This window comes from Phocaeicola coprocola DSM 17136 (assembly GCF_000154845.1).
GTDB lineage: Bacteria > Bacteroidota > Bacteroidia > Bacteroidales > Bacteroidaceae > Phocaeicola > Phocaeicola coprocola.
This window is the reverse complement of sequence record NZ_DS981461.1, coordinates 12402-70072: the sequence shown is the minus strand read 5'-3', so window position 1 is coordinate 70072 and position 57671 is coordinate 12402. Positions and strand designations below refer to the sequence as shown.

The following is a 57671-nucleotide window of genomic DNA, read 5'->3' as shown; positions in this document are numbered from 1 at the left end:
GTACCGCATAAGGAGTCGAAACGGATGTTTTCATTTTGGAAAAGTCTGTCAATGTATCCGCTTTTCTGCATTTCAGACGCGGTCAAGCAACTTAAATTCGGGGTATCTAACAATGCTATCGAATCGCACATGGACAACGCGATGTCAAGTTCATGTGTCGAGAACATGATACATTTTTTCTCGTCGTGGACAAGCCTACGAAGCAACGCCACAAGTTCGTAGCGATTAGGCATGTCAAGAAAGGAAGTCGGTTCATCAAGGAGAATGATAGGAGTATCCTGTGCCAATGCACGAGCAATCATCACACGCTGGCATTCGCCATCCGACATTTTATCCATCGTGCGGTTTGCATAAGCCTCCATTCCCACCGAAATGAGCGATTGCATGACTATCTCCTTATCTGTTTCTTGCATCCTACCTATCCAGTTGGTATAAGGAGCACGGCCTATGGCTACGACATCCTTGCACCGCAGGTTGGCGATGCGCGTGCGCTCGGTCGTGACGACAGCCAGCGTTTTTGCCATATCTTCGGTTTTCATGCAGGCGATGTCGTGCCCGTCGAGAATGATTTTTCCGGAATAACACCGGTTCAGACCGGCTATGGCGCGGAGCAACGTCGATTTTCCTGTCCCGTTTCTTCCGATAAGGGCTGTCAGTTGACCTTTTTTTATCGTGGCATTTACCTCGTGGAGCAACGAGTTTTCTTTGTAACCTATGGAAAAATGCTGTAATTCTATCATGCGGTGATGGATTTGTTGCGTAAAACCACCCATACGACGATTGGGATTCCCAATAGAGCTGTAATGGCGTTGATCGGCAAGGTGAATATTTTAGAAATGATGTCGCAAAGAAGCAATATCGATGCTCCCGAAAGAATTGTTCCGGGCAGAAGGACATGATGATCACTATTTTGGAAAAGCATTCTTGTGACATGAGGCATAGCGAGACCTATGAAACCTATCGGACCGCAAAAAGCGGTTATCGTTCCGGCGAGCAGCGTTGTCGAGAGAAACAACAGGCTGCGTGAACGCCGAATATTCAGTCCCATTGTTACGGCATATTCCTCTCCGAACAGCAGGAGGTTAAGCGGTTTGATGGTCAGTACCGCCAACAGCAGTCCGGCAAACACCGATGGAACAAGAATCAGAAGTTGTCCGGAGGTGACGTCACCCAAAGCCCCCATCGTCCAAATGACAAAGGCTTTCAGCGATTCCTCTTTGCTGAGGTACTGCAATATCTGCACGACAGCACCTACGCCCGATGAGAACATCATGCCCAGAATCAGGATTACCATGATGTTTTTTATTCGCTGTCCGACGGCAGTTATCACGAGCAACACGACAGCCGCACCCACCCACGCTGCTCCGGCAATGCCTATTGATGAACCGATCCCGGCAAGTACCACAAGTGCCACACCGAGACTTGCACCGGAACTGATGCCAAGGACATAGGGACCGGCAAGAGGATTACGGAAGAGGGTCTGCATCTGAAGACCGCTGACCGATAAGGCAGCCCCGGCCAACAGTGCCACTATAGCTTTTATGAGGCGTATGTTGAGTACGATTTTTTCCGTGGCACGGGAACAATTTCCCCCGGTCAGTGCTGCCCATACATCGCGGATCGGAATGTTGACAGCTCCCACGGCCAAGTCCAGTAAAAAAAGACCGACCGTGAGCGTAATCAATATGGAGAATAATATAGTCGAACGGGAACGCATCTATTTCAGTTGCTTGTAATACACACACTCTTCCTGCACCAGTTCAGGATGGAATATCTTCACGAGGTCGCGGAGCACGATGTCAGGATTCACGACGGCAGACTCGTAATAGTCGTTACCCCCGGCTGTGTTGGTACGGGCGTTGTTGTTATACACCTCTCCATTTTTGAAACATCGGGTATCGGTGAATTTCGGACATGATGCCTTCAAGTCGTCAAGGGAGTTCGCCATTCCCACGTTCAGCCACATGTCCGCATCCGACGCGAGCAGATATGCTTCTTCTAAGTCAATGGGGATAGAAGCGTTTCCCGTGTTCTTCTGGTAGATATAGCGGCCTCCCGCATCAGTAATCAAGCGGGCTACATAACTTTGGGTTGAAGGCATGAACCACGAGTCGCCATAGGGAACATTAAGCATAACCGAAGGAGTGCCGAGGGTACTGTCGGCCACTTTCTTTTTCAAGGCGTTGTATCTGACCGGGATTGCGGCAAAGGCTTTTTCACCCTTCTCACGTTTTCCTGTGACTTCTGAAAGCACTACCATCCATTCGGCCTTGCCGAGAGGCGACTCTTCAAGATAATCGCCGACATACATGAACGGTATGTCGAGTTCTTCGAGTTTGCTTTCCATTGCGCTTGCGCCGTTCACCCCATAGAGCAGAACGAGGTCGGGATCGAGCGAGAGCAGCAACTCGTAGTTGATGTTCCCTTCATAGCCGACATCGCCAATACTGTCGCGGCGGGCTTGGATGTCTGGGTTGGAAATGTAGTCGATTCCCGAAACGCCGGTTATACACCGGACTTCACCGATTGCGTCAAGCATGGCGATATGAGTGGAAGACATCGCCACGATGCGTTTGGCGTCTCCTTTGAGTACCTGTCCTGCAAACCCTTCGGGAACCTCTTCACCGTTGCGGACGATAAACAGCCATGTGGTTACACTGTCCGCTCCCTGCCAGGGATTCCTGACGGTTATCAGTACGCTTTCCTTCCCGCCCGCCCCTTTGATGTCGAAGCCGGAGGCATATTCGGGAGCATAAAGCAGCAGGTTGAAATCATTGATTTTTGAGCTTTTGTTGTGGCAGCCTGTAAATGCCAGAGAAAGCAACAAAATCAGGCTTAAATTCTTTAATGCGTTCATATTGATGCAGATTATCGTTTACTATTTTTGTTTTTTCCGAACTTGGGTGTTATGCCGATGAATATCTCGAAATTGATGCCCGGCATGGGACGGGACAATACGGAAAGGTATTCTTCATCGAACAGGTTGTTGATGCTGCCCTTTAGCGACAGATCGGCCCATCGGAAAGAGAGCTGTTTTTCCAGTGTCACGTTATTCATGAAGTAAGGGGGCAGATAGCCCGTCAGGGTATAGTCATTACTCGACATGGTATAACGCTGGCTGTAATAACACCATTTGTAAAGCAGGCTCCATGTCCGCCATGACAGACGTCCGGTCACCGTTGCGGAAAACTCCGGCACGTATGGCAACTGTTTGCCGACGGATTGGTCTGCCGGACTCATCGGTTCGCTCTCGTTGATCGAGGAAGTCCACGAGAAAGTTCCGTTCATATCCAGTTTCCAGTCCTTTCCGAGCATTATATCAAGGTGGGCGTTGGTCTCTGCCCCGTAAGCATGTACCTTTTTGAGGTTTCTGGGGGAGAAGAATCCCTTGGTTGTGGGTAGCCAGATGATCCAGTCGTCGATGTGCGAATCGAACCAGTTGATACCACCGCTCAAAGCATATACATTTTCTTTCCCCACCGAGAACGACAACCCCACGTCGTATGTGAAGCCGTGCTCGCTTTTCAGGTCGGGATTACCGCCCGGCAGAAAATAGAGGTCGTTCAGCGTGGGAAAACGGTAGTTCCGGGAGATGGATGCTTTCGCCACGATATTGCCTTTTTTCGACAGTACCCCGTCGATGAAGAAAGCCGGGATAACCGGGGCCCATTCCGTACCGAACATATCCTCGCGAAGGACAAGCGAGGCGGCAAAACGATCGACAGGCCGCCATTTCGCAGAAACGGAACCGGAAAACTCGACACGTCCCTTGTCATACCCGACAACAGCCTTGTTACCTTCCTGCGAGATGATATTTTTGTCCGCGCTTTCCACCAAATGCTGGTGTACGGAAACACCGGCCGTGAACAGCCATTTCTCTGAAGGAGCATAATCCCCGTCCGCACTTCCGTAGAACGTGTTAATCTTACTGCGTGAGCGGGTCATCGAAGCCATTTCGCCGTTTCCCTTGTCCCGCTTGTAATCATAGGCCATCCATGTGTGTATATAGCCGCCTTTTACACCGACCTTCCATTTCTCCCGCACGCGATCCCACGAGAGGACGCCGCGAAACGTCTGCTCCCTTTGGCGGTTCTCGAAGTCCATGTCGTTCCCGTAATCCGTGCTGAGCATCGCCAGTTCCCGGTTAGAATTGATATACCAGGCGTTTAGCCCGAACTTGTCGCCTTCGCCCGTGTTATAATAAATTTCCTGCAAGACGTGCAGATCCTTATAAGCCCCGCTGCGGTTGCGTTCCGTCGGGTAATAGGAACCGATGATGTTCTTGTCCTCGTCATAGATGTTTTCCTTCTTGTCCCGGTTTCGGTATTTGTAGTCGTTGGGGGAAGAGGAATACACCACACGGGTGGAGGACTGCCAGTGTTTGTCACCGTAGGTCAGGCGGAGAAACTCGTCGAACGTGCTGAACGACCCCACTCCCTGCACGTACTGCAACCCGAACCCTTCATGGTTGGCCGGAGAAGTGGAGAGCCTGACCAGACCACCCAAGCCGCCGCCCGTTTCGTTTACCGATGACGTTCCGTGCAGCAGCGAGGCATCATCGATAAAGTAAGAAGGGATGGTGGAAAAATCCGTCATGCCCAGCATCGGGTTGTTAATGCGCATACCATTCCACGTCACTTGGGTATGCGAGGGAGAGGTACCCCGGAAAGCCACGGTGGATAACGTGGCGCGTCCGTAGTTCTTGACAAAAACGGATGAGTTGAATGTCAGCACATCGGCCATAGACAAGGCGATGTTCTCTTTCATGGCGATGGAATCGAAACGGGTTCGTTGCACGCCTATATCCTTCATAGGTCGTTTGCCCACCACCGTAACCTCCGGAATACGTAGTACCCTTTTGGTAATGCTGACGGAATTTTTCTGCTGGGCGGCAAGCAGAAAGGGCAGGCTTACCCCCACGAACAATAGAATAAGATGTCTTTTCATTTTTGTCCTCCTTCCTCGTTATTTCCAGCAGAAAGCTCCCGGAATGATTCCCACGTAAAATTCATCGATCAGCTTGCCTTGCGGCGAATAGCGATACACGATACCTTGTTGCTGGTAATCAATAGCGTCGGCCACATATACCTCCCCGTTGTTGGGATTGACCGTAAGGCCGTAGTATTTGGTGTCCCGAAACTCCAGAAAAGGCCGGACGGGAACACGGTCGGCTTCCACCGGCATTCGCCAAATATCGTTGTTGATCCAGTAAAGTGTATCCCGTGTACCGTTGAGCTGGACTTCCGAAGGCCAGTCGCCCAGCTTAAACTTGAACTGTTTCTCTACGGTGAAAGTCTCGGCGTCTATACGATAGAGAGACGGTGCCTCGTAACCGTATGGGCTGCCCTCGTAACCGCCATCCGTGATGGTCCACATCTTGTTGTATTTGTCCATGACCAGCGAAGTAGGTTGTATGCCGATGGTCAGTTCGTCCACGACCTTGTCCGTCTCCGTGTCGATTTTCAGGATGCGGTTCTGGTACGACCAGCAGTTCACATAGACGTACTTGCCGTATTGTACCATTTGTTCGGTGGAACCCGATTCCATGTCCATGTCTGGACATTCGATATAGCCGGTAATCTCGTATGTCTTGGGGTTGATGATGAAGATACGGTAGTCCCATATCTGCGTCACATAGGCTTTCTCATCCGACAGAAAATGGATATACCGGGGTGAGGTGAAACCTGTGATACGGCCCACTTCCTTGAAAGTATTGATGTCGATGGCGAAAATCACATGCGAGTTGTTCACCACGATCCAGCCTATACCGTCCCGGATAACCATAGACTGGGCCACATCGCCCAACTTGAACCCGTTGGCACGGTAAAACACTTCATTCTCCACTTCGCACGTGGCGGGATCGTAGTAGGAAAGCGTGGCATTGCTGTACTGGAAATTCCCCTCGTTGGTAATGAAAAGACCAGAGGCCGATACAGAGAAATCTTCCATCTCTCCGTAATCCCATTTCATGCAACTGCCGAAAACTGGCAGGCAGAAAAGAAAAAGGCAAATCCGTTGTATTGTTCTGCTCATTGTCATTCGGATAAAAAAGAGTACCCGAATCATTACGGGTACTCTGGTTAAGGTATAAGGTTTAATCCTGCTGCGTATATTGTTTGTCCTTCATATTTTGGAAGGTTGGGTTATACCCACATTTCGTCACGCTCCAACTTTCCCCCGTAATCATTCCGTTTTCTATAAACTTGCCGAAGAAAGTGTAGTCGGTAAATTTCGTCAAACCGTCAAAAACAACCCCATGCAAGGTCTCCAACTTCTCCATGGAAAGTGTTTCCTGAGAAAGAGAAGTCGCACTTTTTATCTGTAGCGTACCATCTATAGTCTGTAATTTATCACAAGTAATGCCTGTTGCTTTATTAACGAACAACCCTTCACCTCCTACGTGAAGCAATTCCGGAATATCCAGCGATTTACTTTGCAAAGATATTGCTAACGAACCCTCTCCCTCTTTATAATATACAGGAGAAGCTGAACAACAAACTTTGGATAGTAAGGGCAAGTTACAACTGGTAAAATTTCCAGATAAATAGAACTGTCCTCCCACTTCTTTCAAGACTGGCATTGTGATTGAAGCAAACATGGGTATTTGGATATATCCATATCCATCTATGATTTCCAAGTCGGGAAATTTGGCATTGCTTCGCATTTGGCCTGTCACATTTAGATTTCCATATACATGTTGAATTGTCGATATGGTATAATCGATATTGTTGGTGGTTGGCTTACAAGTGAAGTCTTTGATATTCTTGAACGTGATTTCAGGGAACTTATTATTCGTGAGACTGGTGATGACAAAATTTACATTTGACAAATCTTCGGCTGTTTCAATTTTGGAGAGCTGCACCTTGTTTATAATTTCAATCTGGGGCGCTGTTTCTCCGAAGGTTTCAAATCGGGCGTTCGGCAACAGCAGTGTTCCGCTCACATCTTCAAGATAATCCAGCGTGATGCTTCCAAGTGTGGTGATCTTGCTCCAGTCGGGAAGTTGTTTGAGTGCCGTGAAATTCTTTATCTTTATCTGTCCCTTTATCGTTGTCAGTTTGTCCATTCCACCGAAAGCCTGAAGCACGTCATTTCGTTGGGGAACAAAACTACCGGTAGGAGGAGCTTCCATATTGGCTTCCATAATAATACTTCCGTTTACTGTTTCGATTTCCGGAAGGTTGATGGTTTCCAACATCACGGGGACGGTATGGAAATCAAGGCCACCGGTCTCTTTCAGCTTAAGGAAGCTCATGGAAGTCAGCTTGGCAAGATTGTTTACGGACAAGACCCCTCCGACACTTGTCAGTTCCGGTATTTCCAAAGACGCAATCGAACCGGCTGCTGTGTTCTCTTCATTGAGTCCTTGAAGATTCAGATCCTGACCTACAGTAGTCAGAACCGGAAACTCAAAACTCTGTAACGACGACGCATTGAACATCACGCTTCCTTCAATAGTTGCCAGTTTCTCGAATAGGACATACGTCACTTGGTCGTTATATACCGATATGTCTCCGGAGAGCGTTTCCAATGCTTTCATGGAAATCATGTGAAGTTCCGTAGCTTTCGAGGCGACATCGGTCGAACCTACCTGTAAACCTCCGGCAGAAACGATATTATCCAACCCTGTCAAGTCTGCACCGTTGTAACTGTTACGAATGACAATGTTGCCAGTAACCTCTTTCAAAGATGCCAATGCAGATATGTCAGTGATTTTTTCTGCCTCTTCCGCATCAGAGCCGATAATCAGGTTCCCTTTGACAACGGTTGTTTTGGTTGCGGCAAAAGAAGCTACCTCCTCGGTGGTCTTCAACTCCACATCTCCGTCAGATTCTATCTCGCTTTTCACGACCTTATAGGTATATTCGCGGGCATCTCCGTTATAGGATGTCACCCGGAAGGTTCGTTCGTTATCCCAGTCCGTTACCGTTTCAGGATCAGGTATGATTGTTGCAGAAGTTGTGTACTTGAATTCCACTTCGGCGTTGTTCAGCGATACCGTATAGGGAACGGTTATTGTTACTGTATTGTCCGTAATGTCGGCCGTGTACGATTTCCCGTCCACGGTCATCACGACCGATGTGATGAAATTTTCATCTGCATCTTCAGGTATAATTTCATCGTTTTTGTCACACGCTCCCAAAAAGAACAAGGATAGGAGCATGGGAAGAAAATAAATTTTCATACTTGTAATTTTTATTATTTGGTTAGATCCTCAAAAGAAAATACCTCCGTAGAAACTTCGCCCAGCCAGCCGCTTTTGGCCAGAACACCGCATTGTATTTTGATAAAGTCAATATATTGCAGATTGGCTTCCGTTCCATCGGCATGGATGGCATTGGAAATTTTGAAACCGTTCCTTTGTCCGCTTCCATCCACCGTACTGCCGCCTTCTATCTGGTCGTTTCCGAAATTATCCACGTACCCCCAGTCATAACTCTGATTATCCCAATAACCGGTTTGAGAATCTTGGGTGTTGCGGGCGGCCAGACAAGTGCCTGTCAGGGTATAACTGTTTTCCGAAATCCAAGCCGGATAATAATAGTCTTGTGTATGATAAGCGGACAGATAGTCTACCCAGCCGTTTCTACCGTCGGAACTGATCCATTGGACATCCATTTTTTTGCCTTCCGGACGGTAATAGGTCACTTCAAAATTCTGTATTGTTTCTTCCTTGCCTGCTTCAGATCCTTTCAGTTCGTACCACTCGTCATCCGGCAATCCGTTTCCGTTTATATCTTGCATGACCCATACGATACCCGGTTCGGAACTGCCGTCAAAGGCGTTCCCCTGAACACAGAAATCATATTGGTTACCCGAATTGGGAATACTGTGGTCGAAGCCGACGATGATATAACCCCCGAAAGAACCTAAAGAGACGTGCAGTTTGTCTTTCAAACGCTGTGTTGCCCATGCGACAGCCGCTTCAGGGGATGTTTCGTTGCCGGTCATACCGCCTATCGTGCTCGTCTCGTTGATAAATTGGCCGGGAGCTGGGGTATATTCATAGACTTTATTCCAGAGCTTGGAACTTCCCGAAGCCCGGAAGCCGTCTTGTTCCTTTTTGTCCACACAAACGACTTTTACGGTGGCAGTGACAGCCGTTTTCCCTTTGTCGATATTCCTGCTTATTTTTTCCGTCGGTGTGTCTTCCGACACAGTACAGGAGACGGTGTATTCTCCGGGTGCGGACGGCGTGAACTTGAACATGCGTTCCACTTCTCCTTCCATGACCTGACCGTCCACACTCCACTCAAAACGGGGATTGTCGAAATACTCCAACAACGGACGCAGGAAAACAGGACGGTCGGCAAAAGTGTACCTGTCCGTGGATGTTTGCAGGTAAGACGGGGTCGGGAATTTGACAACGTAGGGCATCGTTTCCACGACCTCTACGCTTACGTCTTTCGTTGTTGTCCCATCTATATTGGAAGCGTTGATTGTCACCGTATAAACACCGAGTTCTTTTTCATTGAAAGTATAAGTATTCTCGGTGGAAACGATTTTTCCTTCCCGTACCCATTCGATTTTGAACCCTTCGACATCCGAATGCTGAATATCGGGAGTAAATGTGTAATCGGTATTCCGGACGACTTTTAGCCCCTGCGAAGGTAGTGCCAGTGAGATGACCGGAGGGGTGAGTTCTTTCACTTCTACTTTCAGTTCCTCTTCGGCATAGCCTTCCGCATTGTCTACTCTTAGTTTGACATAAAAATCCCCGCATTCATTCCATGTACGTTGAAGAGACGGACCCGAAGAAACCAGCGTACCGTCTATCGTCCAAGCAAAAAGAGCATCTTCAACATTCTGGTATGTCGGGGCGATAGTCAATTCGTGATCGACCTTGACCGTGTAAATACCGGTCTCGCTGTCAAGTTCTATTATAGGTTGTCCTCCTACTTCTTCGGTAATGACTTCATCCTTGTTGCAGGAGGTGAACAGCATACAGGCAGAAATAATAAAATAGTGAAAACGATGCATGATGTGTGGATTTTAGAAAAATAACAGGGATACCCCCGACAGAAGGGATATCCTTATATTCTTTTTATTGTATGGTGATATCATCAATACAGATATAAGCCGGAGTATTCAAACCGTATGCTCCCGAATCCGAACCCTCGAAGTTGAATTTCACACTTTGCACCCCTTCGGCATTGATTTCCCAATAATCCCATGTCGTGATAGGATCAACCTGTTGTTGGCCGTTACGATAATCGGCTAAAAGACGTTTGTAAGTGCGGATCAGACCGCCATTCGCATCATAACATTCCAGATTCACTTGGAAATACCCTTTCATCTCTTTCAGAGGAGTCGCTACCCCCGTAGAACCGAACTGATTACCATAAGTAATGACACCATAAGTGTATGAGGTGTTGCAGATCCACAGGCCGACCAATTTCCGGGGAACATTGAAATAAAATTCTGGTTTAGCCATCCATGCCTGATTGTAAGCATCCACATATCCGTAAACGACACCGAAATTGGAACCGCTGTGCCCGGCTTCCTTATTCTGTCCTTCCGCTTCCACCGCAGTGTTATAGACAGAACATTGGTTTAGATAAGAATACCACCAGTCTCCGGTATTTCCCGACTGATTGGAGCGGATGTTCCAGTTGGAAAGTGCGATGCCGCCGCTGGAATACTCTGTGCTTCCACCTACAGTATTAAACATTGAAAGGAAGAGATATTCTTCCGGAGTATTGTCGTAAATGGTGGTTACTTGAGGATACCCTTGGTACGAATAAAGATTTTCTCCGGCCGAGGTAGGTCCTGCTAACATGCCGGGATCGAAATCATCGAAAGTGATAGTTAAAGTACCGTCCGGATTTGTCACAGCACGGGTTTGCGAAGTTCCGGAATCAACCGGGTCCATCAAAAAGTCATCGTCCGAACTACAGCCAGAGAACAAGGCGGTTGCGGTAAATAGACAGGCACCTGCCAGAAAGCGTAATTTTCTTTTCATAGGTCACTCATTTTAATGTAAAACATATTATTAACAAACACAAAAAATTCCCGTTCGTGCGGACTTACACGAACGGGAATATGTCTGTCTTCAAATATTGAATGGCCGATGAGCTATTCCTTATTTGATTACGACCCGTATATCCCGCAGGTGTAAATCTCATTCCGGTCATGGCAGGTCTTCTGACTCGTCCCGGTCATCGTGCCTTCCCGGTATTACACCAGTGGCAAAAGTTCGATGTCCGTTTTTGTGGACTCACAGCAGCGGGTACTGTCCCGGATTTTCACCGGGTTCCCTTTTCATTCGGAAGGCGTAAACCTCCCGAAACCATTTCCCGACTGCAAAATTATCTATATTACATATCAATTCCAAATAATTCATAATATTTATAATAAAACACACAAAGCATGACAACCGTACTGTTTTAATTAGAGCATTCAAGTTTACGACAAACGAAGACGGTAATTATCATACACAATATCCATAAACCAACAAAACAGCTTGCCATTTTCCATAACAATGCGTTCTGGAATAGATAACTGTTAACTGCAATTATGCAAGCAAAAAAAGCAGACAGAATAATGACTATTAATATCATGCACCAGAAATTAATCCTATAAATTTATGGAAAACAAGTAAGGGAATGGAAGTTCCGTTGCCGCATGGATGCAGGTGAAGGACCTTCTCTTTTAACGTTGGATACGCCAATGCACGCCAACGGAAGACTCTGATATTATCTGTTTGGAAAGGATATAGGATGTGCGTTACTTTGTCGCATATTCAGAATCTTAAAAAGAATTTTAGTATGGAACTGACAATTATTGAAACAAGCGCGTATTAGGAGTTGAGAAAGCTGGTCAGCACGCTGGTCGTACAGATGGGCGACTTCCAGAAAAAGATTGCCCCGCCTGCGCCGGACAAGTGAATGGATGCGCAGGACGTATGTGATGGACTTATGCCCAAACACTTTCTGAAGAGTTTCCAGCAGCATCCCCTTGAGTATGGCCAGAACGGCAAATGCGTGGCGTCCGATGTGCGGGGTGACCTCGCCCCGGAGTTGCATTTCCTGCCTATGATTCCAAGACTGAGCCGCATGGCATTGTATTCACCTACCGGAAAGACACATTCGGGGAGTCTTTCTTTTCATCCGTACCCCTATATTTTTCAATCAGTTCGATAGCAATGGGCAATAATTTTACGACATACGCCACTCCCGTTTTTATACGGTTGCCCATCAGCCATGTACCGCCGTCGGAGTCGGTATGGATATTATCGTATGTTATGGCTTTCAAGTCCACATAGGAAAGACCGGTGAAGCACATGAACAGGAACATGTCGCGCATGGCACGCTGGCGTTTGTATCTCGGTTCTATATGGATTATCCTTTGCAGTTCCTCTTCGGAAAGGAAAGAACGCCTCTTGTATTCGGGCATACACTCGAATGATGCGAACGGATGAACCCGTATCCAGCCTTTTTCCTGCGCGATATACATCAGCCACTTCAAGGTATTGACACGCCCGAAGACAGTGGAGTTTGCCAAAGCGCATGTACCGAGCATCCAGTTGTAGTAATCCTCGATGAATGATTTCTCAAGTTCTTCGATGACAATATCCTCTGCATTCTTCTTGCTTTTCATGAAAAGCAGGAGACTCTTGTAATCGGCAACCAGACCGCAGTAGGTGCTTTCGGCTTTCTCTATGCCGATTTTCTTTTTATACGGTTCCAGCTGTTCCCTGAAAAGGTTCATAAGGGTGTGGCATTCCTCTGAGAAGCCGACATAGCGGTTATAGACTTTCTTGGCTGTAACAAAACTGTCGTGGTCGCAGATGTACTGGTAGTGCCTGGTGATTTGCGCCTTGATATTGTCAAGCTCCTGATTGAGTGTACGGGCCTCCTCGGACTTGCCTTTGGCCCGGTTGGTTTTGACGTCCCACAAAGCGAGGGACACTTCTTTCTTACAACTGAAACCGGCTTGGGTTCCATTGATGGTGATACGGCCCATAATCGGTGTCTTTCCGTTTTTTACAGACTGTTTATTCTCAAAACACTTAGCTATACATGGTCTGCGATAAGCTAAGAGAGATTCCCCTTACACAAAAGCATGGCATCTCCTTGTCGTATCTCGCCTTTATACTTTTATGTATAGTAGTCTACCGGATCGAATGAACAAGACCTATCCCATACATAAACCAATTTAGACTGCTATGTTATTTTTGAGGAAGAAGATGGAATGAGACCAGATACCCTCTTTAAGGCTGACTGTAAGTCGATTAAATGTAGAAAAAGATTGCTTTTGTCACAAGTAAAGTGTATATTTGCAGGCTGAAGTTACGAAAAGAGTGTAATTTATTGGAAATGAGCGTAGGTTAATTGCTCTTGATAGTAATAGGTTACGATTTAGTTAGTTATCTACTGCATTATCCTTCTGCGCGTTGCGTAACCTTCAAAGAACTCTTCGTATGCAAAAGTAGCTATTTAATTCGAGATTTTGATATAAACTCCCGTTTTTTATCCCCTCATTCATAAGAATTTTCCGTAAAAGCGGTATTGTCCGTCGGCACACCATTGCCCAAAACGAGTTTGGAACAAACGTGTGCCGACTACCGCATAGCTGGAGAAAAGGGCATTGCCTCACGCCTAAACGATGTTTAGACAGATGAAGCAATGCCCCTTTCTTTTGCGCCTATGCCAAGAGGTGCTTTTACGGGTTTTCAAATGATTTTTCTTTTTTCGCTGTCTCTTTTGCCGGAAGCGGAAAGTGAATGCAGAGTGTGTCAGCCTGCCCCATGAATGAAACAGGCGCCCACACACAGCCGGACAAACCGGGAAGAATGATTGTTGCCACCCGGCTGAACAAGTTCCGTCGGATCGGAAACAATCATACTTCCTTTGTTGTGGTTTGCCCTTTTCACGCTTCCGGTGATGTCTTTTTCCTTTTGGTGATTCTTTTTTTTACGGATTTTCCCCTGAAGTTTTTTTCTACACAATCTGCCTCTGTTTTCGTTTACCTCCATTTTGCGCCTTTCAGTAAGCCGCATCAGTCAGTCATTTTCGTTCTGGGCGCAAAGGTAATTCCGGGATTGGACGGGAAAGCAAGGTCAAGCCTCCTGTTTTCGGTAAAAATCTCCAGCCCTGCGGGTAGTATTTTGACCGAAAAACCTTGCATTCCCTAATCCCTACCTTTTCAAGCACCCGAAACGAAAACGACCGATGCGACAGAAAGACGCATAAAAAAAATGTCGGATAAACGAGAGGCAGATAAGATAGTTTGAAACTCAACTCCCTCAGCTCTTGAATCCGCATTAAAAACAAAAAAATCAAAAACAGCGAAGATATGACGGCAACGGCAAATTTCAGACAAATGGCGCAACACATCGGGTTGGCGATATGCGGCTTGATGATGCGCACCGCCTTCGGGGTGTTCGGCATCCTTTGGGGCATCATCAGAGAGATTGTAAACGGAGTGTTCCGAGTGGCGATAGGTGTAATCGTGGCTATCCTTTCCACCATTGCCTTCTTTGGCTTCATCCTTTGGTTATTCACCCTTTAACCCTTACCGACATGGCAAAAAGAAACAGCAAGACGGCAGCGCAGCAGTGCAGATATTACGAGGTGGACAACATCTTCGTGTATATGGTGGAAACGTACATCAACGGCAATTTTGAAACTTTCCGAAGATTGTACCACGAACTGAACAAGGACGCACGGAGGGATTTCATGGACTTCCTTCTCAGCGAGGTAGAGCCGACCTATTGGAGAGAGATACTGAAACAGATAATCTAAAAATGACAGCGATATGAAAGGAACAGACCATTTCAAGAGAACGATATATATGTACTTGGAACAGCGTGCGGAGGAAGATGCGCTATTTGCAAAGAAGTACCGCAACCCTGCCAAGAACATGGACGAGTGCGTGACCCACATTCTGAACTATGTGCAGAAAAGCGGTTGCAACGGTTTCACGGACGGAGAGATATTCGGGCAAGCCATCCACTACTATGAGGAAAACGAGATAGAGGTGGGCAAACCGATGGACTGCCAAGTGGTTGTGAACCACGTTGTGAAACTCACGGCAGAGGAAAAGGCGGAGGCACGTCAGAACGCTGTCCGCAAATACCAAGAGGAGGAACTCCGCAAGTTGCAGAACCGCCACAGACCGTCAGCGAGAAAAGAAAACCAACCCCAACCCTCATTATTTGATTTAGGCTTATGAAACCGAAGACCAAGATACAGAAAGAGGTGGCAAGACTTTCCGCCAACCTTCGCCCCATATCAGCGACACAAATAGATTGGGCATACCGCCACTGCGTTGAGCATATCGGCTACCGCACCAAGAAAGGGAACATCACCTGTTCCGACTGCGGTCACGAGTGGCACAGCGACAGCGGACTATGCGACACCCTTGAAGGCTGCACCTGCCCCAAATGCCATGCCGAACTCAAAGTGCAGGACACACGCAGACGCATCTACAAGGAAACGCAGAATTTCAGCGTGATAACCACCTGCAAAGGGTATCAGGTAATCCGCGTGGCGCAGGTCAGATGCGAGAGCAGGAAAGGCGAACCGATGCGTTTCTACTGCCACGAGGTCGTGCAGCGTTGGATTTCACCCGACGGCAAGGTTACGGACATGGCGTTGCTCCGTGGCTTCCTTTTCTGCTATTGCGATGTGTGGGCATTAGGCAGCGATATGGAGGTAAGACCGCACAACAGCCTATACGATGATGTGGTGGCAAGAAGCTGTGCATATCCAAAGATGAGGATATTGCCCCAACTCAGACGTAACGGCTTCAAGGGCGATTTCCACGGCATCTCCCCCGTGCGTCTTTTCAAAGCCTTGCTTTCAGACCCAAGAATTGAAACCCTTATGAAAGGCGGTGAGATTGAGGTCATGAAACACTTTCTTTTCAATACCCGTACTGCCGATGAATGTTGGGCATCATATCTGATTGCCAAGCGTCACAAGTATCAGATAGACAACCTCTCAATGTGGTGCGACTATCTGCGTATGCTCAAAAAACTCGGTCAAGACCTCCGTAACCCGAAGAACATCTGTCCCGAAGATTTCATGGCGGCACACGACAACGCAACCCGAAAAATTGAAGCCATACACGAGAAGGAAAGAGCCGCAGAGCAACGCCGTTGGGAGATTGAAAGGCGTGAGCGTGAGCAACAGCGACAACTCCAACGAAAGAAAGATGCGGAGGATTTCATCGCCAACAAATCCAAATTCTTCGGCTTGGTAATCACGGACGAGGAAATAATCGTCAAGGTGCTTGAAAGCATAGACGAGTATTACAACGAGGGCAAGACGCAGGGCATCTGCGTGTTTGGCAGTGGATACTACAAGAAAGCCGACACCCTCATACTATCGGCAAGGATTGGCGATGAGATTATTGAAACCGTAGAGGTGGACTTGCGAACCCTCGAAGTGGTGCAGTGCCACGGCAAGCACAACCAGGACACCGAATATCACGAGCGCATCATAGACCTTGTGAACAAGAACGCCAACCTTATCCGTGAGCGGATGAAAGCGGCATAGCATAACCCCTAAAACAACATTGATATGGAAGTAAGAATTGAAAGTATGATTTGTGTGTGGGATGATGCAATCCCCACGATGTTCCTTGAATTTGTGAACCTCCTCACTCTCACAACGAGTGAGGGGGAATTGAGAAAGAGCGTAAAGGAGTTTGCCGAGAAGCACGAACTTGACAAGTTTTTCCTTTACGGCTTCGGCTCACACCATTTCTACCTGCACCAACGCTACACAAGCAACCCCGAAATGGTGATGAAGAACAGAGTTCTGTCAGTACATTTTTAACCATCTAAAAAGCAACATTATGACAACACGAATGACCATCAACGGAGTAAGCACCTGCGCGGAAGCAGGTACGGAGAAATACGAGCGTTTCCAATCGGGTATCGGAAGACGCAGGCGGACACTTGTGCAGTACGACTACCGCCACCCCATAGACAGAGAATTGTTCTCTTGTGTCAAACCCACGTTGGACGAGTGCCGAGCCGCACGGGACAAGTGGCTGAACGCAAAGAAGGGAAAGGAGGACAGACTATGAACACGACCTATCAAACGCTGATAGTCAAGTTCAGCGAACCTATCACGGCATTGGACGGTATCTTTGACGATACCGGAGCGTGGGGAACGGACACCCTCAAGGGGTGGATAGATGATTACGAAAGCACACGTTTCACCGCCACCGACAGCCATACGGCAGTCATCACGAGCGAGTACAATATGGAATGTGTGAAAGAGTGGCTACAACGGCAGACCCCCATTTCCGAAATGCGAGAATTTTGAACGGGATGGCGGTGTCCGCACCGCCAATACTTAAAACCCTAAAAACAAAAGATATGATAGCCAAGACGATATTACAGCAGATAGGCGGAAAACGCTTCACCGCCATGACAGGTAGCCGTGATTTCATAGATATGGGCAACGGCTTACGGATGAGCCTTGCAAGGAACAAAACAAGTGCCAACCGCCTTGACATCATCTATGACGAAGGGGCAGACCTCTACAATATGCGCTTCTACCGCAGGACGTTCAGCAAAAAGACCTTTGAGTGCAAGACAAAGGACATTGCCGTACACGAGGGTATCTATTTTGATATGCTGGAGGAAATGTTCACGATGGTGACGGGACTTTACACACGCTTTTGAGTGGCGGGGCGGCGAGAGCCGCCCTACTTTCTTTCAGTGAGCATGATGGCGGACAAAGAAAGTAGCAAAGAAACCTTTGTCCAATCTGCGATAACTAAAAAATCCGCAAGTAAAACTTGCGGAGGCTATATATTGGGTCGTTATTTTTTGGTGGAGGGGAATGATAATCTCGAACCGTTGAACTACACATTTCTGCTTCGTCTCCATTTCCCCCAACGATTTGATACGTTCAATCATTTTTGTTGTTGAAATCGTGGAGAAGTGAATAGACAGTATTACCCGACAGAGCAACTATGACAACGTAACGCCTTTACAAAAAAGTCGGTACACGAAACCCATAGACTAATTGTCTTGACCTAAAAGAGATTGGAATTTTCAGGACTGCCTATCACTTAGATAGAAGTCCAAGGTCTGCTGAAATACATAATTCAAAAATTGAAATTGCTTGACTGCAAATTTAGTAACTTTGCTTGACAAATTAACGAGAAAGAAGAGAAAATGAAAACCGACCGCATAATCGAGTAGACGGCTCCGCCAGTAACTGACGGAGTGCGCCTCTCACACCACCGAGCGTACGGGTCACGTACTCGGCGGTTCGCAAAGAGATGGGTTAAGTTGTAAATGTAATTCAGTTAAGGAAACATATCCTCTTTTCTTCAAGCGTTGTAAAGTAATGGTAGTGCCTAGAATAGGACTTTGTGCTATTGCCCAACCGCCTTTCCGTGTTCTGCTCCAAGCGTAGGCATGGTCTTGGTCTACACCTAATCGAATCAGGTTTTTCCTTTTCCTTTCGGGTTTTTTCCAATGATGCCAAATGCAATAGCGCAGTCGGTTGCGAAGCCAACCATCTAAATCTCGTAATTTGCCCAAAATACTCGTGCCTTGGAAATAGTTCAACCATCCGCGTTGCACTTCTTTTATCTTGGCAATACGCTCTTCAAATGTGGCTGGTGTGGTTTTTCGGGTGATTGTTTTAAGTCGTTCTTTTAGTTTCTTCCATGCTTTTTCCGATACAATAAGTTGGTATTGATTTTTACTTCCTTTCTCGTACGTAGGTACGAATCCGAAACCCAAAATTGTGAAGTGGATTGGTTTTCTGATACCACTCTTTTCTTCATTTATAGTTAATTTGAGTTTGTTTTTCAAAAACTTTTCAATTACCACTCTTGTTGCCTTGGCTTGATTGTGGCTTTTGCAATAAATACTAAAATCATCCGCATAACGTACAAATTTGTGTCCTCTTCGAGTCATTTCCTTATCCAGTTGATGTAGTAAAATGTTCGACAATAATGGACTTAAAGGGCTTCCTTGCGGAACGCCTTTTCTTCTCTTTCGTAGCTTTCCGTTGATTTTAATAGGTGCTCTGAGCCATTTGCGTATGAGTTGCATGGTAGCTTTGCATTTCACTTTTTGATAGATTAAATTCAGTAATAAACAGTGGTCAACTTCATCAAAGAAGTTTTTCAGGTCAATATCCACAATGTGGTTTAATCCTGAATGGATGTAATCCCGAGATTGTCCAACGGCTTGTCGGGCATTCTTGTGAGGTCTAAATCCATAGCTGTAATTACTAAATTCGGGCTCAAAAAGTGGTGCAATAGTTTGTGCTAAGGCTTGTTGCAACACACGTTCTGTAGTGGTGGGAACACCCAATAATCGAGTTTTCCCATTTCCTTTCGGAATTTCAATACCTAAAATGGGTTGTACTTGATAGTTGCCTTGTTTGATTGCTTCAATCAGTTGTAGTTTCTTTTCAGAAAACACCTTGCGGAGCTCTCTTATAGAAACACCATCAACACCCGCACTACCTTTATTGGCAATCACGTGTTCCAATGCTCTTTGAAGATTAAACGGATGTACTACTCTTGTTATCATTTTAGTTGTTTTTAACCTGTTTTCGTTAAGTAGGGCTACTATGTGTTCCGTTACCTATTGAAAACCTCTTTACGTTCAGTCCTTCCTTGTTTGTGAGACCTATGCGGTATCTATTCGCACCTCGTTTGCCCTCAAGTACTATGACCTCTGCTGACTTCTTGGATTGATTAACTCGTAATCGCCAAGACCTCCCCTGGTAAATGCTTTTTCCTTCCGTCTATCGCCGGTACATCTACATAACAATAATCTGATTTAATAGCATGTTCAGAACACTGTTTTGGACTTCGTATTGCTGTGGATACTCATCCTTATTGTTATGCCTCTTATGTACTTTCTGTTCGTCGGTACAGACTTTTGCAGTTCTGCTTCCTTCAGTGCATACCTCACGATAAACCACCTTGCAGCTTGCTAACGATTCGGGGTTTCAATCCGCTCGTAAGGGACTTGCACCCTCTGGAAAAATAACACCCCGAAAACTTGGTTCGTAAAACTAAATTTGTATTTTTGAACTATTTGAAAAGCTTTCGGGGTGTGTCCTGCATATGCAGGGCACACACATATGGTAGCCGATAATTGCCGGCTTTCGTGCCAACTTGATACTTTGGTGCTTTTAACGAACCGAAGTGCTAAATTGATACGAAAGTGCTGTAAATCCGGCAACTACGGCTACCATTTTTCGTTATGCGGCAGCTTAAAAGACGACACCAAACCAGAAAAATCATCTTGACAACCACCCGACTTTGAACTACGAAGGATGAAATTTTTCAGGGACAACTTCCAGCATTTCCAAAAAACAGTTTACCCATTGACTTGGAGACAAACAAACAATTTGAGCATTAAGGTTTAAACCGAATTTTTCCGAAATTGACCTGACCTGACTTTTCCTGAAAATCGACTTTAAAGCTGTTTTTACAGATAAATCAGGTTTCTCTAACAGACAGGAAATAAATGCTAAGTATTTGGCTTTAAACTTAAAATCAAAAAATAACTGTTTTCTTTTAATGTTTAACAGGGCTGATTTGACAGTTGGCGGTGGAAAGAAACTTTCAGGACCTACCTCATAGACAAGTTTCAAATCAAAAAAAGTATGATAGAAAACGGTATATGGATTGTAAAGCTTCCTCGAAAATAACTTTTGTGTAGGTTCTAACTGAAGGACAATGGAACCTCCCAGAAAATTTCCAAGACTCTCAAACATCAGGATTTTGAAAATATCGGAAGTAATGCCATAAGGAATATTTGACACCACTTTGAAAGGAAATTTCGGAACTGCAAAATTCCTAAAATCACAACCGACAACTTGAACATTTCGGGCATCAGAAAATAATTTTCGTAAATGTTCAACCAAAGCTGTGTCGTTTTCAATAGCAACAACATTGTTGGCGATTTTTAATAAACCTTAATTCCGCAACATAATTGATAATTATTTTTATAAGTTCCTGAGCAACATTTTGTTGCCCAGGTTTTTGCCATGTCAGCGTTTTCACTTACCTTAGTGTTGCGAATCCAAAGACAAAGAAAACCGCAACAGGCATGGCAAAGGTAGCAATAAAATCCGAAAGACTCACTCCTTTTGGAGGCATATTTCCAATCATGGAGCAATTTACCTCCCTTCTCTCCTCTACAATTGACTCAACACTTGGGTTGAGATGCAAACTCTATGGTTATCAATACAGCGAAATCATCCGCTCCCTCCTATGCGTTTACTTCTGCGGCGGTTCTTGCGTTGAGGATGTCACCGCCCACTTAATGAGTCATCTTTCCCTTCACCCCACACTCCGCACCTGTAGCGCCGACACCATCCTTAGGGCAATAAACGAACTGACCCGGGAAAACATCTCATACACGTCTGATGCCGGAAAGTCCTATGATTTCAATACGGCAGACACACTCAACACATTGCTCCTGAATTGCCTGTTGTCCACAGGGCAGTTGAAAGAGGGCGGGGAGTATGACGTTGACTTTGACCACCAGTTCATTGAGGCGGAGAAGTACGATGCAAAGCCCACGTACAAGAAATTTCTTGGTTACAGGTCCGGTGTGGCCGTTATCGGCGACATGATTGTCGGCATAGAGAACAGCGACGGCAACACCAATGTACGCTTTCACCAGAAGGACACGCTAAAGAGGATTTTGGAGAGACTTGAAGAGAAGAAGCTGACAGTCAAACGCTTCAGGGCCGACTGCGGCTCATGCTCTGAAGACATTGTGGATGAGGTCAGGAAGCATTGCAGGACATTCTACATACGCGCCAACCGCTGCTGCTCGCTCTATGATGACATCTTCGCGCTCAGAGGGTGGAAGAAGGAAGAGATAAACGGCATCGTGTTTGAGTTGAACTCCATTCTCGTTGAGAAGTGGAAGGGCAAACCGTATCGCCTGGTAATCCAGAGACAGAGACGCATGGGCAGTGGACCGGACCTGTGGGAGGGGGAATATACATACCGCTGCATCCTGACCAACGATTACGAATCATCCATGAGGGACATCGTGGAGTTCTATAACATGCGCGGTGGCAAGGAACGCGTCTTTGATGACATGAACAATGGGTTTGGATGGGACAGACTGCCTAAATCCTTCATGGCGGAAAATACCGTGTTCCTGCTCCTGACGGCACTGATACGCAATTTCTACAAGGCCATCATGCAAAGGATTGAAGTGAAGAAGTTCGGGCTCAAGGAAACCAGCCGTATCAAGACGTTTGTCTTCAAATTCATTTCAGTACCTGCCAAGTGGATTAAGACCGCAAGGCAATGTGTGCTGAATATCTACACCGACAACCATGCATATGCAGAAGCCTTCAAAACTTCTTCCGGATGATTTACATCACTTGATGGCCACTGATTGCGTATTGCCTCAAGTCGCTTTATGGGGTAAGGGGATGGTATGCGCATTGAAACGGACGCGAGGACTTAATGGTTATCTTACGAATCAAAAGTCCATTTCTCTTTATGTAGGTAGCACTTCGGGAATGGAGTTGCGGATTTAAGGTTATCCTTTTTTCAACGGGCGATGGCTGCCGCCCTGCGCCAGCGGGACATGGCCAGACGGGCCACCTCGCCGTTGCTGCGGTCTATCATACCCGCCGTTATGTTGTTCCACACGTCGTTCAGGGTATAATAGCGCAGGCTCAAATAGAGCAGATGCAGTTTCCGGCTGAATGCCGCGAGCTGGTCGTTCAAAGCCCACAGGGTTTTGCTCCGTTCCGCCCCCGTGAGCATGTTTTCCGTGCCGCCTTTGGCCACGGCGTCGTTCAGCAACGTGAACACGGAAACCAGCTCCGTCGCCGTCTCGATATAGAGGTTGTTCATGTTCATGCTGGCGACGATGCCCTGCGGGTTGTCCCCGATGGCTTTGCCCAGTTTTCCCAGCGTGAGGAAAATCCGCACGCCGTCGTTATAGAGGTGGGTACAGGCTTTCAGCGACGAAGCATAACCGTTCGCCGTCTTGAGGTAACTGTTGTACTGCTTTTCCCACTCATGTATGCGGTTGAACTCCGCTGCGATACTGTTCTGCATCAGGGCGGTCTGTGTCTGCCCTTTGATTTGTTTGTCTATCTGGCCGTTTATCAGTTCGTTTCCCTCGGCCAAGGCTGCCCATTCCAACGGGTTCGAAGCGGCAACCTGCGCCTTGGCCAATTGCGGAAGCAGACCGGCAAGCACAAAGACCACCCATATGCTAATGATTCGTAATCTCATAGATTCCCTTTTTTCGTTTATTGATTTCCACACGTTCACGGATAATCGCCACGATGTCGTTTCCGCGCCGGATACCGATAAGGTCGAGCTTCGGGCTGTTCCGGTCCGTCGAAAGGATAACGACCGTTTTCAGACCGCAAAGCTGTTGCAGGAGGCTCTGGTGTTCCTGAAAGTCCACGATACGGTACAGTTCCATGTAGTCCACCCTGCGGCAGAAAAGTCCCCGCTCGCAGACAAGCTGTTCGTTGCCGACCCGGTAACATATCCGGCGCAGGCAAATGAAACGATACAGCAGCACGAGGAACAGAAACAAGGCAATGACCGTCGCCATACCGCCAAGCGGCATACCTTCCATGCCGCCGTACACCAGTCCCGCCATGCACATGAATATCAATGGCAGTTCGTCGATGACGAATTGCCCGGCGTGCGGGCGCAGGATAATGTTCCGGACATCTTGTATGGTATATGGCATGGTCATCGGCGAAAGTGTATCTGTCGTTCCTGCCCGGCGTTTTCTTCTTTTTCCGACTCCTGCCCGACAGTCTCTTCACGTTTCTGTTCAGCCAAAAGCTGTTCGTTCCAGCTCGTATGGCGATAATCCGGACTTTCCCAGGTAATGGAGACATCATGCTCCCTGTCAATACCAAGGAACTCCCGTAGTTTCTCTCGATATTCCCGGTAGCACTTGTTCGTGGTATCTATCTGGTCCTGCACGTCTTCCGGGGCACACAACCCGCTCGAACGCATCGACTCCGCTTCTTCCGATTCGGCGTCGAACCGTATGCAGATTTCTTGCAAACCACCCTTGGGCAATAGGTAAAATTCTCCGTCTGTCAAATCCCCGCCGTCCGGTATGGAATCGAGATAGGGTTTCCTCTCCGGCGTTTCCTCTATGGCAAAACGTACTGAGCGGCATATCTCCTTTTGCAAATCCCATGTGAGATTCGACCCTTTCCGGGTATTATCGAAACAGATATGTTGCCGGGCAGGGATGGTAAGATCAAGTATCTCTCTCATCTGTTTCCCGATAGGCTTGCCGCCCGTTGAGATAAAGACCGCCTTTCTCAAATCCTTGTTCTTCGCCTGATGGAGTTGGTAATAGGCCATCGCGTCATAGGTACTCCCGAACCAGTAGATATGTTTGGCCTCGGCAAGAGGTGTTCCGGCAGGACTTGCAATCCACAACCCTTCGCTCTCATTGCTTTCCTCGCTCTTGCCTTTATAGCTATCGCATCCGTCCATTCTCATACGTTCCCGTTCCTCGAAACCCACGACCGTACCGCCCTCTTTGGGCAAGGTCAGTGGAAAAGCGAGACAGGTGTATGCCGCACCGTCTGCGCCGTGTTTTGTTGCCAGGCAGAAATGACGGTGGAAAGCATTCTGCGTGCTGAGGTCGATACCCCGGTTCTTGAAATAGGGATAGAATATCTCCTGCATCTCATGGTCTTGAGGGTTGAATCTGTGCAGGTCGTAGTCTGTTATATCGAATGGTCGTAGGTCTTGCTTGACCGGTACGGTTTGCACCTCGTATTCTTCGAAGGGGATGTTCAGCAGGCGGCTGCACACGAGGTTTACCAGCCGGTTCAGGTCTATTCCCTCATAATATTCCGCGAATAACGCCGGGTGCTCCTTGATGAACGAAACGACGTTGTATTCCTTCTGCCGGGGTGGTTGGCAACAGCATTTTCCCTGTTGCGTTATGACGAACTTGTCACCCCGGATACGCTTTTCCTCACTGTCCGTGCGGATAAACGAGGAGAGGCGTAGTCCGAAGCGTCGGTTCTGGCGATACCCGGCATCAAGCAGTACATCCCGGATATCGAGTCTTTGCAAAAAATCATTATGTGTCAATTTCTTGTCATTCATTGTCTTCTCTTTTCTTTTGTTGTTTCATGTAGGGGGTACTGCGTTGTCATCGGTGGAAACGTGCTTGCCGTTCCTGTTCGGGTTCTTCTCTTCTGGCCGGCTCTTCGTGAACTGATTCTTGCAGCCTGATCTTTGCCAAGAGCTGTTCGTTCCAGTCCTTATAGCCTTTTTCAGCGGGCTCGTACACAATAAGGTCGGTGCTGTCCTCGCCGGGAGCGGGAAGATTACGGATCGCATCCTCTATGGCCATGATATTTTGTCTCATGCCCTCCAGTGTTTCCTCACTGGCCGAACCCTCGGCAAGGGCTATCTCGTACTCGTCTTGGCACACCATGCTCATCTCCTGCAAATATCCGTCGCCGATTGTCCGATAGTCGAGCGTACCATCTTCCCGATAGATTTCTTTGGGACGTAAAAGCGTGCCGATTATCCTGTGAAAGTCGAAGGGTTCGAGTTTTATTTCGTAGTTCTGGTTCTCCTCGCCACTGATACGGACCAGCAGTTTGTCGTCTTTCGTCACGTTGCTGGTGAATGTCTTGCCCGCCTGGGTGAGCGCGAAGTTGATGGCGAAGATCTGTCCGGCACGGTCCTGGTCGAAGCAGAGATGGTGGTAAGCGCGTGGAGTGGCCTTTATCATGGCTTTGAACTGCTGTTGGCTCGGTGCCCCGCCGGTAGAAACGAACACTCCCTTTCGCAGTTCCTTGTCCCATTTCTGGTTAAGCTGGTAATAAGCCATCGCGTCGTAGGCACTCTCGAACCAATAGATACGCTTAGCTTCCGCAAGTGGGGTTTGGGCAGGGCTGGCAATCCACAGCCCCTCGCTCGAATTGCTGCCCTCGGCCTTGCCTTTGTAGCTGCCGCTTCCGTCCATTCTTGCACGTCCCCGTTCCTCGAAGCCCACGACCGTGCCGTCGCCTTTGGGCAAGGTCAGCGGAAAAGCGAGATTGGTGTATGCCGCACCGTCCTCACGGTGTTTCGTCGCCAGACAGAAGTGGCGGTGGAAGGCGTACTGGGTGTAGAGGTCGATACCCCGGCTCTTGAAATAAGGATAGAACTTCTTCTGTGTCTCCCGGTCCTGCGGGTTGAACTTGTACAGGTCGTAGTTCGCGATGTCGAACGGGCGGATGTCCCGCTTGGGCTGTATAATCCGCGTTGTCCGGTCCTCGATGGGATGGTTCAGCAGCCGGTTGCACACGAGGTTCACCAGTCGGTCGGGAGACATGCCCGCACGGTATTCAGCGAAAAACTGCGGGTGCGCCTTGATGAACGAGATGATGTTATAGACTTTCTGCTGCTGTGCTTGGAAGCAGCACTTTCCCTGTTGCGTCACGATGAACTTGTCGCCACGGATACGCCGTCCCTCGCTGTCCAGACGGACATACGAGGGATAGCGCAGGCCGTCGCGCCGGTTCAGGTGGTAGCCCGCGTCAATCAGCACGTCCTGAATGTTCAGCCTTTGCAGGAAGTCGTCGTAGGTAAGGTCTCCTTCTCTCATAATTGTCTTTATCTCCCTCTTCTCATATCGTTAATATCCTGATTCATCTGTGCCTCGAAATTGCGTATAGCCACGTCCCTCGGCGTATCGACACCGGGCTTGAAATACGGACGCGGCTCGCCTCCGAAACGCTCACCGTAGAACTCCGGACCGTGATGATGATGCCGCAGGCCGTGGACGACACCCGCCGTGACGACCGTTCCTGCCGCAAGGGCGGCGAAAATCTTCACGCCGAGACCGCGCTGTGCTTCCGGCCGCATCTTCATGTCCACCTCGCTGAATATTTTCGAAAAGATTTTCATGCGGTGGTAGTCATCGACCGCAAGGAATTTGTCGTAATCCTTCTGGCTGATCTCGTGGCTGATGACCTGCCCGTCGATGACGGCCGTCATCTTGTACTTGCCCTCTATGGGGGACGGGTGTACGGCTATCTCGCCGACCTCGACCTCCCTGCCGTGCCGTTCTTCTCGGTACCAGCCCTTGCGCTCGTCAAGGACGGAAATATCCCGTCCATCGACGGAAGCAGCCGCACCATACGGCATCTCCTGCCGGAGCTGGTTTTCCAGTGGGGAGAGGATTTCCTGCTCCTGTTGCTGACGCTGCGTCAGTTCCTCCTGTACTTCGGGGTGCAGACCAAGGGCGATACGTTGTTTGCTGTCGAGGTCCGCCATCGTTACCTTGTCGGCAAAATCCGCCCCGATAACCCCGTTCAGGACTTCCAGCCGCTTCTCGACCGGTTGTTCCTCGATGGAGTTGGAGGTCAGGACGGCCGTTTCTTCTTCCGTCAGGTCATAGACCAGATCGGCGGTCACCTTTTCGGACTGTACGGTCAGTGTCCGTGCCTCCTTATCGACGATAAGGCCGTGGGAGGCAAGACATTCCTGCCATTTCTCGTTGGAAAAATAGACAGGAGAGCTTATCAGTTCCTTGTAGGTACGGGCCGGTTCCGTGCTGCGCGGACGGCTGACCAGCGGCGTGATGACCGTCTGCAGGTTTTGCAGGACGTCGGCCTGTTGTGCCGGTTGCACCGGTTGTCCGGCCTTGTATTTGTAATAGAAGCCGTAGCCGCCCGACTGCAATTCGCCCGGCTTCATGCGTCCGTCCCACCGTTCAGGGACAACGGGCGGTCCCGGATAGAACAGTTGGCCGCCGACCCGCCGCAGATGGAAGCCCCACTGGTGGCGTGGCGTCCAGCCGAGAAACGGGGGCGGCATACCCAACCGTCCCACATGCCCGTATTCGCCGATACCGATACGGTAGCCGTGCAGCCCCATAGCGACACGACCGTTGGCATTGCGGGCATGGACGAAGTTCTTGGGCATATAAAAGTCTTTCCCTACAATGCTCGTGAACACGTTGTAGGCTTTCTTGTTGGCCGAGTTTGTTCCCCAGTCCGTCAGGGCCAACATCTGACGCTCGGTAAGGTCGTAGGTCAGCAGCGGCGAATCGTGGCCCTGCACCACGAGCCGGTAGCCCGTGCCGTCGCTGACCACGTGGGCCTGCATACCGTTACGCCTCAATATGTCCTGCATTTCGGGTTGCAGGTCCATCATTCGGGGGTTGGTATTCTTTCGTATCGCCATAATCCGTTGTTAAAAAGGGTTTCCGTTATGCATCTCCGTTCTCCATCGCCGCCTCCAGTTGCTCGTCCTTGTAGTGGACGAACTCGGCGGCGGATTCGTTGCCCGCCATAAGGCTGTGCTCCTTGCAATAGCGGGCATATTCCTCCTGCCATTCGGGCGAGAAATGATTCACATAGTCGAGCCAGCCGTATTCGCCGCGCTCCATCTTCTCGATAAGTACCTCTTCGGAATAATATTGGTGTTCTGCCATATTCGCTGGATGTTAAGATATTATTTGTGAACTCCCGCCGCACGGTTACGCTCGGCGCTTTTCTTCTGTTCGTTCCACAGTTCTTCGGTATATTCCTCTTCGGGAACATAGTCGAGGTTGCCGTCATCGTCCATCACCCAGCAGCCGTACACGCCGAAAGTGTACTTGTCCCACTCGCGTTTGGGCTGTTCTTTCCATTTCTGGCTGTCGCCCGAACAGAAGCGGATGCCGGTCTTGTCATGCAGGTCGATGCCCACCGTGACGGGTTCATCGTCCACGACCAGTGTCAGCGGTTCGCCGTTCTGCATACTGTTTACCTCCATTGTACCGAGGTGCATTATGTCGGCCAGCACTTGCAGGTTGCGCCCGATAATCGGCGTGGGGATATACATCACCTGCTTCGTTTCCTCGTCTATCTGCACGAATGCCTTGCTGTGCCGTCCGTCTGCCGTCTCCACATCGGCAAGAATCGCCTTGCCTGCGAGCAGTTGTTTCTGTTGCGCCTCGTCGTAGCGTTCCAGTGGCGAGGATTCCAGGACGGGATAAAATACCACGTCCGACAGACCGTCATCTCTACGGACAAGGGCGAAGCGGCTGCGGCTTTCGATTAGTTCTCCCTTCTCGTCACGGACACGGACCGGAAGCACGGGAGAGTGTCTGCCGTCGCAAATCTCATCGAGGACACGCATCGGCAAGTCCTCGATCATCTCCTGTGTAAGCCCGAATCGGGCCAGTGTCGGATAGGGCAATTCAATTAGTTCAAATCGTACTACATTCATATTTAATTTTGTATTTTGAATTACACTTTGCAAAGATAGATTCTTTTCATTCCCTTGTATATAATAGAATAATATTAGTGTATTAAGAGAGTTTATTTTTATGTTCAGAGTATGATTTTGCGCATAAATTCATACTCTGAATGCTTTTTTTGTTGTACTTTGGTCGAAAAAGGCCGTGGAAACGGGACATCTTGGGCAGGGCTGGTTATATTTGCCGCATGAGAAAGAAACTACTGGTTTTGATGGCGGGTGCTGCAAGTATCGCAGGCCCCGTTCAAGCACAATTCAATACGGTCTCGACCGTGCCGTCCCGATACAGGGTTGAAGTCGTTTCTGCCGGTAGGGATAATGTGGCGACCTTGCCCGGAAACATGCTTTCCGTCCAAGACTCCTTACCGTCGGCAGGAGACGCCGCCCCGGCATTGCCCGCCGACACCTGCAAACACGTATGGATAGAGCGTTACCTTAGCGTAAGCTATCCGCTGCACCGGATGAAAATCAACTCGCTTTATGGGTATCGGAAAGATCCTTTTACCGGAAAAAAGAAGTTTCACAACGGAATCGACCTCCACGCACGGGGCGACGAGGTGATGGCCATGATGGCGGGAGTGGTAGTGAAAGTCGGGCAGGACAAATCCTCCGGCAAGTATGTGACCTTACGGCATGGAGACTACACGGTCAGCTATTGCCACCTGTCGCGTATCCTTACCCGGAAAGGGGCTGCTATCGGGCCGAGGGATGTCGTCGGTATTACCGGTTCTACAGGACGCAGCACCAGCGAACACCTGCATATTTCCTGCAAGCTCGATGGAAAAAGTGTCGATCCGTTAATGGTACTGGATTACATCAAGTCCATACGCGAAGAGTGCGTGGCGGCACTGGCCGAATCCAGAGAGGCCCCCGCATTAAGTCCTGCGGGTGGAAAACACAGATGATTCCGTTTATTTTTGTTAATCATTTCACGGGAATGGTAAAAAAATGCCTTTATGCTTACCTTTGCAAGGCAAAATTAAGGTATGAAAGGATTCGTTGCTGTTCTATCGTTGGTGCTGCTGGCCTTGGTATGCAATTCCGGGGCGCTGCATGTTCCGGCGGCCGGTGTGGCGGCTGCGCAGGAATGTTGTGTCCGAAATACGGACAACGCCTCTTTTCAGCAATTCCATGACAGAGACTCTATCCGGCAAAAAAAGGACAGCGACATAACAGGCATAATCGGGGAAATCCCCGATGTGGCTTGCCGTGCCGGCGCATCGGTAAAGGGGATGCATCTTCGGTACATATCTGTGGAAACGGCCCATTTTCTCCGAATTTTACAGCGGTATCTCATTTGCCGCATGAACAACCTGACCTATTGTTGTACCCTCGTGCATGACTCTTCCCGTAGCCCGAACTGGGATAATGCCTGCGAGCATTATATCTTCGGGATGAGACGGATTCTGATTTAGCGGTTTGTTTTTTTATCGTTTATACTGACGGTTACACTTGGCTGAAAAGCGGGGTGTGGCTGTTCGTCGTGAGTATATCTTATTATTGAACAATCAGCAAAAATAAAATTTTCAATCCGTATGAATCAAAACATTTCTGCTGCCGAAACCCTGTTTTCCGCAGCGCATCCCGATATAAAGAAGATTACCAATATTTCGGCTCTTATTCTTTCCCTCCTTTTTTGTGCGGTGGGACTGTGCCTTCTGTTTTTCTCGTCGAAAGTGGAAGATTCCTCTTCCGCGTCAGGTCCTGTCCTGCTGGTCGGCGGAATCGCCTTTCTGGTGGCCGGAGGTATTCGCCTGATGATAAGAAAAAGGAGTCTGATATACGTTCCGACCGGCAGTTTGGTGAAAAAAGGTTCTTGTTTCTTCGATGCGGGCGACCTCTCTGTATTGGGGCGGTTGCTGGAGGAGAAGACTTTTGACGGCAAGGCAGAGGTACTGCCGAAGAAGGACGGCGGTGTGCGGATGGACTACATGGTTTCGCAGGACGGTAACTTCGCTGCCGTCCAGTTGCTGAAGTATGTTCCTTACGCTTACGAACCGGCATCTTCCGTACTCCATTATACGGGAGAAGAGGCCAGCGCTTTCGTGAATGCTTTGCGGGTCGGCCGATTCTGATTCTGGAAGGGAAACGGTAACAGTTTCCGCAATTTGGCTCGTCCGGCAGCCGGTTCTATAAAAGAACGGTTGCCGGATTTGTTTTTATTGTGGACTGGGGTTTGTTTCTTTGGAAGGCTTTCATTTGCACGACAAATGTCCGGTTCATACATGACGCCATGCTCTGGAAAAGACCCGGTTGTACGGCAGGTTTTCTTGTACTCTGTATCGTTCCGACCATTTTTTATATGTTGAAGGTTAAAGTAATGAGTTATTATATATACCGATTGTTTGGTATTGGCACGGCTGGTAAAAGCTTGTAATTTTGTACCCGTTTTTCATTTCTTTTAAAAACTATAAAAAAATAACGGGTAATTGTGCGTATATCTGTTCTCGGACTGATACTTATGTTCCTGTTTCCGATAACTCTATTTGCCCAACAGAGGGTGGATGTGACCGGAAAGACCCTTGTCGTTTCCAACAATGGAGAAGGACAAGAGGTGTTGCCCTATACCAATATCTTGGTACTCGAAGCCGGGGATTCCACCCTTGTAAAAGGGGTGATGAGTGATGCCGGCGGGAATTTCCGTCTTAGCTTCCATGCAAAGAAAGAATCGCCTTACCTGCTGAAAGTTTCTTATATAGGTATGAAGCCGGAGTTTCGTGCATTAAATACAGGCAAGACGAAAATCCATGTCGGAAACATTGTCTTGACAGAAGGTCTTGAACTGTCCGAAGTGGTGGTCACGGCTCCCATAAAGGAGGTGGAACTGGTGGGCGACACTACCGTCATCAATGCCGATGCCTACCGGATTCCCGAAGGCTCGAACTTGGAAGAGCTGGTAAAAAAGATACCGGGCTTGGAATATGACAGGCAAAACAAAACCTTGGTTTATAATGGGCTTCCCATTGCGGAAATCAATGTTAACGGGGAAGCGTTCTTTGCAGGAAACCATGCGCTGGCTTTGGAAAATCTGCCCGCCGATTTGGTAAGCAGGATAAAAGTGTATGACAAGCGTAGCGAAATGGAGAAATTCATGGGGATAAAAACAGGGGAAGAAAACTATGTGCTCGACCTGCAAACCAAGAAGGAGTTCAACGGTACACTGATGACTTCCGTAGCCGCAGGCAAGGGTAACAACAAGAAAAAAGAAGCGGAACTAATCAGCAATTTCTTCAAAACCGGCGGGGAAAACCTGTCGGTAATCGCCAAAAGCGGCAACCGCAACATGACATCCGCAAACAAAGACAACCGCCAAGACAATGTAGCGGTGAACTTCCTGAAAAAGTTCGGAAAGAAGATACACCTTAACGGGAATGTCATGTACAGCAATGCTATCAATGGGAACGAGGGGACATCTTACTACGAGCAATACCTGAAAACGGGGAACCGCTACCGCTATGCGACCAGCGACCGCCACAACACCAACCGCATGGCAAGCACCATGCTAAGCATGAAATGGAATATCGATAAGATGACCTTGCTGAACCTTTCAGGCAGCTTTAGTGCGATGAAAGGGACAAACGGGAGTGACAGCCGGCAGGCGACCTACAATGAAAATCCAGAATTGGATATCACAGCACCGTTCAATGGGGAAGAAAACGGCCAAACGGAAAACGATATCCGGGTGAATGGCATCCGCATGAACTCCCGTTCAACAAGCGCCAACCGGCAGTATTTCCTGAACGCCGACCTCACCCGACGGCTGAACGAGAAAGGCAGCAGTTTGGGGCTAACCATGCAATACTCGGAGGGGAGAGGAAAGAACGAGGCGTTTTCCGTGTCCTCCACCACCTATTACCAATTGCAGGATGAGTGGGGTAACGATTCCGTCCTCTACCGTAATCAATATTATGACAGCCCAAACAGAAACCGCAAATTCAGCTTGGGACTGATACTGACACAGCCACTACACAAGAGCCTGCGGGCACAACTTTCGTATAAATTCAGACGGGAAAACCAAAACAACGACCGCAATACCTACGACCTGTCCCGCTTTTTCGACGGTACGGACGATGAACCCTTGTACACCCTGCCGGAAGGCTACGAGGCAGCCTATACCGACAGCCTGAGCAACAGAAGCCGAAGCCACACGACAGCGCATGAAGTGGCCCTCCACCTTAACTATACGGACAGAACTTGGGAAATCAACGCTGGCCTGTCCGTCGTTCCCGAACGGCAGAGTCTCGACCAGAAGACCGGGCGGATGCAAGCCGACACGCTGAGAACCTCCGTGAACTACTACCCGGCTGTTACCGTCTTGTGGCACAAAAAGAAAACACGGGTGCAACTAAGTTACGAGGGAGACACGAAACAGCCGGGACTGACCGAACTGCTGACACTGACCGACAACAGCGATCCGCTGAACATTACACGGGGAAATCCCAGCCTGCGCCCTTCGTACAACCAAAGGGTGCGCTTAGAAGCACGAGACACGAAGATAGGTTTGAACGGAGACATGACTTGGGCGAACACGGTGAACAGTGTGACACGGGCTGTGACGTACAATACCCAAACAGGCGGTATAGAAAGCTATCCCGTGAATGTGAACGGGAATTGGAACGCAAGAGCCACCGTGCGATACCAGAAGCGCATCAAACGCCGATTTTCCGTTACCGCACGTACCGGCGCTTCGTTCAGCCAGAACGTAAGCCTTATCAACGAGGGACAGCAGGAGATGCCGGAGCGCAGTACGACCCACAACACGACACTGAATGCCAACCTGCGTTTTGGCTACCAGCCCCAATGGGGAGGTTTCGACCTGACGGGTGACTGGCGTTTCCGCCACTCCACCAACCTTTTGCGCGAAACCGGCGATTACACCCGCGACTACCGCTTGGGGGTGAACGCCTACGCCGACCTGCCCGGCGGCATTCAGTTGCGGAGCGATGTCGATTATTCTTTCCGCAACGGGACGAACATCACCCCCGGCGAAGATGACCAGGTAGTGTGGAACGCCTCCCTTTCTTGGCGTTTCCTCAAACAGAAGAAGGCGGAACTGTCATTCTACTGGGCGGACATCCTTAGCCAGAAAAAGAACTTTACCCGCAGCGTCTCTTCCTCCGGATTGTCGGAGAGACACACGCAGCAGATAGGTAGTTGGTTCATGCTCTCCTTCAAGTACCGTTTTAACAAACAATTATAAAGCAGGAGCGAAGTTTATATTTTTTTAGTTAATGAGTGGTGATTTGCTTCTAATTATATACCAATTTTTAGGTATTGTGCTCTGAGTAAACTCGTTATAATTTTGCACCCCGAAATAATAATCCTTAAATCCGCAACTCCATTCCCGAAGTGCTACCTACATAAAGAGAAATGGACTTTTGATTCGTAAGATAACCATTAAGTCCTCGCGTCCGTTTCAATGCGCATACCATCCCCTTACCCCATAAAGCGACTTGAGGCAATACGCAATCAGTGGCCATCAAGTGATGTAAATCATCCGGAAGAAGTTTTGAAGGCTTCTGCATATGCATGGTTGTCGGTGTAGATATTCAGCACACATTGCCTTGCGGTCTTAATCCACTTGGCAGGTACTGAAATGAATTTGAAGACAAACGTCTTGATACGGCTGGTTTCCTTGAGCCCGAACTTCTTCACTTCAATCCTTTGCATGATGGCCTTGTAGAAATTGCGTATCAGTGCCGTCAGGAGCAGGAACACGGTATTTTCCGCCATGAAGGATTTAGGCAGTCTGTCCCATCCAAACCCATTGTTCATGTCATCAAAGACGCGTTCCTTGCCACCGCGCATGTTATAGAACTCCACGATGTCCCTCATGGATGATTCGTAATCGTTGGTCAGGATGCAGCGGTATGTATATTCCCCCTCCCACAGGTCCGGTCCACTGCCCATGCGTCTCTGTCTCTGGATTACCAGGCGATACGGTTTGCCCTTCCACTTCTCAACGAGAATGGAGTTCAACTCAAACACGATGCCGTTTATCTCTTCCTTCTTCCACCCTCTGAGCGCGAAGATGTCATCATAGAGCGAGCAGCAGCGGTTGGCGCGTATGTAGAATGTCCTGCAATGCTTCCTGACCTCATCCACAATGTCTTCAGAGCATGAGCCGCAGTCGGCCCTGAAGCGTTTGACTGTCAGCTTCTTCTCTTCAAGTCTCTCCAAAATCCTCTTTAGCGTGTCCTTCTGGTGAAAGCGTACATTGGTGTTGCCGTCGCTGTTCTCTATGCCGACAATCATGTCGCCGATAACGGCCACACCGGACCTGTAACCAAGAAATTTCTTGTACGTGGGCTTTGCATCGTACTTCTCCGCCTCAATGAACTGGTGGTCAAAGTCAACGTCATACTCCCCGCCCTCTTTCAACTGCCCTGTGGACAACAGGCAATTCAGGAGCAATGTGTTGAGTGTGTCTGCCGTATTGAAATCATAGGACTTTCCGGCATCAGACGTGTATGAGATGTTTTCCCGGGTCAGTTCGTTTATTGCCCTAAGGATGGTGTCGGCGCTACAGGTGCGGAGTGTGGGGTGAAGGGAAAGATGACTCATTAAGTGGGCGGTGACATCCTCAACGCAAGAACCGCCGCAGAAGTAAACGCATAGGAGGGAGCGGATGATTTCGCTGTATTGATAACCATAGAGTTTGCATCTCAACCCAAGTGTTGAGTCAATTGTAGAGGAGAGAAGGGAGGTAAATTGCTCCATGATTGGAAATATGCCTCCAAAAGGAGTGAGTCTTTCGGATTTTATTGCTACCTTTGCCATGCCTGTTGCGGTTTTCTTTGTCTTTGGATTCGCAACACTAAGGTAAGTGAAAACGCTGACATGGCAAAAACCTGGGCAACAAAATGTTGCTCAGGAACTTATAAAAATAATTATCAATTATGTTGCGGAATTAAGGATAAGTAGTTTTTCTCCCAAATATAAATTTTGATAGCTTCATTTAAGTAGGCATTTTTAATCTTGCCATCGCTAAATTGAGCCTGATCGTAAAAAGAGTAAAGACGAGCAGCAATTAATGCAGCCGGTCCATTAGAGCAAGCATTCTTTGATTTTGCGACATCCGTCTTCCAAGTAATTCCACCAAACCAGGGAGCTTCATCTTCCGGTCCCCATGTAGGCCAAATCCAATCATCATATACTTGCCTCGCTTTCTCTATATATTTTTTCTCCCCTGTACTTTCAAACATTCTTATTTGTGCTAATACGATCCATTCCATATCATCAACAAAAACATTCCACCAAGGATCTTTGGGATTCATTTTTCCGGCAAAATTATATTTGGGCATACCTTCCCACCACAAAGGAAAAAGTTCTTTATAATACGATTTACCAGTACGCATATACGCATCCACCAGAACATCCATTGCATGTGCCTGTGGCCAATAGTTATTTGTTGACATATCAGAAAGATCGCTACCATAATTAAAATAATAGCGTTTTTCGTAGCCCTCAAAACTAGCTCCCCAAAAATGTTTGATAAGTGCTTCTGAAGTACCATTAGCCATTTTATTCCAATAAGTTATATCTTTCTGAGCAAATACTCCAAAGACACAACATAACATAAACAGAATCGTTAAAGTTTTTTTCATAACTAGCTTCCTTATAAATTTTAATCAACTGTAATGACAAGTTTCTTTCCCTTTTGCAACTGTCCGTGAGATACAAAATATCCATCAACGACCTCATTATCATAAGTTATCTGACGGATTTTTCTTCCATGTCCTTGCTTCACAATAGTAAAAGGTTTATCCTTTAAATAAAACGTAACCTTATCAAATAATGGAACTGTAACGATATATTCTGGATCTGCAGGAGAGTATGTATAAAGCCCAATGGCATTAAATACATACCATGACGACATTTCACCAGCATCATCCATACCAGCATATGCCAATTTATCCTTACCCATATCATAATAGTGCCCCATCAGAGAATCAAGTACCGCTTGTGATTTTTCCTGCTTCCCGATAAAATAATAAGTGTAAGGAATACTATGTCCTGGCTGATTTCCATGACAATAGTTTCCAATAAATCCAGTCATATTATCAACTTCATACCCATGCCAAGGCTCTGTAAAAAGAGAATCCAATTTATTCTCAACTGCCTTATTATTAGGATAGAGCTTAATCATTCCTTCAGGATCATGGGGAGCAAAGAAAAGCGCATTCCAGGCATTCGCTTCACGGTACATGTACTGATAATAAGGATAATATGGATCAAAATCTGCAATCCAACTTCCATCTTCAATTTTACCACGCCAGAAACCTGTACCCGGATCGAAAAGAGTTTTATAATTATTAGCACGTTTTATCAACACATCATAATTCTCCTTATCACCTAATTCTTTAGCAACCAAAGCTACAGCATAATCATCATAAGCATACTCTACAGTCTTTGTTACAGCACCTTTATATTCATCTTGCGTAGGAACATTTACCGTATCTTTTTCTGCAATCCATCCACGTTTTATATATTCATCCAAATAAGGTCGTCCTCCTTTACCTGGAACCGTAGCATTTTTCAAAATCAGGTTATATGCCCTTTGTAAATCAAAGTCACGTAATCCACGTAACCAGCTTCCCGCAATAAAAGTAGAGGCATGATCTCCATGAAAAAATGTTGGCATATATCCGTTACTCTTTTCTCCTTTATCGATAATTGACTTAATGACATCAATTGTCACCTCAGGTGATAACATTCCCAACAAAGTCAACTTATTACGATAGTCATCCCAAAATGATGGATTGGTATAATAATGAAATCCATTATTTACCACATTCCCTTTAATATCAGTATATTCAAAATTTACATCACTTCGTAAAGCCGGCCATTTAAAAGCATGATACAAGCAAGAATAAAATAAGCTTTTTTCACGTTCCGTTCCCCCTGACACTTGTATTTTAGACAAAAGCTTTTCCCAAACTTCATCTGCTTCACAAGCAACTTGCGCGAAGTCTTTATGAAGCATTTCATGCTCAAAATTCATTTTTGCATTCTCAACACTAACAAATGAAAATCCGATTTTCATTTCCAATGGTTTGCTATCTTTGCTATTGACAAAATTGACCAAAGCGACTTCATGATGCCCGTCTTTCTTCATTACGACGTCATCGATTACATAATTGGTCGTCGCATAAAAAAAGATTTTACCTTCTCCAGCCTGATATCCTGTAAAAACCTTATCCCCTGATTTTTCGATATGCCATTCTGTAACAGTGTTATTTGAACGACGAATATCCACTAATACAGACTTTGCATCTTCTTTACGAAAAGTATACTTATGATAAGCACAACGCAACGTACTTGTAAGTTCAACATTTACATTGTATCTATCCAAATAAACCTGATAATACCCGGGACGTGCAGTCTCTTTCTGATGGCTAAAATGTGAACAGTAATTACTTGGACTAATTTCTCCAACAACAGGCATCATTGGAACGTGCAATAAGTTCCAATGTCCTTTATTAGTATGAGAAAATCCATAAATAACACTATCTTCATACTGATAACCAGCACCACTCCGATATTGAGTTACAGGACTCAACTGCACCATTGCATTAGGTAGCGTTGCTCCAGGAAATGTTTCTGCTCCCCAAGTTCTCGTTGCTTTCTTACGTACATAGCCCAAATCTTCCTTTTCCCATAATGTAGCACTTCCCAATAAAGGATTAACATACTCTGTCAGTTTATTCTGACTCTCACAGTTTGTAAAAAGTATGAGAGATATGATTGATATTAAAAGTTCATTTTTCATTTTATTTTCTATTTTTTCATACCTATTGAAGATTGTACATCTAAATATTCTATTAACCACCTAATGCCAATGCAATGTAAGTGAATACATTCAATTATATTATCAACCCCACTGAAAACTCCTTCTGCCATACTTTATCAACATGACAGTTTTCAAAATCACCATTAATTATAAAACTTTATCAATGGCTTCTTTTATTAATGTTTCCATAACTATATATCCTTCGGCAGTAGGGTGAACACCATCTTTTGTATATTTAGGATTAAGAGCTCCATTTTCTCCATAAACCATTTTTCCGTAATAATCTACATAGGGTATCTTATGTTGATAGGCATATTTTTTGATTCGTGCATTAAGAGAAGCTATTTTCTTTTGCGCATCTTTAATCGCTGGATTCCAGCCAAAAGCAGCAGCCGGCAACGTCAAAGTTAGTATAACCTTTATTTTATGTGCCTCAGCCAGTTCTACCATAGATATTATATTTCCAAAAGTATACTCTTCATTATAAGCACATGTGTTCTCTGCAACATCATTAGTACCCGCATTAATAACGACCAATGACGGAGATAGCTTTATAACATCTTCACGAAAACGCAACAAGAACTGATATGAGGTCTGCCCACTAATACCACGTCCCACATATCCATTATCTGTAAAGAAAGCAGGGTGGGTATTCACCCAACCCTCTGTTATAGAATTCCCCATAAAAACAACTTTTACAGTTTTGTGAGAAATAGTTATATCTTTATTCTCTTGAGCATAACGATTTAAGCCACCAAAATCTCGATCCTGTGCATTTATATGCGTACACGTTAAACTAAAGGAAACAATTCCTATACCTAAATATTTTACCAATAGTTTTGTTCTCATAACACTTTATTATATAAAATTTACTCTACAACAGCTGCCCATCCCCCATTACGTACCAATTTAATATTTAATTTATCAGAAGAATTAACCTGATGTTCTTTTTTGCGATAATCCATTGCTTGTCTATCAGCATTAATACCATCCTCAAATGAAGTCATACGGTAAGTTCTATCTTTATCCAAAAAGTCAAAAGATAAAGTAAATCTACGTGAAGCTTCCTTTCCGTTACAGATTGCACCAATAAACCATTTATCACCCTTTCGTCTGGCTAGTACTACATATTCACCAATCTTAGCATCTAATATTTTCGTTTCATCCCATGTAACAGGTACTTTTGTTATAAAATCTGTACAATCAGGATTGCGATAGTATAGAGTTGGATTATCAGCCAGCATTTGAACCCCACTTTCGAATACGACATAAAGAGCAAGTTGATAAGCACGAGTTCCGATACTAGCTGCATTCGGGCGGTCTGCTCTATAGACTTCAGGTTGCATACTGATCATGGCTCCAGGTGTATAATCCATTGGACCTACAGCATTTCGCATGAAAGGTAAGTACAAACTATTATCTGGATAACATCCCCCCATTTGTTCCATTCCGCGAACACCTTCATAAGACAAAATATTAGGATAACGATACTCCAATCCTGCTGGTTTGAATGAACCATGGAAATCAATCAACAAATGATATTTTGCGGCTTCTTTTGCTACCCGTTCATAATAATTGACCATCCACTGATCACTACGATCCATAAAATCAATCTTAATACCTGCTACTCCCCAATCAGAAAAAGTTTTAAACACATCAAAATGGTTCTCAACAGTAAGCCAAGTAAGCCACAACAAGACTCCAACTCCTTTTTCTTTTCCATAACGGATTATTTCATGTACATTAACTTGAGGATTAGGAGTATAAGGATCACGTGTACTCAAAGCCCATCCTTCATCCATCAATATATAAGGGATATGATACTTAGCTGCGAAATCAATAAAGTATTTATAGGTATCCATATTAAAACCGGATACAAAATTTACATCAGGACCATAAGGAGTAGCTCCATTCCACCATTCCCAACTTACTTGTCCTGGTTTTACCCAACTATAATCTTCCAATTCACAAGGAGAAGACAAGTTATAAACCATTTCATTACTCAAAATATCTTTATCATCGGAAGAAATCATAAAGAAACGCCACGGAAAAGTTCGCTTTCCTTCTGTCTTAGCGATGTAATTAGCTTCTTTAAGAATCTTTACGCTACGATCTCCGTCATCTCCAAACTCCAAAGGGCATTTCGGAAAAACAGCAGTCAATCCATTCTTATCTGTCCCCTTCACAAACATACAAGGATAATCATCTAAATCAGCCTCCGAAATCAATATATTATATCCCTGCGGACTCTCTAATAAAACCGGGAAATAACTCATTTCATCAGACGACTTATAATCCATTGTATTCAAATGAGAATATGGATTTTCATATGAAGTCTTAAATCCTGAAGTCTTAGACAAATGAGCCCAATAATTAGTCGGGAAATGGATAGTAAATTCTTCGTCTAATATCTCAAGCTCATTTTTTCTATCAGTTACAAAACGATAAGCAATTCCATTATCGTAAGCTCTAAACTCAACAGAATAATTACCCTTCATATTCATACGAAGAGTATTACAATGATTCCGGACTAATGCATTTTTTAATGGGATAGGACGCAGTACTTCTTTATCAATCTTTCCCCTCTTTATATTTTGAAGACTTGGTTTTGCCCCTAAAACATTATCTGATAAAGTCATAGACAATGTACAATCTTTAAGAATTGTATCATTTTGAGAAATCACAGAATAATATATTTTCTCTTTCAAATCGATTACAACCTTAAGTTTTCCATCAGGAGATTGGACATCAAGAGATCTTCCCTGTACATTAGAACAACAGCAAAATATTCCCAAAAATCCGAACAATAACATTCCTTTTCTCATAGCATTCTTATCATCCAAATAAAGTTATCAATAAACAAAATTTCTGTACACTACTCCTAAACGCTTCATTAATTAGATATACTTCCTTGTTTCCATTGGTTTATAAGATATTGAGCTATAACCCAATGACATTACTATCTCAATTTATATTAACATAATCTCTTTCCTGATTTTACCTATCATTTCCCATTAAAAACATTATCCCAACCTTTTCGCCGTTTACTTATATACCCGAATCCCCAATCAACAAAAAAATTCAAGAAACAAATATCCTTTGTCTGATTTTAAAAAGTATGATATAACGTTTACAAAAAGAGAAAGATACATCGCCCAAATCAATGTTCTTAAAATGTCTAAGACTAATAAATATAAGATTTTGAATGGAACTATCTTTCAACTTTATAGCCGTTATATTTATTACAATCAGAGCTTTAGCAAAATCTAAGATTATTACTTATGTTAGAGGTAAACTAAAAAATTTACACGATGAAATAAAGTGTTTTTCAATTATTGATTTTAATTGTTTCTCAAATCCTTTTCGAAACTTTTTTCTATTTCATGATAATAATCCATAGAAACAGAAAAAAGTTTCAAAAAAGATTTTCAATCAGATCTTAAGACTTCTGTATTTTTACATTTTTAAGACCAAGTGTTCCTAGTTATTTACCCCACAAGGATCTCGCTTCTATAAGTGCACATCCACTAGTCTGTGCACCAAGCTGAGTGCTACCAGAAGCAGGTGTAGTCCAGTTAGTACTAAATAAAATATCTAACTTATTTACACCCTTACGCCATAAAACTTCTGCATTATTATTAAAGAATGTCTCAAATTTTTTACGATAAAGCTCATCTAAATCCGGCTCCATGATTAATTTGACGAAATAACGCATAAAAATACCTTTGAAAAAGCCACCATCACCAGAACCTTCATCACGTAGCACATTATTACCACTATCAATCATACCAGCATCACTAATACAGAAGTAAGCAGCTTTACGTGCATCCTTTAAATAATTTGCTTCACCTGTAACCTTATATAATTCGTGTGCTGCACCCAAGAAAGTACCCTGATTGTAACTCAATGAGAAACTACCAATTTCACCTGTTTCGCCATTTAAATTATCATAAACAGCTCCAGTAGCCTTGTTAAACAGATTCTCACGCAGCCATGCATAAATTTTGATTCCCCAATTTTTATATACTTCATCTTGAGTTACTGAATAAAGACGCATTGCTAATAAAGCAGCAGGGCCATTTGAACAAGCATTTTTACTCCAACGCTGATCAGATTTCCATGCGATACCGCCACCGCCATACTCTTCATTCCAACCACCTTCAATATATCCCCATAACTCTTTAGCCGTATTCAGGTACTTTTCATCTTGAGTGGTTTCATACAAACGTACCATCGTAAGAGCTATCCATTCCATATCATCATAAAAATTATTCCAATATGAATTGCCATTCTTTACTTTAATACCTTCATACCATGGAGTAAAAAGATCGGAGTATTTAGTATTTCCACTACGCAAGTAAGCATCGATAATTACATCCATTGCCTGTGCCTGTGGCCAATACTGGAAACCAGTGCCATTTCCATCGTTTTCATAATTAAAATACCCTTCTTCATTCCAAAAACGTTCCGGCAAAGTAGAGCTGGCACTATCTGCTGCCGCACTCCAGTCTATAGCATAACCAGTATCATATACATATTCATCTTCAATCTTACTACAGGAAGCTAAAAGCATTCCTGTAATAAAAAAGAATAATAACTTATATTTCATAGTTCTATCACTTAACAAGTTCTACATGATGTGTATAATTATCTCCAGAGAAAATAACAGAAATACGAGTAACAGCTCCCGGATTAGCTCCATCAGCAGCTCCATCGAATTCATTATTCAGTTTCCATTTCTGATCCCATTGGTTATTAGGAGTGTCAGCTATATAGAAATAAGGATCATCAGCTGTAGCTTCTCCTGGAGCACTATCTGTTGTATTCTTAGTTCCCCACATTTGTGTTGTACCATCAGCATATGTCATCAAGAACTTATAACGTTGGTCTCTACCCCAGCTTTCCTGTTTAAATTCAATCAGATCTTCTCCTTCAAATACACCATTACCTTTATAAGGAAGTTCAAAAGTAACCTCATTGCTAGGACAGAAGAAGAATCCCATACTCTGGATTTCAGTCATCTTGACAGAAGCCGTTGTAAAGTCTAATACAATACGGTAAACACCACCTTTATTTACAGTAGTTTCACCCTGACCTTCAATGATAACACCACTTTCATTGATATAATAAGACTTGGCATCAGCAGAGTTATTATCAACCAGTCGATAAGACTTACCCTCCTCCAATTTAGTGAACACTTCAAACACACCTAATTCATTAGGCATCGAACAAGGAACTGCTTGTGCAATATCTGTTCCTCCTTCAGTAGCTTCACCTGTCAAATAAACCTGATTAGGTAATTCAGTAAATCCTTTCAAACAAGTAATGGTCAAAGTTCTTGCTTCAGTAGCCATCGCTGAATTTAAACCTCTGGAAGCAACAACTGTCCATTTTACAGTTCCGGTTTCTCCACCATTAATACCAGCTGCTTTACCAATCTTATCCAACACTTTATGAGTTATTGTTGCATAATTACGAACTCCGTTATTATCAGCAACAACACGATAAATCGGATTTGTAAAATTACCATCTTCTTTATCAAAAACAACCTCATACAAAGGCGAGCCACTATCTTCAGCTTTTGCTGCAGCCCATTCAAAGAAAAGTGAAGCTGTAGACGAAGCAACCAGTGTTACACTCTGACCATCTGTCGGTTCATACAACTGAGTTACAGGACTAACTTGTACATCCTTATATTCCATATCTTTAGTACATGATGTAGAAAACAATACAGTCATGCACATTGCAAATACATAAAAAAAACTTAGTTTCATCATTATAAGTATTTAAATATTTAAAGTTAATCAGTTTGCATATCCAGGATTATTAGGAGCCAAATTATGATTCAAGTCAATCTGGCTTTGAGGCACAGCCCATAAATAATCTCTTTGTTCATTAAAGTTATAAGAGTCTACACGAATTGTACCAACTCCATCAAAAGTAGCACCTTCAACATTGCCTGTCAAATATTCTGAACCTGCCTTCCAGCGCTTAATATCAAACCATCTTAATCCTTCCATAGCCAGTTCACAACGGCGTTCGTTACGAATCAGTTTTCGCATATCATCTGAAGACAGAGAAGGATATTCCAATGCACCTGAATCAGTAAATCCAGCTCTTTCTCTGATACGTTTGATAGTCATATTCCAAATGTCTTCAGTAAATTCACCTTTTTCGAATTTAGCTTCAGCATACATTAACAGCACATCGGCATAACGCATTGTAATGATATTCAAGCCAGAATTCAAATCACCGGCATCTTGTGGACTATAATATTTACGTACATAGTAACCTGTAGCGGTATTATTACTACCATAAATGTATTTATCAACAGTTGTCGAAGTATTGGGATCAATATGTATAACAGTACCCTGGCTTCCATCATTTACATTACCGCTCCAATCATATCCATCATATATAATAGTAGCAGTCATACGAGGATCTCTATTGGCATATGGATAATCTTTATTGTAATTACTTCCCTGCTCATCGATTCTCTTTCCATTCAGCATGATATAACTATCAACCAACGACTGTTGAGGAGCACGATTTATAGCTCTACCTCCAACGCTCAATGGAGCCATATCTACCATATCTCCCCAAGTCAAGAGTTTCTTTACATATGAACGGTCCATTATTACTTCCTGATTATACTCATTTTCTTCCTCAAACAATCCTCTGTAAGAAGGGTACAAGTCATAGGTACCATATTCACCTTGATTGTTGATAAGATTATCTGTATAGGTAATTACTTTATCCCAGTTTCCTTCCATCAAGTATACACGTGCCTGCAACATGCTTACTGCACCTTTCGTAATTTTACCCTGTTCGTCTGCCGATAAAGCAGTATTAATTGGCAGATCATCTTTAATATCTTCCAATTCATCATGAATAAACTGAAGAACAGTAGCAGCAGATGTACGACTTATTGAATTTGCTTCATCCAATGTTATGTCTTTTGTAAAGAATGGTACATCACCATAGAAATTTACAAGACGGAAATAAATAGCAGCACGGATAAAACGAATCTCAGCTATCATACGAGCCTTTGCAGCAGGATTCATATTAGGAACCAAATCTACCTTTTCCAAAAATACATGGCAAGTTTTAATTCCACCATACAAATTTTTCCACTCACTATCAAAAACACCTATAGAAGGTGTTGCCTGCCCTTTACGGATAGCACGTTGATCAGTTACAGTACGGCCGTCAATTACATTATCGCTCAAACTTTCATCCGACCACATTTTCCCTGCATCATACATCTGGCTATAGACCATGTTCACCACATTCTGTGCCTTTGCCTCCGATGTCCAATAACTATTATCAGTAAATTTATTTGTAGGTACATTTTCCATGTCATTGCAAGCAGCCAATAACATCATTGCACTTACAACATACAACATATATGTTTTTAATTTCATAAAGTCACATTATTAAAATTCCACATCAATACCAAAACCATAATAACGCAATGTCGGATAAGAACGTCCACTATTAGCTCCACCTGCAGACATCTTAGAGTCAAACTCAGTTGATTCAGGATCAATAAAACTATTATTACTGAAAGTCAATAAGTTTTCTCCGCTCACGTATACTCTAAGTTTTTCCATTCCCACTTTCTTCGACCAAGATTTAGGAAGTGTATACCCTATCACCAAATTCTTCAAACGCATGTATTTACCATCAAGAATCTGCATGTCAGAACCAGTTCTATAGTTATTTTTATTCGAGTCAGAACCTGGAGCTGCTAGACGAGGCCAAGTTGCATCCGTATTTGTTGGAGTCCAGAAATCAAGCTGATGTTTGAATATATTATATGAATAATTTTCATGAAATGGTTCAATCAATTCACCACGCAACATCATATCACGTTTTCCGACTCCCTGCCAGAACATACTGAAATCAAGTCCTTTCCAAGAAAGATTATAAGTAAATCCAAATGTATATCGAGGGAATGCGTTTCCTAAGATAAAGCGGTCTTTTGAATCAATAACTCCATCGTTATTTCTATCAACAAATTTCACATCACCAGGTTGCACTTTACCTCCAACAGGAATAGCAGAAGCTTCGACCTCCTCATAGCTCTGGAAATATCCGTCAGTCTTATAACCATAATAAGAGTTCAAAGGTACACCTTCACGAATGATACGTTCCAGTTCATTAACCTTTGTAATTTGCTCATGACCAGGGAATTTTAAAACCTTATTATAAGAGTCACTCAAGTTAAGGCTAAAGCCGTGCTGAACCTGACCTGTACGTATATTGTAGTTAATACCTATTTCCCATCCTTGATTTTGCATTTCACCGATATTATCCATTGGCATATCTGTTCCAAAAACAGTAGGAACTATAGGCTTCATCAAAATATCAGTTGTACGTTTGTAAAAATAATCAAATGTAAGATTCAATTGATTATTGAAAAAAGAAGCATCTACACCTATATTAAATGTTTTTGTTTTTTCCCAAGTCAAATCATTCAATCCTAAAGCAAAGCCAGTTCCTGAAACAACCGAATTACCATAAGCATAATTATTATCATATACTGTATAAGTTGTAAAACGGTCGTAAGTACCGATAGCTTGACTTCCCAGTATACCAAATGAAGTACGTAACTTCAAATCGCCTACCTTCTCTTTATAGAAACTCATAAAGTTTTCTTCTGATAAACGCCATCCCAAAGATACTGAAGGGAAGAATCCCCATCTGTAATCTTTATGGAATTTCGAAGATCCATCATAACGGAAACTGAGCTCTCCATAGTACTTATCAGCATAAGAATATCCGACACGACCCAACAAAGAAGTAAGACTAGTACGATTAGTATCGTCTACAGAAGTCTTTCCTGTTATATTACCAGCTTCTCCCGTAGTAGTATCTGTACCGATTCCTAAATCTGGATCAACATATTTCTTTTCAATTTCATTGGCAGTATAGGTATACGATTCATTTGTAACACCAAACAGTCCATTTACAGTATGTTTACCAAAAGTTTTATTGTAGTTCAATAAAAGCTGAGTATTTATCAGATACGCATCACTATTCCAGTTACTGGTTTTATTATTCGCTAAATTAACAGGTCTTGGAGTAGTAGCGTCTTCACTTGCATAATATTCTACAGCATTATTTCTGGTAAAACGAGTATCATTGATTACATCTGCTCCCAAAACTCCTTTTAAAGAAAGCCCATCAATAATCTTCATCTCAGCAGAAACATTCGCATTTAAGTAATTATTACGATATTTATTGAATCCGCCTGCTTCCAACGCTCCTAAAGGGTTAAACTCAGATAAAATATCATTCAATAAATAGCGTCCGTCTGCCGATTTCATTTTATAATAATAGTAAGTCGGAACACGTTCTGCATCAATTTCCAGACTACTACCAGTAGTACTAATACTATTATTACGCGTATATGCCAGAATTGCATTCAATTTGAAACGACCAACCTCTGTATTTATATTTGTACGGAAGTTATAACGTTCCACTCCGAAATTCTTGTTACCTACATAATTACTTTCCTGATCAAAATATCCCATAGAAACCATATAGGTCGTATTAGCAGATCCTCCTGAAACACTCAGATTATAATTCTGCTGTAAAGCTGTACGCATAATCTGATCGTAGAACCAACTTTCTTCACTCTGATGTGCAGCTAAATCACGAATCTGCTCTGGAGTAAATTTCGGATCATTTCCAACATTTGTATTAGCCAAGTTTGTTAAGGTTGCATTCTGATACCCAGCTACCGGAGAGAATAAAATATCAGGATTTTGCCAACCCACAGAACCATTTAAACGTACTGTTGGTTTTTCATTCTTTTTACCAGATTTAGTAGTTACCACGATTACACCATTTGCCGAACGTGATCCGTAAATAGCGGCTGTACCAGCATCCTTCAATACAGATATATTCTCAATATCATTCGGGTTCAACTTATTGAAACTTCCTCCATCAGACACAATTCCATCAATTACAATCAACGGACTATTATCATTCAGCGTACTGATACCTCGAATATTAAAGTTAGTTTTATTATCGTTAGGGTTATAGCTTGTCTGTTGGACAATTACTCCCGGTGCTGCACCCTGTAAGGCTTGTGTAACATTAGCTACAGGACGCTTAGTGATTGCTTCAGATTTTACCTGACTGACAGAACCTACTGCACTTTTACGCGTAGTAGTACCATATCCTACAACGATAACTTCTTCCAGTTGTTCCGTATCTTCCTGCAATGTAATCATCAGATCAGACTTATTTCCGACCTTCACTTCTGTTGTCTTATATCCGATATAAGAAAAAGACAACACATTTCCCTTTTCACACTGAAGGGTGAAGTTACCATCTATATCGGTAACAGTTCCCTGTCCCGACCTACCTTTCACTGAAATGCTGACTCCTATCAACGGCTCTCCATTTACATCCTTTACATTTCCCCGGATTGTCATCACAGCTTGCGATACTTCCTGACCGCCTACAGTTGCATAAAGAGTAGCAACAGGTGAGGTTAATGTAATGGCCGCCAGAGCAGCTAACATTTTTAAATTAGTATTCATTTTTATTGATTTAAAGTTATACATCTTCTATATAAAGCTTCGAAAAATAAGATAGAATACAAATTATCATCTTATTACTTTATTCCATTCAGCAGTTCCAGTTTGCCATCTGCAATCAATTTCAGTATCAGCTCACCAAATAATGTATTCTGCCATGCGAACCAAGGACGAGTAAACTTCTCTGCATTATCCTTATGGAAAGATTCATGCATAAAACCAGTTCCCGCATCCGTAGTCATCAGCATTTTTATACAAGACTGAATTTCTTTATCATCCTGACTGGTAAAAGCTTTCATCATAATACTCATAGGCCATACCATATCATAACCAATATGAGGTCCACCTATTCCTTCGCCTACTTTTCCTTTAAAGAAATAAGGATTATCTTCACTCCAGACAAAACGACGTGTATTCTGATAAATAGGGTCGTTTACATCAACATCTCCCAAATAAGGCATTGCCAGCAAACTAGGAACATTTGCATCATCCATTAACAGATAATTTCCAAATCCATCTACTTCATAAGCGTAGATCTTACCATATTTAGGATGGTTGTAAATCGCATACTTCCGTAAAGCTTTCTCAACTTCATCAGCCAAATCAGTACACTGCTTAGCTAATTCTGTTTTTTTATTAACCTGCTTTAAAATTTCTGCCGCTTTTCTCAAAGAAGTAACAGCAAAGAAATTAGAAGGAATCAGAAACTGGAAAGTAGAAGCATCATCAGAAGGGCGGAAAGAAGAAGCTATCAAACCTACAGGCTTCACCGGATTTCCCCATCCCTCATTCGTCATCGTATCCAAAGCACGTTCTGTTTTTCTTTGGAAAGAATATGAGCCACGTCCGTCTTTACGTTGCTGATCCTTAAAAGTAGTCAATATATTCTGAATAGCTTCAAGCCATAAATCTCCAAAGACAGATGCATCACCTGTAATTTTCCAATAGTGATAAGCCAAACGTAAAGGATAACACAAAGAATCAATCTCCCACTTACGCTCATGAAGTTCTGGTTTCATATCTGTTTTATCACTCATCCATTCTCCACCAACCGGACCATCATTAAACCCATTTGCATAAGGATCAATATTGATACATTTCCACTGACGAAGAATCACTCCTCTAAGCATTTTTTTCAAAGCCGGATCTTCATTAGCCAGATCTACATATGGCCATACTTGTGCGCCAGAATCACGTAACCACATGGCATGAATATCACCCGTATACACAAATGTATCATCATCCCCATCCTGAGTACGATAATGCACGGTAGTATCAAGGGTATTCGGGAAACAATTTTCGAACATCCATCTTAAATAAGGATTAGTCAATAGCTTCTTTACCTCTTGTATCTTAGCCTCAACAGCTTTCGAATGAAATAAACGTTTTGAAACTTCCGGACGTTGTGACACATAATCTTGTGTACTCTCACGAACTGCAACAGGAAATGGTTCTACTAACGAAGAAGCATAACCGTTTTCTGACATAAAGCTGGCTCCAATAAGTGTACACAACAATACACTTTTTAAACTAACTGAGTTTTTCATAACTATTATATTTTACTTTATTTTTGATAATCTTGCATACATTTCTATCATCGCAGCTTGAGTAAGTAACCACTTCGTATCTTTACTTTCACTTCTTTTCTCTACAAAGCAATCATCGTCAAACAGCATATTCTGATTGGGGTTATGTTCCCACATATATTGCAATGTTTTCTTAAAACTATTCAAATAAACAGGATTACGATCTACTTTATACAACTCCTCAAATCCCCTCAGCATAATGACAACAAACCAAACATTTCCATTTTTTATTGCCTTAAATGATTCGCCATCTTCAGCTACAAAGTCTTCAAAAAAATATTGACCACATGCCGATGCCAAACGTTGCGCTTCTTCTAAATATAAATTCTCTTTTGTCAGATTATACAATAGCACTGAAGCTTGCAACATCTGTCCTGCATTATATTGAAACTTGGTTCTATTTACGCTACCATCCAAAGTAATATTATCAAAATAAAGAAAATCAGCAGGGTCTTGTAAATTCTTCTTCGTCCAATAATATAGATCCTGCCCCATTCTAAAAAAGTGTTTCTCTTTAGTCAATGAATACAACCGTAAAGCCAGCACTGCTGCCGGAGCATTCGAACATGTATTCTTAGATTCTTTTTTTTGCTCACACCAGTAAACTCCACCTCCTAGAATTGAATCGCAACCACTTTCTATAAAACTCCAAATATTGCGTGCTGAAGCTAAATAAGCATCATTTCCTGTTTGTTCATACAGATCCAAGAAGTCTAATCCTAACCAAAGATTATCATCATAAAAACGATCCGACTTCCCACTTTCTGTAAGATAAGATTGATAACAACCCGGTACACGCAATGAATCAAAGTAACATTCCAGGCCCGGTAAGATTACAGATTCAATCATGTTCTCATATTTCTTATCGCCTGTAGTTTTCTGCAAAGCATTCAAAGCTGAAAACATACCTGAAGTCGGCCATAAATAAGCAACTCTATTCTTACGTATGGTGTCAGCTCCTGCTAAATAGGTAACCAGATCCGCATCACGTTTAGGATATGTTTCATAAAACAGGACCTGACCAGGTACTTTATAATACATCAAAGTACTATCCATTAACGTCATGGCATAGCTTGCAAAATCAGATTCATGTTTTACTTTGTGACACCCACTAAATATGAATAAACACCCTATAAACAGGATTAAGATTTGGTTTTTCATATCTTTAATAATCTAATTAAACGCCTTTCACTCATTTAAGTTGCAGCAAAGATAATTTAACAATACGTTTTTTTTATATCCAAAACTGACAATCATGTAACGCACAAGAAATATGTAAATTGCTAAAGGCCTCCCTATTGTATACATCCATGACATAAATGTATTTATATATGTCAATTATGTTATTCAGCATCTCATACGGCATAGCATAATACTTTTCAGAATAGGGAGAAGATAAAAAAAGAAAAAGCCATAGCATGATCTCAGAAATAAATCTTGCTATGACTTTTTACAATACTTCGGTAAATTTTTACCGAAAAATTAAAAGTTAAACAATAAAACCGGCAAAAGTCGGTTCGGAAACACTAAAGAGGTCATTGAAATGTTGTCTAAAACGAATGGTTAAGCATGAAGAAATGTGCTGAAAAAAATGTGCTAACCTGCTGATAATAAAGGTAAAAAAGTATTGCATAATTCGCTGGTTTTTTAGTAAATTAGAAGTCTCTCAACTCTTCTGATTATGACTAAAGAAACACTCCTTATGCAATACCAATCCGAGTGCCTGTCGGCTCTCAAATCAGTAGCGAATATACAAAAACCTTTTGAAAAAACGTTCATGGACACCATGAAATTATTCATGGCCATCCCGGATCGTATAAACTTCCTCCAATTGGGCAGATATGGCTGTTTCTCAGAACAGACTTATCGTAACCTTTTTGAGCATGAAACTTTCGACTGGTTTGCGTTCAACGGCTCTATCATCAGCAAGCATCTCACAGGCAAAAGAAAAGCCATCGCCATCGATCCTTCCTATATTCCCAAATCAGGCAAGAAGACACCTTGGATAGGTTACTTCTGGTCTGGTTGTGCAGGAGAATACAAGCGTGGACTGGAAATCATGGGCATCGGTGTCATTGACATCGACAATCATGAATGCATGACTTTAGGTTCCATTCAGACGCCGGATTGTAAGACCTTGGATAATATGGACAAGAGCCTCGTTGACTGGTACAGCAGCTATCTTATCTGTAGAAAAGACAAGCTACAGAGCCTGTCCAGAACGGTGGTTGCAGACGCATTCTTTTCCAAGGAAACATTCATAACACCTATGTGTGAGAACGATTTCCATGTCATCAGCCGCTTTCGGAATGACGTAATCCTGTACTATCCGACATTGGAGCAGAAAACAGGAAAACGTGGTCATCCCAAGTGGTTTGACGGCAGGATTGACTTTGCCAATCTGGATTTGACCCGGTGCAAGGAATACGAGGTGAACAAAGGAAAGCTATACGGATTGAGGGTATATGCAAAAGCTCTCAAAAGGTATGTTTCCTTAGCCGTCTGGTATCCGATGGACGGGAGGACAGACAAGTGGCAGCTTTACTTCTCTACAGACGATTCCATGGATGGACGTGAGGTGCTGGATTATTACAGAACCAGGTTCCAACTGGAATTTTGCTTTAGAGATGGCAAGCAGCATGCAGGAATCACCAACTGCCAGTCAACCGACTTCAGGAAGTTGGATTTTCACTTCAATGCATCGCTCGCAGCTGTCAACTTGGCCAAAGCGGCATGTAAGAGGCTCGGAATAGCCTATTCCATATCCTCTTGCAAGTCATTCATACACAATGCTTATATGCTTGAACGATTTATTTGCGTGTTCGGGATTAACCCAGACATGCAAGTTATTGACAAACTTTTCAAAGAACTCATTTTATTTACTGCCAGAGCCGCTTAGGCTTGGCGAATTTTTAACGAACTATTATATTCATCAAGCCATTCAATATTGATATTAGGTAATAAACTTCCAGGACTACTCCAGGTCAATAATAACTCTAGTTTCTCTTTATCTATAGACAAATTTTCCTGTTTCCTATTTTTTAGATCTTCTAGTAAAGCAGATATATGATAATAATCACAGGTAACATTAGTTCCTAATTCTAAAAACCAATAGCCATTTTTATGTACTATTGTAATATCTCCTATTTTGCTTGCCAGCAGTCTTAATTTACGGATATTGACACTGCGATTATTAGCAGCACTTGTTTTACTCATATCAAACCAAAAAGTTTCATCTAGACGTTGCGAAGTAACTCCTTTTTCATTCTTTATAGAATTTAGAAGTAAGAATAAGAATAAATGTTTTAATGTTGGGGTAAAATCTCCTGTAATGTCTTGTCCTAAAGAATCAAAAACTTGAAAGCCTCCTACTAGAAAAATTGTAGATTTAACTTCCTTTCTATTGATTTTTTGAGTAGTAATTTCCAAAGGTATATGTTCTAATTTTTCTGCTAAAGATAAATTATTGAGGGTTTTTGTTTCTGGAAGCTTCTTTACTTGTTGCCTTTTTTTTCTCCAATGAAGCATCAATAATATTAAAATAAATATGGTTATTCCCGTCAAATACCCCCATTTATCTGATTTATTTTCAATATTAGAAGTTTTGGTTGGTATTAAAGGAGGAAATGCTAATTTGTAAATACGGCATAAAGAACTTTCATTCTTTGAAGGTTCTAATATAACAGCATAAAGTGAGGTATCATTAGGATGATAGAAAAGATCACAATATGAATAGATATCTCTGAATTTGTATAAAATAGAATCACTAACAATTTGTCTTATAGGTCTGTTTGTCTTAATTAAGAATTGGCTTAAGTAGATAGCTGTATTGTAACAATCATTTCTATATGTTAAGGCATATATGCTGTTAGTAAGAGTATCAACGATAGCAGAATTACCCATTACAAAATGTTCGTCAGTATGATTCATCTCCCATAGTTTTTTGCATGTACCAGTGTTCAAATTCAATAAATATAAATCATAAAAGTTTTGAGGAAAGTCTTCCTGTTTTCCTGAATGACTTCCATATCCACCTAGAACAAGTAGTTTATTATCAGAATATTTTCCTAAAGCTGATAAATATCGTGGAGAGATCAGTGTATCTAAATTCATTTGAGACCATTTAAAATTGTCTTTTAGATTATATTCGTAAAGTGCCCCGCTATATTGATGTCTGCCATATCCTCCATAAAGATATAGTTTATCGTGATCTTTGTCAAAAAAACGATTATGATGTTGATTGTCATCTACTGTTATTTTTTGATTGACACTCCATGAAGATGTTGTTGGATTAAACCAATTTAATTTATTATGATAAATATTGTATGAAAGGAGAGTTTTCTTTAATGGATGAAATAGCATTTGACTGGAAACTCCTAAAAAAGGAGCCCCTTTAAATGATAGGGTATCTAAAGTTTTATTATTGACATTATATGTATATAGTTTTTTATCTGAAGCTACAAAAAAATTACCTTTTATCTCATCAAATGCAAGTTGAGGATTCTTATAATCAATCTCAAAAGAAGTAACCCGTTGCCAATGGTAATGTTTATCTATTTCCCATTTCCCATTTTTTACATATGCTGGTAAGTCAGAAATACTATCATAGACAAAGTTATTAGTGGTTTTACTACTTCTGTCTAACTTCCAATAATAAAAAGTTTTTCCTTGAAGAGATTGAAGAGAAAGATTTCTTATAGACATTGGTGCTACATCTCCAGAAAAAAAACGTCCTAAATTACTGGCTCCAAAAATAATTTGAACATCATTAAAATCGCGAAAAGAATGTGATAGATATATATTTTTTCCATTGATTTTTATTTTGGCTGAGTTTGGAAAAAACTGAATCTGTATTGGCATCCATTGATCTTTTCTTATTAACATAGAATCGGCAAGATATACCATTTGAGATTTCTCATGGCTAGATCCAGAAATGATACTGATCTTAGAGTCATACAGATAAGAAACTAAATCTAAATTTTGATCATTATGTGATATAACTCTTAATATGTATCCATAAGTATATAATTCTTGACGTAATTTGATGTCAAAGTTCATTATAAAACCTTCTGCAGGGAATGATATTCCTTTTCCTGAGTTTAAGATTAAGCTTGTCCGATGATCTTGGTCTACTGTATGGGCAGCAAATGTTAATCCATAATTTTCAATTTTATGCTCAAATGTATACCCGTAAGAAGTTGCTGATAATGAAAGATATATCAGTAAAATTATAATTTGATGGAGTCGGTGAAATATCATATGATTGTGAGTTTCTATTATTAAATTATCACAAAATTATGACTTTTATCTTTTATTCCTAATTCAAGTTTCGCAAGTACTCAAATAATGTAATAAAAAAGGCTAAAGAGTTTGATAATTCGATGATTATCACTATATTAATGTCGCCAAACAAACGATATAGCACCCTTTAGCCATGAACAAAAATAGATATATTATCGGTGAACTCCAAGAGTTTTTTGCAAAGAATGACTCTAGCAAGGCAATAAACAGCATATCAACCATTATGAACAGCATAAGGATACAAAGCAAAGTCATCGGGTCAGTTAAGAATCCGAATTGCAAATTCACCTGTCTTCAGGTGTTGCAGCTGCTTGTTCTGTTCCCGTTCTTTTCAATTAAGAATGCTGCCAACTATTCGTCTTCTGCCCTGGGCAAGATGTTTGTCTGCCACAAAGATATGTTCTATCGTTTCATGAACGACGGCAACATCAATTGGCGACGTATAATCTACTCGGTTTTCAGGCAGGTGTATTCACGTGTGAAACGTAGAACGACATTGAAGTCGGACATCAGGTGTGTCATCATCGATGATACAGACCTTCCGAAGACCGGATTCAAGACCGAGAAGATTGGCAAGGTATTCTCTCATACCCAAATGAAGCCTATACTTGGATTCAAGGCAATGTTCCTCTGTTTTACGGATGGTGTATCCCAGTTTCTCCTTGACTTTTCTCTTCATGGAGAGGAAGGAAAACGAAGCGATAAGCCACAGGGTTTATCCAAGAAACAGACGGAAGCTCGCTACTGCAAGGAACACTCAGAGGATAAGTGTATTGCCAGGCGTAGCGCTGAGTATTTTGCAAGTAAGATTGAGACGGCCATCAGTATGCTCAAACGCTCAATCATAGAGGGCGTACGTTTCGATTATCTTCTTGTTGACAGCTGGTTTACCTGCTTTGAGCTTTTGAAGTTCGTAGTCTCAAGGCACTTTGGATGCCACCTTATCGGAATGATAAAGATGGGCAAGACCAAGTATGAGACAGATCTTGGAAACAAGACAGCGCCTGAGCTTATCAAGGCTCTCCAGAAATCCAAGAGCGTAAAGTATAGCCGCTCAATCGGTTACTACACAGCAACTGTCTCTGCTAAAATCTCCGGCATTAAGGTCAGTCTGCTCTTCTACAGAAGAGGTAAGAACGGCAATTGGAATGCTCTGCTTACCTCTGATCTTAAACTTGATGCAAAAGAAGCCTTCAGACTTTATTCAAGAAGATGGGT

At 43.7% G+C, this 57671-nt stretch carries 47 protein-coding genes, 1 pseudogene and 1 riboswitch (1 of these 49 only partly in view); of the genes and pseudogenes, 16 read left to right on the top strand and 32 right to left on the bottom strand.

Annotated elements, in window-relative coordinates; all coding sequences use genetic code 11:
- The 10 genes from BACCOP_RS06895 to BACCOP_RS06845 all read right to left on the bottom strand — a co-directional run.
- On the bottom strand, positions 1–740 hold the 5' portion of the coding sequence (locus tag BACCOP_RS06895; RefSeq protein ID WP_004289235.1) for an ABC transporter ATP-binding protein. Its footprint begins 19 nt before the window's first position; only the first 740 of its 759 coding nucleotides appear in the window; it begins with the start codon at positions 738–740; its stop codon lies beyond the left edge, outside the window.
- Positions 737–1717 carry a FecCD family ABC transporter permease gene (locus BACCOP_RS06890; RefSeq protein WP_007567607.1) on the bottom strand — a complete coding sequence of 327 codons (981 nt, stop codon included), beginning with the start codon at positions 1715–1717 and terminating at the stop codon, positions 737–739. Before BACCOP_RS06890 ends, BACCOP_RS06895 begins: the two co-directional genes overlap by 4 nt.
- Complete coding sequence (locus BACCOP_RS06885) at positions 1718–2857, bottom strand: ABC transporter substrate-binding protein (protein WP_004289233.1); 1140 nt, start codon at positions 2855–2857, stop codon at positions 1718–1720.
- A gap of 11 nt (positions 2858–2868) precedes the next feature.
- A complete protein-coding gene (locus BACCOP_RS06880) occupies positions 2869–4947 on the bottom strand; it encodes a TonB-dependent receptor plug domain-containing protein (protein WP_007567603.1) in 2079 nt (692 codons plus the stop codon).
- Between the two features lie 18 nt (positions 4948–4965).
- Positions 4966–6066 carry a YncE family protein gene (locus tag BACCOP_RS06875; RefSeq protein WP_004293828.1) on the bottom strand — a complete coding sequence of 367 codons (1101 nt, stop codon included), beginning with the start codon at positions 6064–6066 and terminating at the stop codon, positions 4966–4968.
- A gap of 28 nt (positions 6067–6094) precedes the next feature.
- On the bottom strand, positions 6095–8185 hold the full coding sequence (locus BACCOP_RS06870) for a receptor L domain-containing protein (RefSeq protein WP_007567602.1): 2091 nt from the start codon (positions 8183–8185) through the stop codon (positions 6095–6097).
- A 14-nt stretch (positions 8186–8199) separates the two neighbouring features.
- Positions 8200–9981: a PKD-like domain-containing protein gene (locus BACCOP_RS06865; protein WP_004293827.1), complete on the bottom strand. Its 1782-nt coding sequence runs from the start codon at positions 9979–9981 to the stop codon at positions 8200–8202.
- Between the two features lie 64 nt (positions 9982–10045).
- Positions 10046–10963, bottom strand: a complete 918-nt coding sequence (locus BACCOP_RS06860; RefSeq protein ID WP_007567599.1) for a DUF4465 domain-containing protein — start codon at positions 10961–10963, stop codon at positions 10046–10048.
- 155 nt (positions 10964–11118) lie between these two features.
- Positions 11119–11310, bottom strand: a riboswitch (cobalamin riboswitch).
- A 386-nt stretch (positions 11311–11696) separates the two neighbouring features.
- Positions 11697–12026: a site-specific integrase gene (locus BACCOP_RS21040; protein ID WP_004289226.1), complete on the bottom strand. Its 330-nt coding sequence runs from the start codon at positions 12024–12026 to the stop codon at positions 11697–11699.
- Between the two features lie 46 nt (positions 12027–12072).
- A complete protein-coding gene (locus tag BACCOP_RS06845; RefSeq protein ID WP_004289225.1) occupies positions 12073–12966 on the bottom strand; it encodes a phage integrase SAM-like domain-containing protein in 894 nt (297 codons plus the stop codon).
- Between the two features lie 784 nt (positions 12967–13750).
- Between BACCOP_RS06845 and BACCOP_RS20245 the strand changes: the two genes are divergently transcribed.
- From BACCOP_RS20245 to BACCOP_RS06800, 9 genes are all read left to right on the top strand, one after another.
- Complete coding sequence (locus BACCOP_RS20245) at positions 13751–14137, top strand: hypothetical protein (protein ID WP_009126113.1); 387 nt, start codon at positions 13751–13753, stop codon at positions 14135–14137.
- Between the two features lie 161 nt (positions 14138–14298).
- The gene (locus BACCOP_RS06835) at positions 14299–14514 is read left to right on the top strand and encodes a hypothetical protein (protein WP_004291535.1); all 216 of its coding nucleotides are present in this window, start codon (positions 14299–14301) and stop codon (positions 14512–14514) included.
- An 11-nt stretch (positions 14515–14525) separates the two neighbouring features.
- On the top strand, positions 14526–14747 hold the full coding sequence (locus tag BACCOP_RS06830) for a hypothetical protein (protein WP_004291534.1): 222 nt from the start codon (positions 14526–14528) through the stop codon (positions 14745–14747).
- Between the two features lie 13 nt (positions 14748–14760).
- Entirely contained in the window at positions 14761–15177 is a 417-nt protein-coding gene (locus BACCOP_RS06825) for a PcfK-like family protein (RefSeq protein ID WP_004291533.1), read from the top strand.
- A complete protein-coding gene (locus tag BACCOP_RS06820) occupies positions 15174–16505 on the top strand; it encodes a PcfJ domain-containing protein (RefSeq protein WP_004291532.1) in 1332 nt (443 codons plus the stop codon). Before BACCOP_RS06825 ends, BACCOP_RS06820 begins: the two co-directional genes overlap by 4 nt.
- 24 nt (positions 16506–16529) lie before the next feature.
- Positions 16530–16787, top strand: a complete 258-nt coding sequence (locus BACCOP_RS06815) for a hypothetical protein (RefSeq protein ID WP_004291531.1) — start codon at positions 16530–16532, stop codon at positions 16785–16787.
- A 19-nt stretch (positions 16788–16806) separates the two neighbouring features.
- Positions 16807–17040 carry a DUF3873 domain-containing protein gene (locus tag BACCOP_RS06810; protein ID WP_004304291.1) on the top strand — a complete coding sequence of 78 codons (234 nt, stop codon included), beginning with the start codon at positions 16807–16809 and terminating at the stop codon, positions 17038–17040.
- Complete coding sequence (locus tag BACCOP_RS06805; protein ID WP_004291529.1) at positions 17037–17282, top strand: DUF6956 domain-containing protein; 246 nt, start codon at positions 17037–17039, stop codon at positions 17280–17282. Before BACCOP_RS06810 ends, BACCOP_RS06805 begins: the two co-directional genes overlap by 4 nt.
- Before the next feature lie 53 nt (positions 17283–17335).
- Positions 17336–17644, top strand: a complete 309-nt coding sequence (locus BACCOP_RS06800) for a hypothetical protein (RefSeq protein WP_004304290.1) — start codon at positions 17336–17338, stop codon at positions 17642–17644.
- A 33-nt stretch (positions 17645–17677) separates the two neighbouring features.
- Here BACCOP_RS06800 and BACCOP_RS21390 read toward each other — a convergent pair whose 3' ends face one another.
- The 3 genes and pseudogenes from BACCOP_RS21390 to BACCOP_RS06790 all read right to left on the bottom strand — a co-directional run.
- On the bottom strand, positions 17678–17881 hold the full coding sequence (locus tag BACCOP_RS21390) for a hypothetical protein (RefSeq protein ID WP_004316914.1): 204 nt from the start codon (positions 17879–17881) through the stop codon (positions 17678–17680).
- 342 nt (positions 17882–18223) lie between these two features.
- Positions 18224–19519 carry a group II intron reverse transcriptase/maturase gene (gene ltrA, locus BACCOP_RS06795; RefSeq protein ID WP_007567572.1) on the bottom strand — a complete coding sequence of 432 codons (1296 nt, stop codon included), beginning with the start codon at positions 19517–19519 and terminating at the stop codon, positions 18224–18226.
- A 745-nt stretch (positions 19520–20264) separates the two neighbouring features.
- A pseudogene (locus tag BACCOP_RS06790) lies at positions 20265–20915 on the bottom strand (rRNA adenine N-6-methyltransferase family protein); the annotation flags it as partial.
- 137 nt (positions 20916–21052) lie between these two features.
- Between BACCOP_RS06790 and BACCOP_RS06785 the strand changes: the two are divergent.
- Positions 21053–22339 carry an IS1380-like element IS615 family transposase gene (locus BACCOP_RS06785; protein ID WP_007567149.1) on the top strand — a complete coding sequence of 429 codons (1287 nt, stop codon included), beginning with the start codon at positions 21053–21055 and terminating at the stop codon, positions 22337–22339.
- 182 nt (positions 22340–22521) lie between these two features.
- Here BACCOP_RS06785 and BACCOP_RS06780 read toward each other — a convergent pair whose 3' ends face one another.
- The 7 genes from BACCOP_RS06780 to BACCOP_RS06750 are packed head-to-tail and all read right to left on the bottom strand — an operon-like array spanning position 22522 to position 29190.
- The gene (locus tag BACCOP_RS06780; protein ID WP_007567566.1) at positions 22522–23217 is read right to left on the bottom strand and encodes a hypothetical protein; all 696 of its coding nucleotides are present in this window, start codon (positions 23215–23217) and stop codon (positions 22522–22524) included.
- The gene (locus tag BACCOP_RS06775) at positions 23198–23695 is read right to left on the bottom strand and encodes a PH domain-containing protein (RefSeq protein ID WP_007567564.1); all 498 of its coding nucleotides are present in this window, start codon (positions 23693–23695) and stop codon (positions 23198–23200) included. The genes BACCOP_RS06780 and BACCOP_RS06775 overlap by 20 nt, the downstream gene beginning before the upstream one ends.
- Positions 23692–25083, bottom strand: coding sequence for a toprim domain-containing protein (locus BACCOP_RS06770; RefSeq protein WP_007567560.1), 1392 nt, complete (start codon positions 25081–25083; stop codon positions 23692–23694). The genes BACCOP_RS06775 and BACCOP_RS06770 overlap by 4 nt, the downstream gene beginning before the upstream one ends.
- A gap of 46 nt (positions 25084–25129) precedes the next feature.
- Positions 25130–26578, bottom strand: coding sequence for a toprim domain-containing protein (locus BACCOP_RS06765; RefSeq protein ID WP_007567554.1), 1449 nt, complete (start codon positions 26576–26578; stop codon positions 25130–25132).
- Between the two features lie 8 nt (positions 26579–26586).
- Positions 26587–28161, bottom strand: a complete 1575-nt coding sequence (locus BACCOP_RS06760) for a hypothetical protein (protein ID WP_007567553.1) — start codon at positions 28159–28161, stop codon at positions 26587–26589.
- A 25-nt stretch (positions 28162–28186) separates the two neighbouring features.
- The gene (locus BACCOP_RS06755) at positions 28187–28411 is read right to left on the bottom strand and encodes a hypothetical protein (protein WP_007567552.1); all 225 of its coding nucleotides are present in this window, start codon (positions 28409–28411) and stop codon (positions 28187–28189) included.
- Between the two features lie 20 nt (positions 28412–28431).
- Positions 28432–29190, bottom strand: coding sequence for a DUF4099 domain-containing protein (locus BACCOP_RS06750; RefSeq protein WP_007567550.1), 759 nt, complete (start codon positions 29188–29190; stop codon positions 28432–28434).
- Between the two features lie 140 nt (positions 29191–29330).
- On the opposite strand from BACCOP_RS06750, the gene BACCOP_RS06745 reads away from it, so the two are divergent.
- The 4 genes from BACCOP_RS06745 (at position 29331) to BACCOP_RS06730 (ending at position 34420) form a co-directional block, all read left to right on the top strand.
- Positions 29331–30125, top strand: a complete 795-nt coding sequence (locus tag BACCOP_RS06745) for a M23 family metallopeptidase (protein ID WP_007567541.1) — start codon at positions 29331–29333, stop codon at positions 30123–30125.
- An 81-nt stretch (positions 30126–30206) separates the two neighbouring features.
- Entirely contained in the window at positions 30207–30635 is a 429-nt protein-coding gene (locus BACCOP_RS06740) for a hypothetical protein (RefSeq protein ID WP_007567540.1), read from the top strand.
- Positions 30636–30755: 120 nt separating this feature from the next.
- Positions 30756–31295: a hypothetical protein gene (locus BACCOP_RS06735; protein WP_007567538.1), complete on the top strand. Its 540-nt coding sequence runs from the start codon at positions 30756–30758 to the stop codon at positions 31293–31295.
- A gap of 386 nt (positions 31296–31681) precedes the next feature.
- Entirely contained in the window at positions 31682–34420 is a 2739-nt protein-coding gene (locus BACCOP_RS06730; RefSeq protein ID WP_007567535.1) for an outer membrane beta-barrel protein, read from the top strand.
- A gap of 293 nt (positions 34421–34713) precedes the next feature.
- Here the strand turns inward: BACCOP_RS06730 and BACCOP_RS06725 are convergent, their stop codons facing one another.
- From BACCOP_RS06725 to BACCOP_RS06675, 11 genes are all read right to left on the bottom strand, one after another.
- Positions 34714–36000 carry an IS1380-like element IS615 family transposase gene (locus tag BACCOP_RS06725; RefSeq protein ID WP_007567149.1) on the bottom strand — a complete coding sequence of 429 codons (1287 nt, stop codon included), beginning with the start codon at positions 35998–36000 and terminating at the stop codon, positions 34714–34716.
- A gap of 113 nt (positions 36001–36113) precedes the next feature.
- Positions 36114–36827, bottom strand: a complete 714-nt coding sequence (locus BACCOP_RS06720) for a glycoside hydrolase family 76 protein (protein WP_007567533.1) — start codon at positions 36825–36827, stop codon at positions 36114–36116.
- Positions 36828–36847: 20 nt separating this feature from the next.
- Positions 36848–38992 (bottom strand): GH92 family glycosyl hydrolase, encoded by a 2145-nt coding sequence (locus BACCOP_RS06715; protein WP_007567532.1) that lies wholly within the window; start codon positions 38990–38992, stop codon positions 36848–36850.
- Between the two features lie 168 nt (positions 38993–39160).
- On the bottom strand, positions 39161–39862 hold the full coding sequence (locus BACCOP_RS06710; RefSeq protein WP_007567530.1) for an SGNH/GDSL hydrolase family protein: 702 nt from the start codon (positions 39860–39862) through the stop codon (positions 39161–39163).
- Positions 39863–39882: 20 nt separating this feature from the next.
- Positions 39883–41838: a glycoside hydrolase family 97 protein gene (locus tag BACCOP_RS06705; RefSeq protein WP_040311895.1), complete on the bottom strand. Its 1956-nt coding sequence runs from the start codon at positions 41836–41838 to the stop codon at positions 39883–39885.
- A 659-nt stretch (positions 41839–42497) separates the two neighbouring features.
- Positions 42498–43622 carry a glycoside hydrolase family 76 protein gene (locus BACCOP_RS06700; protein WP_007567526.1) on the bottom strand — a complete coding sequence of 375 codons (1125 nt, stop codon included), beginning with the start codon at positions 43620–43622 and terminating at the stop codon, positions 42498–42500.
- A 7-nt stretch (positions 43623–43629) separates the two neighbouring features.
- The gene (locus BACCOP_RS06695) at positions 43630–44790 is read right to left on the bottom strand and encodes a SusE domain-containing protein (protein ID WP_007567525.1); all 1161 of its coding nucleotides are present in this window, start codon (positions 44788–44790) and stop codon (positions 43630–43632) included.
- A 27-nt stretch (positions 44791–44817) separates the two neighbouring features.
- A complete protein-coding gene (locus BACCOP_RS06690; protein ID WP_007567524.1) occupies positions 44818–46437 on the bottom strand; it encodes a RagB/SusD family nutrient uptake outer membrane protein in 1620 nt (539 codons plus the stop codon).
- A 12-nt stretch (positions 46438–46449) separates the two neighbouring features.
- Positions 46450–49461 carry a SusC/RagA family TonB-linked outer membrane protein gene (locus tag BACCOP_RS06685; RefSeq protein WP_397434046.1) on the bottom strand — a complete coding sequence of 1004 codons (3012 nt, stop codon included), beginning with the start codon at positions 49459–49461 and terminating at the stop codon, positions 46450–46452.
- Positions 49462–49643: 182 nt separating this feature from the next.
- The gene (locus tag BACCOP_RS06680; RefSeq protein ID WP_083779554.1) at positions 49644–51113 is read right to left on the bottom strand and encodes a glycoside hydrolase family 125 protein; all 1470 of its coding nucleotides are present in this window, start codon (positions 51111–51113) and stop codon (positions 49644–49646) included.
- A 12-nt stretch (positions 51114–51125) separates the two neighbouring features.
- Positions 51126–52313, bottom strand: coding sequence for a glycoside hydrolase family 76 protein (locus BACCOP_RS06675; RefSeq protein ID WP_007567521.1), 1188 nt, complete (start codon positions 52311–52313; stop codon positions 51126–51128).
- Between the two features lie 520 nt (positions 52314–52833).
- Here BACCOP_RS06675 and BACCOP_RS06670 point away from each other — a divergent pair.
- A complete protein-coding gene (locus tag BACCOP_RS06670; protein ID WP_007567520.1) occupies positions 52834–54051 on the top strand; it encodes a transposase in 1218 nt (405 codons plus the stop codon).
- Here the strand turns inward: BACCOP_RS06670 and BACCOP_RS06665 are convergent.
- Positions 54048–56411 carry a Kelch repeat-containing protein gene (locus BACCOP_RS06665; RefSeq protein WP_007567519.1) on the bottom strand — a complete coding sequence of 788 codons (2364 nt, stop codon included), beginning with the start codon at positions 56409–56411 and terminating at the stop codon, positions 54048–54050. The two genes, BACCOP_RS06670 and BACCOP_RS06665, sit on opposite strands and share 4 nt — an antisense overlap.
- 175 nt (positions 56412–56586) lie before the next feature.
- Here BACCOP_RS06665 and BACCOP_RS06660 point away from each other — a divergent pair.
- A partial coding sequence (locus BACCOP_RS06660) for an IS4 family transposase (protein WP_007567518.1) occupies positions 56587–57671 on the top strand: 1085 nt, incomplete at its 3' end.

Bases quoted from the DNA above. Each gene is read 5' to 3' on its own strand.
- BACCOP_RS06705 (WP_040311895.1), bottom strand. From the start codon at position 41,838: ATGAGAAAAGGAATGTTATTGTTCGGATTTTTGGGAATATTTTGCTGT.
- BACCOP_RS06725 (WP_007567149.1), bottom strand. From the start codon at position 36,000: ATGGCAAAGGTAGCAATAAAATCCGAAAGACTCACTCCTTTTGGAGGC.
- BACCOP_RS21390 (WP_004316914.1), bottom strand. From the start codon at position 17,881: ATGATTGAACGTATCAAATCGTTGGGGGAAATGGAGACGAAGCAGAAA.
- BACCOP_RS06800 (WP_004304290.1), top strand. From the start codon at position 17,336: ATGATAGCCAAGACGATATTACAGCAGATAGGCGGAAAACGCTTCACC.
- BACCOP_RS06825 (WP_004291533.1), top strand. From the start codon at position 14,761: ATGAAAGGAACAGACCATTTCAAGAGAACGATATATATGTACTTGGAA.
- BACCOP_RS20245 (WP_009126113.1), top strand. From the start codon at position 13,751: ATGAATGAAACAGGCGCCCACACACAGCCGGACAAACCGGGAAGAATG.
- BACCOP_RS06890 (WP_007567607.1), bottom strand. From the start codon at position 1,717: ATGCGTTCCCGTTCGACTATATTATTCTCCATATTGATTACGCTCACG.
- BACCOP_RS06765 (WP_007567554.1), bottom strand. From the start codon at position 26,578: ATGAGAGAAGGAGACCTTACCTACGACGACTTCCTGCAAAGGCTGAAC.
- BACCOP_RS06820 (WP_004291532.1), top strand. From the start codon at position 15,174: ATGAAACCGAAGACCAAGATACAGAAAGAGGTGGCAAGACTTTCCGCC.
- BACCOP_RS06730 (WP_007567535.1), top strand. From the start codon at position 31,682: ATGTTCCTGTTTCCGATAACTCTATTTGCCCAACAGAGGGTGGATGTG.
- BACCOP_RS06885 (WP_004289233.1), bottom strand. From the start codon at position 2,857: ATGAACGCATTAAAGAATTTAAGCCTGATTTTGTTGCTTTCTCTGGCA.
- BACCOP_RS06680 (WP_083779554.1), bottom strand. From the start codon at position 51,113: ATGAAAAACTCAGTTAGTTTAAAAAGTGTATTGTTGTGTACACTTATT.
- BACCOP_RS06665 (WP_007567519.1), bottom strand. From the start codon at position 56,411: ATGATATTTCACCGACTCCATCAAATTATAATTTTACTGATATATCTT.
- BACCOP_RS06860 (WP_007567599.1), bottom strand. From the start codon at position 10,963: ATGAAAAGAAAATTACGCTTTCTGGCAGGTGCCTGTCTATTTACCGCA.
- BACCOP_RS06675 (WP_007567521.1), bottom strand. From the start codon at position 52,313: ATGAAAAACCAAATCTTAATCCTGTTTATAGGGTGTTTATTCATATTT.
- BACCOP_RS06690 (WP_007567524.1), bottom strand. From the start codon at position 46,437: ATGAAATTAAAAACATATATGTTGTATGTTGTAAGTGCAATGATGTTA.
- BACCOP_RS06740 (WP_007567540.1), top strand. From the start codon at position 30,207: ATGAAAGGATTCGTTGCTGTTCTATCGTTGGTGCTGCTGGCCTTGGTA.
- BACCOP_RS06865 (WP_004293827.1), bottom strand. From the start codon at position 9,981: ATGCATCGTTTTCACTATTTTATTATTTCTGCCTGTATGCTGTTCACC.
- BACCOP_RS06685 (WP_397434046.1), bottom strand. From the start codon at position 49,461: ATGACAATCCGGGGAAATGTAAAGGATGTAAATGGAGAGCCGTTGATA.
- BACCOP_RS06760 (WP_007567553.1), bottom strand. From the start codon at position 28,161: ATGGCGATACGAAAGAATACCAACCCCCGAATGATGGACCTGCAACCC.
- BACCOP_RS06815 (WP_004291531.1), top strand. From the start codon at position 16,530: ATGGAAGTAAGAATTGAAAGTATGATTTGTGTGTGGGATGATGCAATC.
- BACCOP_RS06805 (WP_004291529.1), top strand. From the start codon at position 17,037: ATGAACACGACCTATCAAACGCTGATAGTCAAGTTCAGCGAACCTATC.
- BACCOP_RS06775 (WP_007567564.1), bottom strand. From the start codon at position 23,695: ATGACCATGCCATATACCATACAAGATGTCCGGAACATTATCCTGCGC.
- BACCOP_RS06670 (WP_007567520.1), top strand. From the start codon at position 52,834: ATGACTAAAGAAACACTCCTTATGCAATACCAATCCGAGTGCCTGTCG.
- BACCOP_RS06745 (WP_007567541.1), top strand. From the start codon at position 29,331: ATGCTTTTTTTGTTGTACTTTGGTCGAAAAAGGCCGTGGAAACGGGAC.
- BACCOP_RS06875 (WP_004293828.1), bottom strand. From the start codon at position 6,066: ATGATTCGGGTACTCTTTTTTATCCGAATGACAATGAGCAGAACAATA.
- BACCOP_RS06845 (WP_004289225.1), bottom strand. From the start codon at position 12,966: ATGGGCCGTATCACCATCAATGGAACCCAAGCCGGTTTCAGTTGTAAG.
- BACCOP_RS06870 (WP_007567602.1), bottom strand. From the start codon at position 8,185: ATGAAAATTTATTTTCTTCCCATGCTCCTATCCTTGTTCTTTTTGGGA.
- BACCOP_RS06770 (WP_007567560.1), bottom strand. From the start codon at position 25,083: ATGAATGACAAGAAATTGACACATAATGATTTTTTGCAAAGACTCGAT.
- BACCOP_RS06835 (WP_004291535.1), top strand. From the start codon at position 14,299: ATGACGGCAACGGCAAATTTCAGACAAATGGCGCAACACATCGGGTTG.
- ltrA (WP_007567572.1), bottom strand. From the start codon at position 19,519: ATGATAACAAGAGTAGTACATCCGTTTAATCTTCAAAGAGCATTGGAA.
- BACCOP_RS06780 (WP_007567566.1), bottom strand. From the start codon at position 23,217: ATGAGATTACGAATCATTAGCATATGGGTGGTCTTTGTGCTTGCCGGT.
- BACCOP_RS06880 (WP_007567603.1), bottom strand. From the start codon at position 4,947: ATGAAAAGACATCTTATTCTATTGTTCGTGGGGGTAAGCCTGCCCTTT.
- BACCOP_RS06750 (WP_007567550.1), bottom strand. From the start codon at position 29,190: ATGAATGTAGTACGATTTGAACTAATTGAATTGCCCTATCCGACACTG.
- BACCOP_RS06755 (WP_007567552.1), bottom strand. From the start codon at position 28,411: ATGGCAGAACACCAATATTATTCCGAAGAGGTACTTATCGAGAAGATG.
- BACCOP_RS06695 (WP_007567525.1), bottom strand. From the start codon at position 44,790: ATGATGAAACTAAGTTTTTTTTATGTATTTGCAATGTGCATGACTGTA.
- BACCOP_RS21040 (WP_004289226.1), bottom strand. From the start codon at position 12,026: ATGCAACTCCGGGGCGAGGTCACCCCGCACATCGGACGCCACGCATTT.
- BACCOP_RS06700 (WP_007567526.1), bottom strand. From the start codon at position 43,622: ATGAAATATAAGTTATTATTCTTTTTTATTACAGGAATGCTTTTAGCT.
- BACCOP_RS06810 (WP_004304291.1), top strand. From the start codon at position 16,807: ATGACAACACGAATGACCATCAACGGAGTAAGCACCTGCGCGGAAGCA.
- BACCOP_RS06830 (WP_004291534.1), top strand. From the start codon at position 14,526: ATGGCAAAAAGAAACAGCAAGACGGCAGCGCAGCAGTGCAGATATTAC.
- BACCOP_RS06715 (WP_007567532.1), bottom strand. From the start codon at position 38,992: ATGAAAAATGAACTTTTAATATCAATCATATCTCTCATACTTTTTACA.
- BACCOP_RS06785 (WP_007567149.1), top strand. From the start codon at position 21,053: ATGGCAAAGGTAGCAATAAAATCCGAAAGACTCACTCCTTTTGGAGGC.
- BACCOP_RS06735 (WP_007567538.1), top strand. From the start codon at position 30,756: ATGAATCAAAACATTTCTGCTGCCGAAACCCTGTTTTCCGCAGCGCAT.
- BACCOP_RS06710 (WP_007567530.1), bottom strand. From the start codon at position 39,862: ATGAGAACAAAACTATTGGTAAAATATTTAGGTATAGGAATTGTTTCC.
- BACCOP_RS06720 (WP_007567533.1), bottom strand. From the start codon at position 36,827: ATGAAAAAAACTTTAACGATTCTGTTTATGTTATGTTGTGTCTTTGGA.